The sequence below is a fragment of the Streptomyces sp. NPDC002884 genome, from assembly GCF_040295245.1.
GTDB lineage: Bacteria > Actinomycetota > Actinomycetes > Streptomycetales > Streptomycetaceae > Streptomyces.
The window spans coordinates 57,672-113,369 of record NZ_JBEOVB010000004.1; the positions used below are offsets into that span (position 1 = coordinate 57,672).

Annotated in this window: 55 protein-coding genes, 4 tRNA genes and 1 riboswitch (2 of these 60 running past the window's edge); of the genes, 37 read left to right on the forward strand and 22 right to left on the reverse strand. The window is 71.0% G+C overall.

Annotated elements, in window-relative coordinates; translation table 11 throughout:
• Together ABT070_RS10300 and ABT070_RS10305 are read right to left on the reverse strand one after the other, a co-directional pair.
• Positions 1–927 carry the 5' portion of a glycosyltransferase family 2 protein gene (locus ABT070_RS10300; protein WP_451101760.1) on the reverse strand. The gene continues 270 nt to the left of window position 1, outside the view, so the window shows 927 of its 1,197 coding nt (coding positions 1–927); it begins with the start codon at positions 925–927; its stop codon lies off the left edge, out of view.
• A gap of 559 nt (positions 928–1,486) precedes the next feature.
• The gene (locus tag ABT070_RS10305) at positions 1,487–2,551 is read right to left on the reverse strand and encodes a GNAT family N-acetyltransferase (protein WP_351757510.1); all 1,065 of its coding nucleotides are present in this window, start codon (positions 2,549–2,551) and stop codon (positions 1,487–1,489) included.
• 291 nt (positions 2,552–2,842) lie between these two features.
• Between ABT070_RS10305 and ABT070_RS10310 the strand changes: the two genes are divergently transcribed.
• Positions 2,843–3,667, forward strand: a complete 825-nt coding sequence (locus ABT070_RS10310; RefSeq protein WP_351757513.1) for an HAD family hydrolase — start codon at positions 2,843–2,845, stop codon at positions 3,665–3,667.
• A gap of 102 nt (positions 3,668–3,769) precedes the next feature.
• On the opposite strand, the gene ABT070_RS10315 is transcribed toward ABT070_RS10310, so the two are convergent.
• Entirely contained in the window at positions 3,770–4,243 is a 474-nt protein-coding gene (locus ABT070_RS10315) for a transglycosylase SLT domain-containing protein (RefSeq protein WP_351757516.1), read from the reverse strand.
• A 3-nt stretch (positions 4,244–4,246) separates the two neighbouring features.
• A riboswitch (cyclic di-AMP (ydaO/yuaA leader) is annotated at positions 4,247–4,475 on the reverse strand.
• A 633-nt stretch (positions 4,476–5,108) separates the two neighbouring features.
• On the opposite strand from ABT070_RS10315, the gene ABT070_RS10320 reads away from it, so the two are divergent.
• From ABT070_RS10320 to ABT070_RS10335, 4 genes are all read left to right on the forward strand, one after another.
• On the forward strand, positions 5,109–6,119 hold the full coding sequence (locus ABT070_RS10320) for a polyprenyl synthetase family protein (RefSeq protein ID WP_351757518.1): 1,011 nt from the start codon (positions 5,109–5,111) through the stop codon (positions 6,117–6,119).
• 226 nt (positions 6,120–6,345) lie between these two features.
• On the forward strand, positions 6,346–7,635 hold the full coding sequence (locus tag ABT070_RS10325; RefSeq protein ID WP_351757521.1) for a LolA family protein: 1,290 nt from the start codon (positions 6,346–6,348) through the stop codon (positions 7,633–7,635).
• A 91-nt stretch (positions 7,636–7,726) separates the two neighbouring features.
• On the forward strand, positions 7,727–8,707 hold the full coding sequence (locus ABT070_RS10330; protein ID WP_351757524.1) for an ABC transporter ATP-binding protein: 981 nt from the start codon (positions 7,727–7,729) through the stop codon (positions 8,705–8,707).
• Positions 8,694–9,632 (forward strand): ABC transporter permease, encoded by a 939-nt coding sequence (locus ABT070_RS10335; protein WP_351757527.1) that lies wholly within the window; start codon positions 8,694–8,696, stop codon positions 9,630–9,632. The genes ABT070_RS10330 and ABT070_RS10335 overlap by 14 nt, the downstream gene beginning before the upstream one ends.
• A gap of 66 nt (positions 9,633–9,698) precedes the next feature.
• Here the strand turns inward: ABT070_RS10335 and ABT070_RS10340 are convergent, their stop codons facing one another.
• The 3 genes from ABT070_RS10340 to ABT070_RS10350 all read right to left on the reverse strand — a co-directional run bounded on the left by ABT070_RS10340 (position 9,699) and on the right by ABT070_RS10350 (position 12,223).
• The gene (locus ABT070_RS10340; RefSeq protein ID WP_351757530.1) at positions 9,699–10,286 is read right to left on the reverse strand and encodes a flavodoxin family protein; all 588 of its coding nucleotides are present in this window, start codon (positions 10,284–10,286) and stop codon (positions 9,699–9,701) included.
• Between the two features lie 147 nt (positions 10,287–10,433).
• Positions 10,434–11,702, reverse strand: a complete 1,269-nt coding sequence (locus ABT070_RS10345; protein ID WP_351757533.1) for an amidase family protein — start codon at positions 11,700–11,702, stop codon at positions 10,434–10,436.
• A gap of 17 nt (positions 11,703–11,719) precedes the next feature.
• Positions 11,720–12,223, reverse strand: coding sequence for a DUF6668 family protein (locus tag ABT070_RS10350; protein WP_351757536.1), 504 nt, complete (start codon positions 12,221–12,223; stop codon positions 11,720–11,722).
• Positions 12,224–12,439: 216 nt separating this feature from the next.
• Here ABT070_RS10350 and ABT070_RS10355 point away from each other — a divergent pair, with 216 nt between their 5' ends.
• Positions 12,440–14,062 (forward strand): tetratricopeptide repeat protein, encoded by a 1,623-nt coding sequence (locus ABT070_RS10355; protein ID WP_351757539.1) that lies wholly within the window; start codon positions 12,440–12,442, stop codon positions 14,060–14,062.
• Between the two features lie 15 nt (positions 14,063–14,077).
• Here ABT070_RS10355 and ABT070_RS10360 read toward each other — a convergent pair whose 3' ends face one another.
• The 4 genes from ABT070_RS10360 to ABT070_RS10375 all read right to left on the reverse strand — a co-directional run bounded on the left by ABT070_RS10360 (position 14,078) and on the right by ABT070_RS10375 (position 17,997).
• On the reverse strand, positions 14,078–15,031 hold the full coding sequence (locus ABT070_RS10360; RefSeq protein WP_351757542.1) for a M28 family metallopeptidase: 954 nt from the start codon (positions 15,029–15,031) through the stop codon (positions 14,078–14,080).
• Between the two features lie 185 nt (positions 15,032–15,216).
• The gene (locus ABT070_RS10365; RefSeq protein ID WP_351757545.1) at positions 15,217–15,702 is read right to left on the reverse strand and encodes a VOC family protein; all 486 of its coding nucleotides are present in this window, start codon (positions 15,700–15,702) and stop codon (positions 15,217–15,219) included.
• A gap of 127 nt (positions 15,703–15,829) precedes the next feature.
• Entirely contained in the window at positions 15,830–17,002 is a 1,173-nt protein-coding gene (rarD, locus tag ABT070_RS10370; RefSeq protein ID WP_351757548.1) for an EamA family transporter RarD, read from the reverse strand.
• Positions 17,003–17,142: 140 nt separating this feature from the next.
• Positions 17,143–17,997 (reverse strand): SDR family oxidoreductase, encoded by an 855-nt coding sequence (locus ABT070_RS10375; RefSeq protein WP_351757551.1) that lies wholly within the window; start codon positions 17,995–17,997, stop codon positions 17,143–17,145.
• Positions 17,998–18,094: 97 nt separating this feature from the next.
• Here ABT070_RS10375 and ABT070_RS10380 point away from each other — a divergent pair, with 97 nt between their 5' ends.
• Positions 18,095–18,499, forward strand: a complete 405-nt coding sequence (locus tag ABT070_RS10380) for a winged helix-turn-helix transcriptional regulator (protein ID WP_351757554.1) — start codon at positions 18,095–18,097, stop codon at positions 18,497–18,499.
• 40 nt (positions 18,500–18,539) lie between these two features.
• On the opposite strand, the gene ABT070_RS10385 is transcribed toward ABT070_RS10380, so the two are convergent.
• The 5 genes from ABT070_RS10385 to ABT070_RS10405 all read right to left on the reverse strand — a co-directional run bounded on the left by ABT070_RS10385 (position 18,540) and on the right by ABT070_RS10405 (position 25,560).
• Positions 18,540–19,619 carry a 2-oxoacid:ferredoxin oxidoreductase subunit beta gene (locus ABT070_RS10385; protein WP_351757557.1) on the reverse strand — a complete coding sequence of 360 codons (1,080 nt, stop codon included), beginning with the start codon at positions 19,617–19,619 and terminating at the stop codon, positions 18,540–18,542.
• Complete coding sequence (locus ABT070_RS10390) at positions 19,612–21,558, reverse strand: 2-oxoacid:acceptor oxidoreductase subunit alpha (RefSeq protein ID WP_351757560.1); 1,947 nt, start codon at positions 21,556–21,558, stop codon at positions 19,612–19,614. The genes ABT070_RS10385 and ABT070_RS10390 overlap by 8 nt, the downstream gene beginning before the upstream one ends.
• Positions 21,559–21,824: 266 nt before the next feature.
• Complete coding sequence (locus tag ABT070_RS10395; protein ID WP_502990161.1) at positions 21,825–22,484, reverse strand: LuxR C-terminal-related transcriptional regulator; 660 nt, start codon at positions 22,482–22,484, stop codon at positions 21,825–21,827.
• A gap of 291 nt (positions 22,485–22,775) precedes the next feature.
• Complete coding sequence (locus tag ABT070_RS10400) at positions 22,776–24,161, reverse strand: sensor histidine kinase (RefSeq protein WP_351757566.1); 1,386 nt, start codon at positions 24,159–24,161, stop codon at positions 22,776–22,778.
• A 229-nt stretch (positions 24,162–24,390) separates the two neighbouring features.
• Positions 24,391–25,560: a sensor histidine kinase gene (locus tag ABT070_RS10405; RefSeq protein WP_351758530.1), complete on the reverse strand. Its 1,170-nt coding sequence runs from the start codon at positions 25,558–25,560 to the stop codon at positions 24,391–24,393.
• A 364-nt stretch (positions 25,561–25,924) separates the two neighbouring features.
• Here ABT070_RS10405 and ABT070_RS10410 point away from each other — a divergent pair, with 364 nt between their 5' ends.
• From ABT070_RS10410 to ABT070_RS10470, 13 genes are all read left to right on the forward strand, one after another.
• A complete protein-coding gene (locus tag ABT070_RS10410; RefSeq protein WP_307164854.1) occupies positions 25,925–26,332 on the forward strand; it encodes an NADH-quinone oxidoreductase subunit A in 408 nt (135 codons plus the stop codon).
• Entirely contained in the window at positions 26,323–27,087 is a 765-nt protein-coding gene (locus ABT070_RS10415; RefSeq protein ID WP_351757569.1) for an NADH-quinone oxidoreductase subunit B, read from the forward strand. The genes ABT070_RS10410 and ABT070_RS10415 overlap by 10 nt, the downstream gene beginning before the upstream one ends.
• Positions 27,084–28,637, forward strand: coding sequence for an NADH-quinone oxidoreductase subunit C (locus ABT070_RS10420; RefSeq protein ID WP_351757571.1), 1,554 nt, complete (start codon positions 27,084–27,086; stop codon positions 28,635–28,637). Before ABT070_RS10415 ends, ABT070_RS10420 begins: the two co-directional genes overlap by 4 nt.
• Positions 28,634–29,602: a complex I subunit 1/NuoH family protein gene (locus tag ABT070_RS10425; RefSeq protein ID WP_351757574.1), complete on the forward strand. Its 969-nt coding sequence runs from the start codon at positions 28,634–28,636 to the stop codon at positions 29,600–29,602. The genes ABT070_RS10420 and ABT070_RS10425 overlap by 4 nt, the downstream gene beginning before the upstream one ends.
• Positions 29,602–30,204 (forward strand): NuoI/complex I 23 kDa subunit family protein, encoded by a 603-nt coding sequence (locus tag ABT070_RS10430; protein ID WP_351757577.1) that lies wholly within the window; start codon positions 29,602–29,604, stop codon positions 30,202–30,204. Before ABT070_RS10425 ends, ABT070_RS10430 begins: the two co-directional genes overlap by 1 nt.
• Complete coding sequence (locus tag ABT070_RS10435) at positions 30,201–30,860, forward strand: NADH-quinone oxidoreductase subunit J family protein (RefSeq protein WP_351757580.1); 660 nt, start codon at positions 30,201–30,203, stop codon at positions 30,858–30,860. Before ABT070_RS10430 ends, ABT070_RS10435 begins: the two co-directional genes overlap by 4 nt.
• The gene (nuoK, locus tag ABT070_RS10440; RefSeq protein WP_351757582.1) at positions 30,860–31,261 is read left to right on the forward strand and encodes an NADH-quinone oxidoreductase subunit NuoK; all 402 of its coding nucleotides are present in this window, start codon (positions 30,860–30,862) and stop codon (positions 31,259–31,261) included. The genes ABT070_RS10435 and nuoK overlap by 1 nt, the downstream gene beginning before the upstream one ends.
• Positions 31,258–33,252, forward strand: coding sequence for an NADH-quinone oxidoreductase subunit 5 family protein (locus ABT070_RS10445; RefSeq protein ID WP_351757585.1), 1,995 nt, complete (start codon positions 31,258–31,260; stop codon positions 33,250–33,252). Before nuoK ends, ABT070_RS10445 begins: the two co-directional genes overlap by 4 nt.
• 6 nt (positions 33,253–33,258) lie before the next feature.
• Positions 33,259–34,851 carry an NADH-quinone oxidoreductase subunit M gene (locus ABT070_RS10450; protein ID WP_351757588.1) on the forward strand — a complete coding sequence of 531 codons (1,593 nt, stop codon included), beginning with the start codon at positions 33,259–33,261 and terminating at the stop codon, positions 34,849–34,851.
• Positions 34,848–36,383 carry an NADH-quinone oxidoreductase subunit N gene (locus tag ABT070_RS10455; RefSeq protein WP_351757591.1) on the forward strand — a complete coding sequence of 512 codons (1,536 nt, stop codon included), beginning with the start codon at positions 34,848–34,850 and terminating at the stop codon, positions 36,381–36,383. Before ABT070_RS10450 ends, ABT070_RS10455 begins: the two co-directional genes overlap by 4 nt.
• Before the next feature lie 203 nt (positions 36,384–36,586).
• Entirely contained in the window at positions 36,587–37,450 is an 864-nt protein-coding gene (gene htpX / locus ABT070_RS10460) for a zinc metalloprotease HtpX (protein ID WP_310432155.1), read from the forward strand.
• Positions 37,447–37,839 (forward strand): YccF domain-containing protein, encoded by a 393-nt coding sequence (locus ABT070_RS10465; RefSeq protein ID WP_351757594.1) that lies wholly within the window; start codon positions 37,447–37,449, stop codon positions 37,837–37,839. The genes htpX and ABT070_RS10465 overlap by 4 nt, the downstream gene beginning before the upstream one ends.
• A gap of 150 nt (positions 37,840–37,989) precedes the next feature.
• Positions 37,990–38,562 (forward strand): SMI1/KNR4 family protein, encoded by a 573-nt coding sequence (locus ABT070_RS10470; RefSeq protein ID WP_351757597.1) that lies wholly within the window; start codon positions 37,990–37,992, stop codon positions 38,560–38,562.
• A gap of 90 nt (positions 38,563–38,652) precedes the next feature.
• Here the strand turns inward: ABT070_RS10470 and ABT070_RS10475 are convergent, their stop codons facing one another.
• Positions 38,653–39,906: an APC family permease gene (locus ABT070_RS10475; RefSeq protein WP_351757599.1), complete on the reverse strand. Its 1,254-nt coding sequence runs from the start codon at positions 39,904–39,906 to the stop codon at positions 38,653–38,655.
• Between the two features lie 185 nt (positions 39,907–40,091).
• Between ABT070_RS10475 and ABT070_RS10480 the strand changes: the two genes are divergently transcribed.
• Positions 40,092–40,358, forward strand: a complete 267-nt coding sequence (locus ABT070_RS10480) for a GlsB/YeaQ/YmgE family stress response membrane protein (RefSeq protein ID WP_020132690.1) — start codon at positions 40,092–40,094, stop codon at positions 40,356–40,358.
• A 138-nt stretch (positions 40,359–40,496) separates the two neighbouring features.
• On the opposite strand, the gene ABT070_RS10485 is transcribed toward ABT070_RS10480, so the two are convergent.
• Entirely contained in the window at positions 40,497–40,985 is a 489-nt protein-coding gene (locus ABT070_RS10485; RefSeq protein WP_351757603.1) for a YajQ family cyclic di-GMP-binding protein, read from the reverse strand.
• Between the two features lie 225 nt (positions 40,986–41,210).
• Between ABT070_RS10485 and ABT070_RS10490 the strand changes: the two genes are divergently transcribed.
• Positions 41,211–41,292: transfer RNA gene (locus ABT070_RS10490), tRNA-Tyr, on the forward strand.
• Between the two features lie 89 nt (positions 41,293–41,381).
• On the opposite strand, the gene ABT070_RS10495 is transcribed toward ABT070_RS10490, so the two are convergent.
• A complete protein-coding gene (locus tag ABT070_RS10495) occupies positions 41,382–41,693 on the reverse strand; it encodes a hypothetical protein (protein ID WP_351757606.1) in 312 nt (103 codons plus the stop codon).
• Positions 41,694–41,791: 98 nt separating this feature from the next.
• Between ABT070_RS10495 and ABT070_RS10500 the strand changes: the two genes are divergently transcribed.
• Positions 41,792–42,013, forward strand: coding sequence for a hypothetical protein (locus ABT070_RS10500; protein ID WP_351757608.1), 222 nt, complete (start codon positions 41,792–41,794; stop codon positions 42,011–42,013).
• A gap of 13 nt (positions 42,014–42,026) precedes the next feature.
• Here the strand turns inward: ABT070_RS10500 and ABT070_RS10505 are convergent, their stop codons facing one another.
• Positions 42,027–42,683 (reverse strand): SDR family oxidoreductase, encoded by a 657-nt coding sequence (locus tag ABT070_RS10505; RefSeq protein ID WP_351757610.1) that lies wholly within the window; start codon positions 42,681–42,683, stop codon positions 42,027–42,029.
• Positions 42,684–42,779: 96 nt separating this feature from the next.
• Positions 42,780–44,048 (reverse strand): amidohydrolase family protein, encoded by a 1,269-nt coding sequence (locus tag ABT070_RS10510; RefSeq protein WP_351757612.1) that lies wholly within the window; start codon positions 44,046–44,048, stop codon positions 42,780–42,782.
• Positions 44,049–44,317: 269 nt separating this feature from the next.
• Between ABT070_RS10510 and ABT070_RS10515 the strand changes: the two genes are divergently transcribed.
• From ABT070_RS10515 to ABT070_RS10550, 8 genes are all read left to right on the forward strand, one after another.
• Positions 44,318–44,390: transfer RNA gene (locus ABT070_RS10515), tRNA-Thr, on the forward strand.
• Positions 44,391–44,436: 46 nt separating this feature from the next.
• Positions 44,437–44,509 (forward strand) — tRNA-Met (locus tag ABT070_RS10520).
• An 89-nt stretch (positions 44,510–44,598) separates the two neighbouring features.
• A complete protein-coding gene (rpmG, locus tag ABT070_RS10525) occupies positions 44,599–44,763 on the forward strand; it encodes a 50S ribosomal protein L33 (RefSeq protein ID WP_006347275.1) in 165 nt (54 codons plus the stop codon).
• A gap of 134 nt (positions 44,764–44,897) precedes the next feature.
• A complete protein-coding gene (locus ABT070_RS10530) occupies positions 44,898–45,380 on the forward strand; it encodes an FAS1-like dehydratase domain-containing protein (protein WP_351757614.1) in 483 nt (160 codons plus the stop codon).
• Positions 45,381–45,387: 7 nt separating this feature from the next.
• Entirely contained in the window at positions 45,388–45,816 is a 429-nt protein-coding gene (locus tag ABT070_RS10535) for a MaoC family dehydratase (RefSeq protein WP_351757617.1), read from the forward strand.
• A gap of 103 nt (positions 45,817–45,919) precedes the next feature.
• Complete coding sequence (locus ABT070_RS10540) at positions 45,920–46,489, forward strand: TetR/AcrR family transcriptional regulator (RefSeq protein ID WP_351757619.1); 570 nt, start codon at positions 45,920–45,922, stop codon at positions 46,487–46,489.
• Positions 46,490–46,606: 117 nt separating this feature from the next.
• Positions 46,607–48,067 carry a DHA2 family efflux MFS transporter permease subunit gene (locus tag ABT070_RS10545; RefSeq protein ID WP_351757622.1) on the forward strand — a complete coding sequence of 487 codons (1,461 nt, stop codon included), beginning with the start codon at positions 46,607–46,609 and terminating at the stop codon, positions 48,065–48,067.
• A 166-nt stretch (positions 48,068–48,233) separates the two neighbouring features.
• Complete coding sequence (locus ABT070_RS10550) at positions 48,234–49,289, forward strand: UDP-N-acetylmuramate dehydrogenase (RefSeq protein WP_351757624.1); 1,056 nt, start codon at positions 48,234–48,236, stop codon at positions 49,287–49,289.
• A gap of 13 nt (positions 49,290–49,302) precedes the next feature.
• On the opposite strand, the gene ABT070_RS10555 is transcribed toward ABT070_RS10550, so the two are convergent.
• Together ABT070_RS10555 and ABT070_RS10560 are read right to left on the reverse strand one after the other, a co-directional pair.
• Positions 49,303–50,340: an adenosine deaminase gene (locus ABT070_RS10555; protein WP_351757627.1), complete on the reverse strand. Its 1,038-nt coding sequence runs from the start codon at positions 50,338–50,340 to the stop codon at positions 49,303–49,305.
• A 194-nt stretch (positions 50,341–50,534) separates the two neighbouring features.
• Positions 50,535–51,761, reverse strand: coding sequence for a pyridoxal phosphate-dependent aminotransferase (locus ABT070_RS10560; RefSeq protein WP_351757630.1), 1,227 nt, complete (start codon positions 51,759–51,761; stop codon positions 50,535–50,537).
• A gap of 216 nt (positions 51,762–51,977) precedes the next feature.
• Here ABT070_RS10560 and ABT070_RS10565 point away from each other — a divergent pair.
• The 6 genes from ABT070_RS10565 to ABT070_RS10590 all read left to right on the forward strand — a co-directional run.
• Positions 51,978–52,050 (forward strand) — tRNA-Trp (locus ABT070_RS10565).
• Positions 52,051–52,163: 113 nt separating this feature from the next.
• Positions 52,164–52,451 (forward strand): preprotein translocase subunit SecE, encoded by a 288-nt coding sequence (secE, locus tag ABT070_RS10570; protein ID WP_189925267.1) that lies wholly within the window; start codon positions 52,164–52,166, stop codon positions 52,449–52,451.
• An 80-nt stretch (positions 52,452–52,531) separates the two neighbouring features.
• Positions 52,532–53,392, forward strand: coding sequence for a transcription termination/antitermination protein NusG (gene nusG / locus ABT070_RS10575; RefSeq protein ID WP_351757632.1), 861 nt, complete (start codon positions 52,532–52,534; stop codon positions 53,390–53,392).
• Positions 53,393–53,585: 193 nt separating this feature from the next.
• On the forward strand, positions 53,586–54,020 hold the full coding sequence (gene rplK / locus ABT070_RS10580) for a 50S ribosomal protein L11 (protein ID WP_020132675.1): 435 nt from the start codon (positions 53,586–53,588) through the stop codon (positions 54,018–54,020).
• 86 nt (positions 54,021–54,106) lie between these two features.
• Positions 54,107–54,832 (forward strand): 50S ribosomal protein L1, encoded by a 726-nt coding sequence (rplA, locus tag ABT070_RS10585; protein WP_171398899.1) that lies wholly within the window; start codon positions 54,107–54,109, stop codon positions 54,830–54,832.
• A gap of 146 nt (positions 54,833–54,978) precedes the next feature.
• Positions 54,979–55,698, forward strand: partial view of an SCO4651 family lipoprotein gene (locus ABT070_RS10590; protein WP_351757636.1) — the 5' portion only. 189 nt of this gene lie beyond the right edge of the window; the window shows 720 of its 909 coding nt (coding positions 1–720); the start codon lies at positions 54,979–54,981; the stop codon falls past the right edge of the window.

The following is a 55,698-nucleotide window of genomic DNA, read 5'->3' on the forward strand; positions in this document are numbered from 1 at the left end:
GGCGCCGTAGCCGTACGCCTGGGTCTCCAGGTCCCGCCAGGTCTCCCGGTGGTGGTGCCAGACCAGGGCCAGCGGCGTGTAGTGCAGCCGGTGGCCCGCGGCGAGGATCCGGACGAACCCGTAGAGGTCGTCGCCGCCTCGCGCGAGCGTCCCCGCGCCGGTCGCCGGGTCGAAGCCGCCGACCGCCCGCAGCGCCTCCGTACGGAAGGCCATGTTGGCGCCGGAGCCGAAACGGCCCGCGGTGAACGGGAACAGCGGCTCGTCGGCGGGCGGATCCTGCGGGTCGTACGTGCGGGCCGTGAAGCCCTTGGCGAAGCCGCCGTGACTCTCCAGGAGGACCTGGGCGGGGGTCCGCAGCCGGGCCGGCAGGATCAGACCGGTGGCGCAGCCGAGGCCCGGGTCGGCGATGAACGGCGCGGTGAGTTCCGTGAGCCAGCGCGGGTCCGCCACCACGTCGTCGTCGGTGAAGGCGATCACCTCGCCGCGGGCGGTCTCGACACCCTTGTTGTGCGCGACGGCGAGACCGGGCGCCGGTTCGGTGACGTACCGCACGCGCTCGGCGTACTTGAGCTCGACGAGGTCCCGGGTGGCGTCCGTCACGGGCGCGTTGTCGACGACGACGATCTCGAAGTCCGGGTGGTCCTGGGCGAGCAGCGAGTCGAGGGCATGAGCGAGCTTCCCGGCACGCTCACGGGTGGCGACGACGACGGTCGTGAACGGGACGGCCGCGAACGGGACGGTGGTGAGCCCGACGCGGACGGTCGGGCCCGCGCCGGTCGGGCCCGCGCCGGTCAGGTCGGTCCCGGTCGGGTCGGTCTCGGTCGGGTCGGCGACAGCCGGGCGCGCGCCGGTCGCGTCGGTGCCGGTCGGGGCCGAGACGGTCGAGTCCGTACCGGTCGGGCTGGTGTCGGTCGGGCCCGCGCCGATCGGGTCGGTCCCGGTCGGCGCGGCGGCAGTTGGGGCCGAGGCGGTGGAGCCCGTGCCGGTCGGGCCCGCGCCTGTCGGGGCGGCGGCAGCCGGGGCCGTGCCGGTCGGGATGGTGTCGATCGAATCGGCGGCGGCCGGGACGCCGGCGGGCGAGACGGCGGCGGACGAGGCGACAGCCGTCGGAACGATGGCGGTCGGGGTGGGCTCCTGTGCGGTCGGGGCGGGCTCCTGCGTGGGCCCCGGGGAAGGCAGCCCGGATGCCGGGTGGGGTGTGGCCAGGCCCAGAAGGACGGTCTTCGGGTCCGCGTCCGCCGGTACCGATCCGAGCAGCGTCCCGATCGGCCGCCCACCCCGCCTGACCAGCACGAACACCTCACCGTGCGTGACGGGCGGATTTCCCGGCGCCGGTCCGAGGACACCCCCGTCGTCCAGTTCGAGCTCGGCGACCTGCACCGGTTCGATGTCCAGGAACCTCTGTATCTCCTGCTGTGCACGTGCTGCGCGGTACATGAACCCCCCTTGTCTCACGCCCGTCGCACCGGCCGGTCGGCGCCGCCCGTCACGATCGGCGCAGTCGGCCCGCGCTCTTCAAGGTCCGTGCGGCCGCCGCGGCGAGCCTCGGCCGGTTGCGCACGAAGTGATGCGCCCGCCGGGACGGCTCACGGCTGAGCCAGTAGAGCGCGGCGCCCACCCCCGGACGCGACCACGCTCCCTCGTACACGGGCAGCTCCCCGGTCTTCAGCGAGTCCTTGTACTCGGCCGCGCCCCGCCCCAGGTCGAGCAGCCCGATGCCCTCGGCGGCGGCCGACTCGGCCATCCGCAGATGCAGCACCAAGCCGGGCGAGTACTTCGCGAACTCCGGTGCGTACGAAGGGAACCAGCAGGCCAGGACGGTCGATGAACGCAGTCCGAAGTGCGCGGCGACCGGTCGGCCGCCGGCGTACAGGACGGAGAGCGTGCCGGAGCACTCGGGCGCGCGCGTCGCGGAGAGCGCGTCCACGAGCCGGGTGATCCACTCCTGCGCGAACCGGTCCCGGCGGCCGGTCCTGCGGTACTGCGCGGACTTCCACGCCATGAGCGTGCGCAGTGCGGCCGGATCGCGTTCGTCGAACACGAACCGCAGCTCCCCGGCCTGCCGCCCGAGCTTGCGCTCCTTGGCCAGAGTCGTCTTCAGGAACTTCGGCGACTGGGCGCGCAGTACGGACTCGTAGGTCTCGTAACCCTTTTCGACATCGATGACATAGGAGGCGTACTCCTCGGCCGCGTGCGGGGTGAACAGCCCTTGCTCCGCCTCCAGGTTGTCGAAGGCGAAGCTCGACAGGGCACACGCCCGCATCAGTTCGTCGGCGTTCAGCCCGAGACCCGGGGCCAGCACCGCGCCCTGCGCGTCCGAGACGCCGTACGCGAGGGCCTGGCCCTGTCCGAGCAGGCCCCGTTCGTGGGGCAGGAAGCCGACCGGCTCACGCCCCTCGTACACCACCGCCACCCGCGAGCGTGGCTGTACCAGGCCCACGGCGTCGGTGAACTCCGGTTCCATGAAGGGGTTTCGCGGAAGCGCCGACATGGCACGCAGCGCGCGCCACCGCTCCCTCTCCCCCTCGCCGAGGTCCTGCGGCCTCAGCACACGAATGCGCCCACTGCTCAACCTGACCCCCCGATCAAGTCCCCCCTGGACACCTGGACGGTACCGCTCCACCCGGGCGTCGCGGTAGGTAGCCTCCCATCTTGTTGCCAACCGGTGCAGAGGCCTTTAACCGTCCGCAACCCGGCGATGTGCCAGAAAGCCGTTTCATTGAGTCGGTCGGCAGCCAGTCCTGAGCCAGGCGCACAAGGGGAGTTGGCAGAACAGGACAGGACATGAACGTCGTCCGGTTCGCGTCGAACCCGGGGGCCCCGGGATCCGTATTCTCTGATCATGGCCGCACCCACCGCATATGCCGCGCGCACCGCGTACTCCCTCATCGCCACCGATCTGGACGGAACGCTGCTCCGCGGCGACGACACCTTCTCCGACCGGTCGCTCGACGCGCTCGCGCGGGTGGCGGCCGCCGGCGCACGTCACCTGGTGGTGACGGGGCGGCCCGCGCCCCGGGTGCGCCCACTGCTCGACCGGCTGCACAGCAGGGGGCTCGCGGTGTGCGGGCAGGGCGCGCAGTTGTACGACGCCGGCGCGGACCGTCTGCTGTGGTCGGTCACCCTGGACCGGGAGCTGGCCGAGACGGCGCTCGGCAAGATCGAGGCGGAGGTCGGGCAGCTGTACGCGGCCGTCGACCAGGACGGTGTCGACGGGCTGACGCTCATCGAACCGGGTTACCGGATGCCGCACCCGACGCTGCCCGCCCTGCGCGTCGGCCGGCGCGACGACCTGTGGTGCGAGCCGATCAGCAAGGTGCTGCTGCGCCATCCCACGCTGTCCGACGACGAGTTGGCGTCGACGGCCCGCACGGTGGTCGGGTCGCTGGCCACGGTCACCATGTCCGGGCCGGGCACGGTCGAGCTCCAGCCCTGCGGGATCACCAAGGCGACGGGTCTGGCCCTGGCCGCCGAGCACCTGGGGATGCGGCCCGAGGACACCATCGCGTTCGGGGACATGCCCAACGACATCCCGATGTTCGACTGGGCGGCTCGCGGTGTCGCCATGGCCAACGCCCATCCGGAACTCAAGGCGGTGGCCGACGAGGTGACGACGTCGAACGAGGACGACGGCGTGGCCGTCGTCCTCGAACAACTGTTTCCGTAACCGGCTACCGGCTACCGGCTACCGGTCGCCGGTAGCGGCTGCCGGTCACCGGCACCGGCACCGGCGCCGGTGATCATCGGCGACACCGGCCGGGCGGGACGGTCAGTACGCGCCGAACACGTTGTCGATCGAGCCGTAGCGCGCGGCCGCGTAGTTGCAGGCGGCGGTGATGTTCGCGACCGGGTCGTACGAGTCCCACGACGTGCCGTTGACGTGGTAGGAGCGGAAGGTCGGGTCGATGACCTGGAGCAGCCCCTTGGACGGGATGCCCGCGGCCGCGTTGGAGTCCCAGAGGTTGATGGCGTTGGGGTTGCCGGAGGACTCGCGGATGACGTTGCGGTAGATGCCGTTGTACGTCCCCGGGATGCCGTGCTGCCCCATGACCTGCAGGGAGGCACGGATCCAGCCGTCGAGGTTGTTGGCGTAGCCGAGGCTGGTGGCCGTGGAGACGGCCGGAGTCGCGGCGGAGGCGGTGGTCGCCCCGAGCACGGGGAGAGCGAGCACGGCCACGCCGGTGGCGGCGACGGCGAGCGTGCGGACGAGACGGTTGCGGCGCGGCTGAGCGGCAGCGGGCATGACGAATTTCCTCTCCGGCGCCTGCGAGGTGAGCTGTCGGGTTCGGGCGGGAGCTGCCCGGTCGCGTCCTGACGGTCGCGACTTGACCCCAAGCCGTACCGGCCTGTCCGAAATGTCTCGTATATCCAAGACATCCGGAAAATCCGTTTCGGCGACTTACCTGGTTCCCCCGCTCCTGCCGAGCGGTATCGATGGGTGTTCGGGCGGCGGCAGGATTCGGCGTTCCACCCGACAGGCCGGGAACGTATGCGAGAGCACATGTCCGAAACAAGTACCGGATTCACAGATCACCCCTATTGACCTTGGTCTGTGGCCTATGGGGTGCTTGATCCTTTGTGGGTGCAAACCTTCAACTTGCTTGCGGGGTGCGGAGAATCGGTGAACGGCGAGGTCGGACCGGATCTTGCCGGGGGGTGAGCCAAGTCACCAGCATTCACAAGAGCGGCGAATCGGGCATTAGCCCCAACTCATTGTTAAAGGACCGGCAATGGACCGGGGAGGGGAATCGCCCGCCGTCGCGTCCCCCGTTCCGGGGGGAAGGGCGAAGGGAATGCGTGATCGTCGTCACGTGGAGAGGGGGCGGACGGGCCCGCCGGTCCGACGGGAACCCCGGTCCGGGACATGAATCCCCGCTTCCCGGAAACTCTCTCCATGTCCGCTCATATGAGCTGATCGAAAACATATCGGGCGTGATCCGATAGTGCCTGGCCTGCGGGGCACCTCCCGGGCGAGTCCATTCGAGCCCGCGGGACGTGGGGGCTATCGGTGATCGAAACGTGACCGGATACGCTGACTTGAGTGATGGCAGAGACCTATCGACAAACCGCGTAATCGCCAGTAGACACCAGCAGACAGGAGACCCCTCGTGACCGTCGTCGGGCCGTTCGGGCTGAGCGTGCGGGACCAGGCTCTGGAAGCCGATGTCCAGGCCGGATTGGCGGCTGTCGAGGAAGGCTTGCTCGAGGCCACCAAGAGTGAGGTCCCGTTCATCACGGAGGCCGCCCAGCACCTCGTACGCGCGGGCGGGAAGCGGTTCCGGCCGCTGCTCGTGGTGCTCGCGTCGCAGTTCGGGGACCCGTACGCGCCGGGTGTCGTGCCGTCGGCCGTCGTGGTCGAGCTGACCCACCTGGCCACGCTGTACCACGACGACGTGATGGACGAGGCGGCCGTGCGGCGCGGGGTGTCCAGCGCCAACACCCGCTGGGGGAACTCCGTCGCCGTCCTCACGGGCGACTTCCTCTTCGCTCGCGCCTCCCACATCCTGGCCGACCTCGGGCCGGAGGCGGTGCGGGTCCAGGCGGAGGCGTTCGAGCGGCTGGTCACGGGCCAGATCCTGGAGACCGCGGGTCCGACGGACGGGCGGGACCCGGTCGACCACTACCTCGACGTGCTCGGCGGCAAGACGGGCTCGCTGGTGGCGGTGGCCTGCCGGTTCGGGGCGATGATGTCCGGCGCCGACGAGACGGTCGTCGACGTGCTCACGCAGTACGGCGAGCGGCTCGGCGTCGCCTTCCAGCTCGCGGACGACGTCCTGGACATCGCCTCCGACTCGCACGAGTCGGGCAAGACGCCGGGCACGGACCTGCGCGAGGGCGTTCCCACGCTGCCCGTGCTGCGGCTGCGGGAGCGGGCGGCGCGGCTGTCGCTGCCCGAGGACATCGCCCTGTGCGAGCTGCTGGACTCCGACCTGACCGACGACGCCCGGCACACCGAGGCCCTGGAAGCGCTCAGGGCCCACCCGGCGCTGGAGCAGGCCCGCCGGGACACCGTGCGGTACGCGAAGGAAGCGCGGTCCGCGCTGGCGCCGTTGCGGGAGTGCGACGCGAAGGCGGCGCTCATGGAACTCTGCGACGCGGTGGTCCACCGGGCGGGCTGACCCCGGCGACCCCTACGGGTCGGATGCCGGCTCGTCACCTCCGTGTCATACCGCAGGCGTATGTGGAGTTGAGCCCTCGGGCTGACGCTTCCCCGTGGCCGATTTGGTCAGATGGGAACCACGGAAAACACCACTCCTCACCGATTCGGGTGAGAATGGCGGCTTGGGGTGGGGACGTTCAAGCGCGAGATGACCAGCCGCCGCCGACGACGGAGGTAAGGCACACATGGCACCGAAGGCATCCGACGACACCATGACCGGCGGGGAGTCGACCGGCGGGGAAGCCGACGACCTGCGCCTCGGACGGCGCAAGGCCGCACGGTACATCGTCCCGGTCACCGTGATCGGTGTCGCGGCGGCGACGATCGGGCTGGTCCCGGCGCTCGCCGACTCCGGCGACCCCGACCTGCCGAAGATCACCGCACAGCAGCTCCTCGACAAGATCGCCGCCTCGGACGTACAGCAGCTGTCCGGAACGGTGAAGATCAGCACCGATCTCGGGCTGCCCGACCTCGGCGGACTGGAGAGCGGGCTCCTCTCGGGAGCCACCGGACAGGGCGGTGACGGCTCGTCCGCCGATCCGTCCACCAAGCTCACCGAACTCGCCGCCGGCACGCACACCCTGCGCGTCGCCACCGACGGCCCGGACCGGCAGAAGCTCTCGCTGCTGGAGAACGCCGCCGAGTACAGCGTCATCCACAACGGCAAGGACGTGTGGGGGTACGACAGCGCCTCCAACGAGGTCTACCACTCGACCGCCGGCGAGAGCTCCGGCAAGGGTTCCGGGAAGGCGGAGACCCCCGTCCCCGCCACGCCCGAGGAGCTCACCGAGGAGGCTCTGAAGGCGGTCGACGACACGACCTCCGTGACCGTCGACGGCACCGTCCAGGTCGCCGGGCGTGACGCCTACAAGCTGCTGGTCAAGCCGAAGCAGTCCGGTTCGACGGTCGGCGCGATCAGTGTGGCCGTGGACGCGAAGACGGGCCTGCCGCTGAAGTTCACGCTGACCCCGGCGAGCGGCGGCGCCGCCGTCGTGGACGCCGGCTTCACCCAGGTCAGCTTCGCCAAGCCCGCCGCGTCCACCTTCGACTTCACCGCCCCCAAGGGCGCGAAGGTCACGGAGGGCGACGAGGCCGGGAAGAGCGCCCCGGGGCGCTCCGAGAAGTCCGACGACCTCGCCAAGGACCTCGAAGGCATCGAGGGCATCGGAGGCATCGGAGGCATCGAGGGTGCCGAAGGTCCGGGGGGCCTCGACGGGCTCGACGTCCTCGGCGAGGGCTGGACGTCCGTGGCCGTCTTCGACACCGGCGGCGAGGGCGTTCCCTCGGGCGCGGAGGCCGGCGGCGACCTCGGCGGCTTCCTCGGCTCCTTCGGCGACAAGGTGACCGGCAAGTTCGGCTCCGGCACCGTCTTCTCCACCCGCCTGATCAACGCCCTGATGACGGACGACGGCAAGGTCTACGTCGGCGCTGTCACCAAGGACGCGCTGGTGAAGGCGGCGAACGCGGCGAAGTGAGCCGGCGAAGCGGGCCGGCGAAGTGAGCGGGTGAAGTAGGGCAGAGGCCGGCCTCCGGACACCGGAGGCCGGGAGGCCGGAGGGGGAACCGATGGGGGAGCCGGTACGGGAGGGCGTGCGGGAGGCCGGGGGCGGCGACGCCGTCATCCACACCCGCGGCCTCACCAAGCGCTACCGCGGTGGACAGCTCGCCGTGGACGGCCTCGACCTGACCGTCCCGGCGGGCAGCGTCTTCGGCTTCCTCGGCCCCAACGGCTCCGGCAAGACCACCACCATCCGCATGCTGATGGGGCTCATCGAGCCCACGGCCGGCGCGGCCCGCGTCCTGGGGCAACCCATGCCGCGGGCCGCGCGTGCCGTACTGCCCCATGTCGGGACCCTCATCGAGGGTCCCGCGCTCTACGGCTTCCTCTCCGGCCGCGACAACCTCCTGCGCTACGACGCCGCCGACCCGACGGCCGATCCGCGCACCCGGCGTGCGCGGGTCTCGGCGACGCTGGAACGGGTGGGCCTGACGGCCGCCGCCGGCAAGAAGGCGAAGGCGTACTCCCTCGGCATGAAGCAGCGTCTGGGCCTCGCCGCCGCCCTTCTCCAGCCCCGTCGGCTGCTCGTCCTCGACGAGCCGACCAACGGCCTGGATCCGCAGGGCATGCGGGAGATCCGCTCGCTGATCCGGGAACTGGCCGCGGAGGGCACGACCGTCTTCCTCTCCTCGCACCTGCTCGACGAGATCGAGCAGGTGTGCACGCATGCGGCGGTGATGGCACAGGGCCGGCTGCTGGTCCAGGGCCCGGTGACCGACCTCGCCGCGGGAACGCGCGGCCGACTGGTCGTGACGACCCCGGACCCGGCGGACGCGGCCCGGGTGCTGAAGGAGCAGGGGGCGGACGACGTGGTCCTCGGTGAGGACCGGGTGAGCGCCGAGGCCCCGCCCCCGGACCGCGATCTCGCCGATCTCAACGCCGCACTGGTGACGGCGGGCGTCCGCGTCCGCGGCTTCACCGTCGAGCGGGCCTCCCTGGAGGACGCGTTCGTGGCTCTCACGGGGGAGGGATTCGATGTCGCGGGCTGACACGGTGGACGACCGTGAGCGAACGCCGGCACCGGCACCGGCACCGGCGCCGACACCGCCGCGGACGGCGAACTGGACCTGGACCTTCGGGCTGCTCCGCAGCGAACTGCTGACCACCTTCCGGCGCTGGCGCACCCTCGCGCTGCTGGGCGTGCTGGCGGCCGTGCCGATCCTGGTCGGGATCGCCGTGAAGATCGAGACGGGCGACGGCTCGTCCGGCGGACCGGGCGGCGGGGGAGGGGGCGGTGGCGAGGGCCCGGCGTTCATCTCCCAGGTGACCAACAACGGACTGTTCCTGGTCTTCACCGCGCTGGCCGTGACCCTGCCGTTCTTCCTGCCGATGGCGATCGGCGTCATCGCGGGCGACTCGATCGCCGGTGAGGCGAACGCGGGCACGCTCCGCTACCTGCTGGTCGCCCCGGCGGGCCGCACCCGCCTGCTGCTGGCCAAGTACGCGACCGTCATGATCTTCTGCCTGGTGGCCACGCTCGTGGTCGCGCTCTCGGCGCTGACGGTCGGGGCGCTGCTCTTCCCGCTGGGCGACCTGACGACGATCTCCGGCACCCGGATCGGCTTCGGCGACGGGCTGCTGCGGGCGCTGCTGATGGCCCTGGTCGTCGCCGTCTCCCTGACCGGCGTGGCGGCGCTCGGGCTGTTCGTCTCCACCCTCACCGGCAGCGGCATCGCGGCGATGGCGACGACGGTGGGCCTGCTGATCACGGTCCAGATCCTCGACCAGATCCCCCAACTGCACGCCTTGCAGCCGTACTTCTTCTCACACCACTGGCTGTCCTTCGCCGACCTGATGCGCGAGCCGGTCTACTGGGACGACCTGGAGAAGAACCTCGGCCTCCAGGCCCTGTACGCGGCCGTCTTCGGCTCGGCGGCCTGGGCGCGCTTCACGACGACGGACATCACGGCGTAGGACGTGTGACGTCCTCGAAAAGCCCAGGACGTCACGGCGCGGGCGTCGCGGCTCGGGCCGTACTCCTCAGTGGGTCTCGTACAGGAAGCGGGCCGCCGGCGTCTCTCCCGCGAAGAACGTCTTCGCGCGGGTCAGTGCCTCCGTGTCCCTGAGGACGTCGCCGGGCTTGCTGCCGTTGCCGAGCAGCACCCCGCCGAAGGACATCCCCAGATACGCGGCCGAGTTGTTGAGCGTCCCGACGAGCGGATCGGCGACCACCGGCTGTTCGTCCGCGAGCGCGGTGACGCCCCAGAGGGTGCGCCCGGCGAGCGTCGCCTTGAAGTCGAGGCCGGGGACGCGCAGCCAGCCCGACCAGTGGTCCAGGTAGCGCTTGGTCTGCGCGGAGACCGAGTACCAGTACAGCGGGGACGCGATCACGAGGTCCGTCGCGGCGAGCGTGGCGTCGAGCAGCAGGGCCGCGCTCCCCTCGGTGGGGCGCACGTGGTCGCTGTCGTGCCGCTCGTCCTCGAAGTCGGGCAGCGGGTGCCGGGCCAGGCTGATCCACGTCTGCTCGACATCGGAGGGCAGCTGCTCGGCGGCGGCGCGGGCCAGCAACTCGGTGTTGCCGTCCGGACGGCTGCTGCCCAGCACGAACAGGAAACTGCGACGGGTCATGATCCATCCCCCAGTAGTCGGCGTACGACGATAGTCTGCACCTGCATTATATGTGTACACAAGTATCTGGCGCGTGAGGGTGCGGGCGAGGGCGAGGGCGAGAGGGCAGGGTGGCGGAGAGGGCAGGGCGCGGGGGAGCGGGCAGCGTCAGGGCAAGGCCGAGGCCGAGGCTTGAGCGGCTCGGGCGGCTGCCAGGAGCGCCGACTCCCCGCCGTGTGCCGCGACCAGTTGCAGTCCCACGGGACAGTCGTCCGCGCCGAGCCCCGCCGGGATGCTGATCGCCGGATGCCCGCTCAGGTTGAACGCCCAGGTGAGCGCGGTCGAGTACCGCTCGCCCGGGCCCTCGTGACCGTGCGCGGCGTTCGGGGTCGTCGGGGTCAGCAGCAGGTCGGCACGGGAGAAGAGGCCGGCCAGCAGCCGGTCGTTGGCGTTCCGGACGCGTTCGGCGGCGCGGAGGTCCGAGCCGGGGGTGCGCAGCGCGAGCCAGGCGGGGGCGGGGTCCGTCAGTCGCAGGGGCGCGTCGGAGGACGGCAGCAGCCGTACGACACCCGCCTCGGCGAGGCGCCCGGCGGCGGCACGGGCCAGCGCGAGCGGCTCGGGGTCGGGATCGGCGAAGCCGAGGTCGGCGGAGAAGACGGCGACAGGCGGGGCGGTGCCCGCGGAGAGGGCTGGGTCCGTCGAGGGGACGGAATCCGCGGAGGGGGCGGTGCCCGCTGAGAGGACGGGACCAGCCAGACCAGCCCCCGGCTCCGGTGCCGTCACCCGCCAGTACGCCTCGGCGTCCGCCGCGTGGTGGACGAGTACGCCGGGCGCCGCCAGTCCCGTACGGTCCCGGGAAGCCGGGGGCGACCCCTCTCCGGGCGGCGGCCGGCGGTTCGTCGCCTTCAGGCCGATCACACCGCACCACGCGGCCGGGATCCGCACCGAGCCCGCGCCGTCGCTGCCGGTCGCCAGGGGGACCAGACCGGCGGCCACCGCCGCCGCGGACCCGGCCGAGGAGCCGCCCGGCGTGCGGTCGGCGCGCCAGGGGTTGACGGTCCGGCCGTGGGCGCCGAGGCCCCAGGTCTGCCAGGCCGTGCCGGGTCCCGGTACGGCCGTCGCCCCGACCGGCACGCATCCGGCGGCGATCAGCGGGCCCGCCGTACGCAGCCCGTGACGCCCCTTCACACCGATCGGCACCCCGGCCAGCGGCAGCCGCCCGCCCGCGGCGATCCGGGCGTCGACCTCGCGGGCCCACGTCCGCGCCCTGTCCTCCCACACCTCGGCGAAGGCGCACAGCACAGGGTCGACCCGCGCGATCCGTGCGAGCGCCTCGCCGACCACGTCCACGGCCGACAGCCGCCCCGCCCGCACGCCCGCGGCGATCTCCACGGCCGGCGGCCACGCCGGGAACCACGCCGGGGGCCCGGACCTCATCCCCGTCCCCCGCCGGTTCAGCGGGCCCCGGTGAGCCGGGACAGCGGCTCCGTCTCGCGTGGCGGGGTCCCGCCCAGTTCACCGAGGCGCCAGTTCGCCACCCACGGGACGCGGTACACGTCGACGACCGACTCGATCACCCGCACCCGCTGGACGAGCGGCCGGGGCAGCCGGCCCGGCGCGTCCGCGACGAGCACCACCGCGTCCAGGTCGAGCCCTCGCGGAGCCTCCCCGCGCCGGAAGACCTCCAAGGTCCGCAGGACGGAGTCCAGCCCGGCCGCATGGGTGCGGGCGACGAGCAGCACGGACGGGGGATCGCCGGCGCCGGGCCACGCGCGTCCGCAGTCGTGGCCGCCGTAGACCGCGGCGAGCGTGGAGCCACCGGCCCCGCCGTGTGTGGCGACCCAGGAGAAGCGCCGGGGCGCGGCGGCCGAGGAGTACGGCATCGCCACCGGATCCGGTGCGGCCACCGGCCCGCGGATCCAGATCTCCGGCCCCGGCCGCCCGTCCGTCGTCCCCATGGCCCGTCTTCCTCCCAGTCGTCGCCGTCCCTCCGGGACGCCCCTGATCATGGTGGTCCCGGAGCTGCCCCGGGAGTGGGGCGTGGGTTCCTGGAACGAGGCTGTGACGTCGCGGTGACGCGCGGACCGGGAGCGCTCGGAGAGACTCAACAGTACGTGTCCACGTACACGTACCTGGACGACCGGATCGTGACGACGCATCCGAGTGAGGAACCGATGTCTCGACTCAGCCGAGAGAAGAAGCGGGAACAGAAGTACGCCGGCCCCACGGCCGTCGTGGTGGCACCGCTCGATGTCCATGTCCGCGGGGGTGGGACGGCGACGATAGGAGGCGTCCCGGTCGTCGCGGTCGACGGCGAGGAGATCCAGCGCGCCGTCCTGAGCCACCTCCACCGCATCGCCCTCGCCACCGGACACCCGGTCCTCGCCACGGTCCACGACGAACGCATCGGCTACGTCGTCGCCCTGCGCGTGGACCCGGACGGTTCCAGCCACTTCACAGCGGATCCCCTGCGGACGGCCGCTGCCCCGCCGGCCGCTGCCCCTTCGGCGGCGGCACAGGGGGAGGCGGCACCGGGCACGCGGAGCTCCGAGCCCACTGGCATGCCCACACCGGTCGCCACGCCGGTCGCCACACCGGCCGACCCGCCCGCGCCCGTCGACCCGCCTGCGCCGGTCGACACGCCCGCGCCCGTCGACTGGCCGGTGCCCGCCGGAGACCTCACGCCCGTCGACGCGCCGGAGGCCGTCGCAGCCCTCGCGCCCGCCGACACGCCCGTGCACGCCGACACGCCCGTGCCCGTCGACGCCGGACCGTCCGCTCAGCCGCGTCGCGACAAGCCCACGCACTTCCTGCGCCCGGTGCCGGAGCCGGTGCGGGACGCGGCCCCGACGTTCCCGTTGCGCGCGGTGCCCGAGTCCGAAGAGGACCGGGAAGCCCTGTCGGCATCGGAGTCGGCACCCCCGCACGTGGGGGAGGCCCCGGCGCTCGGCACGGTCGCCGCCCCGACGGGTGTGTTCGGCCCGCCCCCGTCGATGGACGAGCGGCCGATCCCGACCCCGACCCAGACCCCGAACGCGGCCTCCGGCTCGGCCCCCGCCTCGGCCCCGGCCGAAGCCCCTACCTCGACCCTGAGCCCGGTCCCCACGTCGGCCCCGATCCCGCTGCCGCTCCCGACACCCGCCTCCACGCCCACGCCCACCACCAGGCCCACTCGGCCCGGTTCCGCGCCCACCCCGTTCCTCCCCGACGACCTCATCTCCGACTCGGCCCTCGACCCGGACCCCGGCTCCAAGCCCACCCCCGCCCGTGGCTTCGACGCCGTCGCGGAGGCGGTGCTCGGGGACGACCCCCGTACCCTCCACGGCGACGGCGGCACCCCCGCCCTCCTCGCGGAACCGCTCGCGCGGATCAACGAGGCCGTGCGGGCGGGCCGTACGGACGCGGCGGCCGCACTCGCGGAGCGGACCGTGCTGGAGGCGTCCGGAACGCTGGGACCGGAGCACCCCGAGGTGCTCCGGCTGCGTGAACTCACCGCGTACATCGCCTACTTGGCGGGCGACCCGCTGCGCTCCTTCCACACCTCCCTCGACCTGGCCCGGATCAGCCGCCGGAACCGGGACGCGGAGGCCGCGTACGGCAACGTCCAGAGCGCGGCGACTGCCTGGCGTGCCGTACGCGACCCCTTGCAGGGACTGAACCTGGGGACCGAACTCCTCGGCCTGTGGACGGAGCTCACCACCGAGGAGGGCCCGGCCGCCGACGACGCCGAGGAGCTGGAGTCGGCCCGTGCGCGCATGCTCCGGCTGGCCGAACGCGCCCGTAAGGCGGGCGCGTAGCGGCCGCCCGGCCGGTCAGGAGGACAGGGTCCAGACCGCGTACGCCAGCGCGTCCGCGTTGCGGTTCAGGGCCGTGTCGTCGATGTTGGCCGTGGTGTCGCAGGAGGAGTGGTAGCAGCGGTCGAAGGCCCGTCCGGCCGTACCGCCCCACTTGGCCGCCTGCGCCGCCGTCTTGAGGTAGTCGGCGCCGCTGAACAGGCCGCCCACCGGTACGCCCGCGTTCTTGAAGGGGGCGTGGTCGGAGCGGCCGTCGCCCTCGGTCTCGATCTCCGTCGGGACGCCGAGGCCGGTGAAGTAGTCCTTGAAGGTCTTCTCGATGGCCGGGTCGTCGTCGTAGACGAAGTAGCCGGGGTTCGGCGAGCCGATCATGTCGAAGTTCAGATAGCCGCTGATGCGGGCCCGGTTCGCCGAGGAGAGGTTGTTGACGTAGTACCGGGACCCGACCATGCCCAGTTCCTCCGCGCCCCACCAGGCGAACCGCAGGTGCTTGGTGGGGTGGTAGCCGGCTCTGGACACGGCCAGCGCCGTCTCCAGGACGGCCGCCGAGCCGGAGCCGTTGTCGTTGATGCCGGCGCCCGCGGTCACGGAGTCCAGATGGGACCCGGCCATCAGCACCTGCCCGGTGTCGCCGCCGGGCCAGTCGGCGACGAGGTTGTAGCCGGTGCGGCCGGAGGAGGTGAACTGCTGGATGGTGGTGGTGTATCCGGCGGCGTCCAGCTTGGCCTTCACGTAGTCGAGCGACGCCTTGTAGCCGGTACGGCCGTGCGCACGGTTGCCGCCGTTGGCGGTGGCGATGGACTGGAGCTGGGTCAGGTGCGCCTTGACGTTGGCCACCGGGAGGTCGGGAGCGGCGGCGATCGCCCCGGCCTCGGGGGCGGGTGCCGCCCCGGCTATGGATCCGGTGGCGAGCAGTGTGGCGGCCGCGACGACGGCGGTGACCGTCGCCCGCCCGGAAACGGGGAGCTTCATGGTGGGGGGCTCCGAATTCCAGCGGGACACCTGTGAGCGACCGTCGAGCACCTGGAAGCCCACAGGTAATCCACAGTGAATGGGGTGACTGGATGGTGAAGCCGAGGCCAACACTCCGTCAAGAGCGCTATCCGGACAGCGGGTTCACATACCGAAGCCTTCGGTGCCCCTGAATCCCGCGTCCCTCAGTGCACGCAGAACTCGTTGCCCTCCGGGTCCGCCATGACCACCCACTGCCCGGACGGCTCCTTCACCTCTCCCAGCACGCTCGCCCCCAGCGCCGTCAGCCGCTCGACCTCCCCCGCGCGCAGCCCCGCACCGGGGTGCAGATCGAGGTGGAGCCGGTTCTTCACGGTCTTCGCCTCCGGCACCCGCTGGAACAGCAGCCGGCGCCCGAGCCCGGTCCCGCTGTCGGGGTCGTACGGGTCGTCGGGGTGACGTACGGCGATCAGGTCCCGGAAGGCCGGGCGGCCGTGGAACTCCAGCGTCGCCGCCCCCGGCAGCGCGCCGAGCTCCAGCAGCCGCTCGATGAGGGCGCTGTTGTCCTCGACCTCGTAGTGCAGTGCGCCGGCCCAGAAATCGGCCTGCGTATGCGGGTCGGCCGAGTCGACGACGAGCTTCCAGTGCACGGGCGCGGGCCCTGTCTCGGGTACTCCAGATGTCTCGGTCATGCAGCCACTTCTAGCAGGCGCGCACGGCGTCGGCCTCCCACGCGCCGAACACCGTCGACGACGGCCGGACCGGACCGCCGTGTTCCGGTCGATGCGGCCGATGCCGGCGGGCTGCCGTGACGGCGGTCTACGGCTTCGCGAGGGGAGAGACTCCCGCCTCCGGAGCGGGGACGCCGGGTACGCCGGTGGCGGACGTGGCGGTGGCCGGCGTGGCGGTGGCGGTGGCGGAAGCGGTGGCAGCGCCACCGGGTACGCCGGAGGCCACGCCCTCCGCCTCCCGAACGGCGCCAGCCACGCCGGTCGGATCGGTCACGCCGGTCGGGCCGGTCACGCCGGTCGGGCCGGTCACGCCGGTCGGGCCGGGGGCGTCGGCCCTGCTCTCGGTGATCGCGGCGCCGAGCGCACGGGCCGTCCGGCGGGAGGTGCGCAGCGCGTCGCCGGTGAGCAGCACCAGCGCCAGCCACACCAGCGCGAACCCGGCCCAGCGCTCAGGGGGCATGGCCTCGCCGAAGTAGAGGACGCCGAGCAGGAACTGGAAGACCGGCGCCAGGTACTGGAGCAGACCCAGCGTGGACAGCGGCACGCGGATCGCCGCCGCGCCGAAGCAGACGAGGGGGAGTGCCGTGACGAGGCCGGTGGAGGCGAGCAGGGACGCGTGTCCGATGCCCTCGGTCGCGAAGGTGAGGCCGCCGTGCGCGGACAGCCACAGCAGATAGCCCAGCGCGGGCAGGAACTGGATGGCGGTCTCGGCGGCCAGCGACTCGACCCCGCCGAGGTTGACCTTCTTCTTCACCAGCCCGTAGGTGGCGAAGGAGAAGGCGAGGGTGAGGGAGATCCACGGCGGGCGGCCGTAACCGATGGTCAGGACCAGCACCGCCGAGAAGCCGACGCCGACCGCCGCCCACTGCGCGGGCCGCAGCCGTTCCTTGAGGATCAGTACACCCATGGCGATGGTGACCAGCGGGTTGATGAAGTACCCGAGGGACGCCTCGACGACGTGGCCGCTGTTCACGGCCCAGATGTAGACGCCCCAGTTCACGGTGATGACGGCCGCGGCGATCACGACGAGCCCCAGCCGGCGCGGCTGCCGCAGCAGCTCACCGGCCCACGCCCAGCGCCGTACGACGAGCAGTGCGACGGCGACGAAGGCGAGGGACCACACCATGCGGTGGGCGAGGATCTCGGTCGCCCCGGCCGGTTTGAGCAGGGGCCAGAAGAGGGGGACCAGCCCCCACATCCCGTACGCGGCGAGGCCGTTCAGCAGGCCTGTCCGGCCTTCACTCTTCGACGTCCCGGCCACGGGGCCCCTCCCTCTCACGTCAGGCATGCGTGGACGAAGGTAACGCCGAGCACCCCTGTCTGTCATGCCCGTATCGCCATACGGTCATGACAGGCAGGGGTGAGGTGGCGCGGAGCGGCGTGAGGGCCCCCGGGGGAGGGTCAGCCCTTGAGCGCGGCCGTGATCGCCTCGGCGAGCGGAGTGGTCGGGCGGCCCGCCAGCCGGGACAGGTCGCCGCCGGCGACGACCAGCTCACCCTTCTCGATCGACGCGTCCACGCCGACCAGGATCGTGGCGAACATCTCGGGCAGCCCGGCGCCGGTCAGGATGCCGGTGAGCACCTCGCCGGACACGGAGTTGTAGGCGATCTCCTTGCCGGTCTGCCGGCTCAGCTCGGCCGCGTACTCGGCGAAGCTCCACGCCTCGTCGCCGCCCAGCTCGTACGTCTTGTTCTCGTGTCCTTCGCCGGTCAGCACGGCGACGGCCGCGGCCGCGTAGTCGGCACGGGAGGCGGAGGAGACCCGGCCCTCGCCGGCGGCGGAGACGACGGCGTTGTGCTCCAGCACCGGGGCCAGCTGCTCGGTGTAGTTCTCGTGGTACCAGCCGTTGCGCAGCAGCGTGTACGGCACGCCGGAGGCGATCAGCGCCTTTTCGGTGGCGCGGTGGTCGTCCGCCAGCGCCGCGCTCAGGCTGCCCGGCGCGCTGGTGTACGCGAGGAGCGCGACCCCGGCCGCCTTCGCGGCGTCGATGACGACCTGGTGCTGGGCCGGGCGGCCCTTGTCGAACTCGTTGCCCGAGATCAGCAGCACCTTGTCGCCGGAGGCGAACAGGCTGCCGAAGGTCTCGGGGGCGTTGTAGTCGGCGACGGCGAGGCGCACGCCGCGGGCCGCGAAGTCGGCGGCCTTGGCCTCGTCGCGTACGACGGCCGTGATCTGCTCCGCCGGAACCTTCTCCAGCAACTGCTCCACGACGTGACGGCCGAGGTGTCCGGTGGCTCCGGTGACGACGATGCTCATGGCTCAGAAACTCCTACGTGGGGGCTGCGGGTCTGGTACCGACCCTAGGAGAAGCACTAACCCAGCGAAAGTACCCACTTTGAAGTAAGGTACTGGTATGACGGTAAGTGTGCAGGTGAGTGCCCCCGAGGCGGAGGGCATGTGTCCCCACCGCCTCGTCCTCGAACATGTCACCAGCCGGTGGGGTGTCCTGGCGCTGATCGAGCTGCTCGACCGCTCGTACCGGTTCAGCGAGCTGCGCCGTGCGATCGGCGCGGTGGGCCGGCCGGTCAGCGAGAAGATGCTCACCCAGACCCTCCAGACCCTCGAACGCGACGGCCTGGTGCACCGCGACGCCAAGCCGGTCATCCCGCCCCGCGTCGACTACTCCCTGACCGACCTCGGCCGGGAGGCGGCCGAGCAGGTGCGCGCGCTCGCCCTGTGGACGCACACCCGGATGCCGGACGTGGAGCAGGCCCGCCGGACATACGACGAGGCCCGGGAACTCCGCTCCCGGGCCTGATGAGCCGGTCCTCGGCAACCGCCGAGAACCGGTCCTCGCCTCAGCCGACGACCGTCCAGGTGTCCCCGCCCGCCAGCAGGGCCCCCAGATCGCCCTTGCCGTGCTGCTCGATCGCCGCGTCCAGCTGTTCCGCCAGCTGGGTGTCGTAGACCTGCCGCTCGACCGAGCGCAGCACGCCGATCGGCGTGTGGTGCAGGGTGTCCGGGTCGGCCAGCCGGGACAGCGCGAAGGCGGTGGTCGGGGACGCGGCGTGCGCGTCGTGGACCAGGACGTCCGCCTCGTTCTCCGGGGTCACCGTGACGACCCGCAGATCGCCGCTGGCCGGGTCGCGTACGACGCCCCGCGCGCGCTCCGCCCCGAACCGGATCGGCTGCCCGTGTTCGAGCCGGATCACCGCCTCCTCGGCCGACTGCCGGTCCTTCAGCGCCTCGAACGCGCCGTCGTTGAAGATGTTGCAGTTCTGGTAGATCTCGACCAGCGCGGTGCCGGGGTGGGCGGCGGCCTGACGCAGCACCTCCGTCAGATGCTTGCGGTCGGAGTCGATGGTCCGGGCCACGAACGACGCCTCCGCGCCGAGCGCCAGCGACACCGGGTTGAAGGGCGCGTCCAGCGAGCCCATCGGCGTCGACTTGGTGATCTTGCCGATCTCCGAGGTGGGCGAGTACTGGCCCTTGGTGAGCCCGTAGATCCGGTTGTTGAACAGCAGGATCTTCAGGTTCACGTTCCGCCGCAGGGCGTGGATCAGATGGTTGCCGCCGATGGACAGCGCGTCGCCGTCACCCGTGACCACCCACACGCTCAGGTCCCGCCGCGAGGCGGCGAGGCCGGTCGCGATGGCCGGCGCCCGCCCGTGGATGGAGTGCATGCCGTAGGTGTTCATGTAGTACGGGAAGCGCGACGAGCAGCCGATGCCCGACACGAAGACGATGTTCTCCTTGGCCAGCCCCAGCTCCGGCATGAAGCCCTGGACGGCAGCCAGGATCGCGTAGTCACCGCAGCCGGGGCACCAGCGCACTTCCTGATCGGACTTGAAGTCCTTCATGGACTGCCGGGCCACGGCCTTGGGGACGAGCGAGAGCGCCTCGATCGTGCCCGTGCCTTCCGTCGAGGTCTCAGCCATCGATGGCCTCCTTGAGCGTCGCGGCGAGCTGCTCCGCCTTGAACGGCATGCCGTTGACCTGGTTGTACGAGCGGGCGTCGACCAGGTACTTCGCCCGGACGAGGGTGGCGAGCTGGCCCAGGTTCATCTCCGGGATCACGACCTTGTCGTAGCGCTCCAGCACCGCGCCCAGGTTGCGCGGGAACGGGTTCAGATGCCGCAGATGGGCCTGCGCGACGGCCTCCCCGGCGGCGCGCAGTCGCCGTACCGCGGCGGTGATCGGCCCGTAGGTGGAACCCCAGCCCAGCACCAGGGTGCGCGCCTCGTGCGGGTCGTCGACCTCGAGGTCGGGGACGTCGATGCCGTCGATCTTGGACTGCCGGACGCGGACCATGAACTCGTGGTTGGCCGGGGCGTAGGAGATGTTCCCGGTCCCGTCCTCCTTCTCGATCCCGCCGATGCGGTGCTCGAGCCCCGGCGTGCCCGGGACCGCCCACGGCCTGGCCAGCGTCTGCGGGTCGCGCTTGTACGGCCAGAAGACCTCGCTGCCGTCGTCCAGGGTGTGGTTGGGCCCCTGGGCGAACTGCACGGTCAGGTCCGGAAGCTCGTCCAGCTCCGGGATCCGCCAGGGCTCGGAACCGTTGGCCAGGTAGCCGTCGGACAGGAGCATCACCGGCGTGCGGTAGGTGAGCGCGATCCGGGCCGCCTCCAGGACCGCGTCGAAGCAGTCGGCGGGCGTACGGGGCGCGACGATCGGCACCGGCGCCTCGCCGTTGCGCCCGAACATGGCCTGCAACAGGTCGGCCTGCTCGGTCTTGGTCGGCAGGCCGGTCGACGGGCCGCCCCGCTGGATGTCCACGATCAGCAGCGGCAGCTCCATCGAGACCGCGAGCCCGATCGTCTCGCTCTTCAGCGCCACCCCGGGCCCGGAAGTGGTGGTGACGGCGAGAGACCCCCCGAAAGCCGCCCCCAGTGCCGCGCCGATCCCCGCGATCTCGTCCTCGGCCTGGAACGTCCGCACGCCGAAGTTCTTGTGCCTGCTCAGCTCGTGCAGGATGTCGGAGGCCGGCGTGATCGGATACGACCCCAGGAACAGGGGCAGATCCGCCTGCCGCGAGGCGCTGATCAGCCCGTACGCCAGAGCGAGATTCCCGGAGATGTTCCGGTAGGTGCCGACGGGAAACGCCTTCGAGGCCGGGGCGACCTCGTAACTGACGGCGAAGTCCTCGGTCGTCTCGCCGAAGTTCCACCCGGCACGGAAAGCGGTGAGGTTGGCGGCCGCGATCTCGGGCTTCTTCGCGAACTTCGACTTCAGGAACTTCTCGGTGCCCTCGGTGGGCCGGTGGTACATCCACGACAAGAGGCCGAGCGCGAACATGTTCTTGCTGCGCTCGGCCTCTTTACGGGTGAGGTCGAATTCCTTGAGTGCCTCGACGGTCAGCGTGGTCAACGGGACCGGATGGAGCTGGTAACCGTCGAGGGATCCATCCTCCAGCGGCGAGGCCGCGTACCCCACCTTCTGCATCGCCCGTTTGGTGAACTCGTCCGTGTTGACGATGATCTCCGCGCCGCGCGGCACATCGCCGATGTTGGCTTTCAGCGCCGCCGGATTCATGGCGACCAGCACATTGGGCGCATCACCCGGAGTGAGGATGTCGTGGTCGGCGAAGTGCAGCTGGAACGAGGAGACGCCGGGGAGGGTGCCGGCGGGCGCACGGATCTCGGCGGGGAAGTTCGGCAGGGTGGAGAGGTCGTTGCCGAACGACGCGGTCTCCGAGGTGAAACGGTCGCCGGTGAGCTGCATTCCGTCACCGGAGTCGCCCGCGAACCTGATGATCACCCGGTCGAGACGACGGACGTCCTTCGTCCCACCCGGTTTGCGCTGCTCTCCCAAGACGGTCCCGTCGGGTCCGTCGGCTCCGTCGGCCTGTTCCGCTGGGCTGCTGACCTGACTGGTCACTGAACTGGACCTCCCTCGAGGTGGCTGTCCCGGAGGGCCTTCCCAAGGCCATCCACGGATCAACCCTACGTCTGTAAGGGTCGCCTTACCTCGGCCATTCGTATGACGGTTCGCTGTCCCGAGACGGCCCGGCACCCCCGCTTTTCATGATTTACCGCCGCCCGGCGCGATTCCGGTAGACGCTCCGGATCACACCACGGTTCTCCATTGCCTGTTCGCCGCCTCCACCGAGTTCCCCCCTCGACGAAAGGCACAGTGCCACCTCGCTAGGAATTGAGATAGGTGAGGACCGCCAGTACGCGGCGGTGATCCCCGTCACTCGGCGACAGGCCGAGCTTCAGGAAGATATTGCTGACGTGCTTCTCCACGGCCCCGTCGCTGACGACCAGCTGCCGGGCGATCGCTGAGTTCGTCCGCCCCTCGGCCATCAGCCCCAGGACCTCCCGCTCCCGCGGGGTGAGTCCGGCCAGCACATGCTGCTTCCTGCTCCGCCCGAGCAGCTGCGCGACGACCTCCGGATCGAGGGCGGTACCGCCCTGCGCGACCCGCACCACGGCGTCCACGAACTCCCGCACCTCTGCCACGCGATCCTTGAGCAGATACCCGACCCCGCGGCTGGAACCGGCCAACAGTTCGGTGGCGTACCTCTCCTCCACGTACTGCGACAACACCAGCACCCCGAGCCCGGGATACGCCCTGCGCAGCTGTACGGCGGCCCGCACCCCTTCGTCCGTATGGGTCGGCGGCATCCGCACGTCCGCGACGACGACATCGGGCAGCGCACCCTCGTCGCCGAGCTCCGTGATGGTCTTGACCAGAGCGTCCGCATCCCCGACCCCGGCCACCACCTCATGCCCCCGGTCGGTCAGCAACCGGGTCAGCCCCTCCCTCAACAGCACCGAATCCTCGGCGATGACCACCCGCACCCTGTCCTCCACGATCCTCGGCCCCCCAGCCGTCCACCCGTTGGTAGAACCAGTCAAGCATTCCAGCAACGGGCCCGTCTGCACCCGGCCAGGAGCCCGACCACGACGAGGACGGCTCGATTAAGGCCTTGACCCGCACGGTTTCGGCCTCGGGAGGAGCCGCGGCGCGACGCCCGCCGGCCCGCCCGGGGACATCCCGGACGGGCGAGCTCGAAGACGAGGTTCGTTCAGGGCCGATACCGGTGGCGGCCGGGAGACTCGGGGGCGGCGGGGGCGAAAAGGGGCCGTTGTTCAGACTCCGTGCCCGCGCCAGGGCAGCTCCGCGGTCACCCGGGTCGGCCCGCCCGCCGGCGAGTCCACCACCAGGATCCCGTCCACCGCGTCCAACCGCCCCGCGAGACCGGCCAGCCCCGACCCCCCGCCGGAGGCATCCGCTCCGCCGACCCCGTCATCCACCACCTGCAACATCAGCCGGTCCTCCGCCCGCCACACATCGACCGAAGCCGACCGCGCCCCACTGTGCTTGCTGATGTTCTGCAGCAGCTCCGAGACGGTGAAGTACGCGATCCCCTCGATCGCCGGCGCCGGCCGCTCCGCCAGATCCACATCCACCCGTACCGGCACCGTGCACCGCGACGCCACCGAGGACAGTGCCGCGTCCAGCCCGCGGTCCGTCAGCACCGCCGGATGGATGCCCCGCGCCAGGTCCCGCAGCTCCTGCAGCGCCGTCTTCACCTCACCGTGCGCCTCGTCCACCATCCGCGCCGCCTCCCGCGGATCCTCCCGCAGCTTCTCCTTCGCGAGCCCCAGATCCATCGCCAGCGCCACCAGCCGGGCCTGCGCCCCGTCGTGCAGATCGCGCTCGATGCGCCGCAGATCGGCGGACGCCGTGTCCACCACGACCCCCCGGTCGGACTCCAGCTCCACCACCCGCGCCCCCAGCGACGACGGCCCGAGCAGGCCGTGCACCAGCAGCCGGTCCACCGTCGTCAGCGCCCGCACGATCCACGGCGTGGCCAGCGTGATCAACAGGCCCACCAGCGCCGTCACGGTGATCTCGAACGGGTTGTCGAGGTACACGCTGTGCTGCTCGTCGCCGTACAGCTGAAGCCCGCCCTGACCGCCGTACATCGGGAAGACCCAGAACCACAGCGGATACGTCAGCATGGTCCAGCCGAACGACCACACGGTCACGGCGACGCAGAAGGAGAACACCGCCCACGGGAACTGCAGCACCGCGTACAGCGCCTGCCGCCACGACGTGCCGCTCTTGAGGACGGCGGCCATCCAGGCCATCGCGCCCTTGCCCCGCGGCCGCAGCGGCTCGGGATCGGCGACCTCCAGGCCGAGCAGCCCGCGCGCCCGGGCCCGTTCCAGCGCCCCGAAGCCCCGGCCCGCCGCCAGTCCCGCCGCCAGCACCGGAATGCCGAGGAAGGTCACCAGCAGGCCCGCCCCCAGCGACAGCATCGTGATCATGAAGGTGAACAGCAGGATGCCGATCGGCAGACCGAGCAGGACGTAGAGGAGTTCCCGCCAGTGGCGTGCCGTGAGCGGCTCCCGCAGCCCCGTCGGCAGCAGATGACGACGACCGCCTTCGCGGCGCCCGTACTCCGGCCCGTACTCGTCATGGCGCCCGTACTGGTCATGCTGCCCGTACTGCCCGTACTGCGTGGCCATCGGCGTCTTCCGTTCTAGTCGTCCTGCTCGTCGCGCAGCTGTCGATCCGTACCTCCAACCCTCCTCGGCGGCGGGCCCGTGGACCATGGAGTCCATCGGTGTCTCGGAAGGGGGGTTTTCCCTACCTCACCCCCCCACGGCCGCCACCCCCGCACCTCTCTGTCTGCTGTCCGCTGTCTGCCGTCTGCCGTCTGCCGTCTGCTGTCTGCTGTCTGCTGTCGGCTGTCGGCTATCCGCGGTTCCGCCAGGGCAACTCCGCGGTCACCGTCGTAGGGCCCCCCACCGGCGACTCCACGATGAACAGTCCGTCGACGGCGTCCAGCCGCTCAGCGAGCCCCCGCATCCCCGACCCGCCGTCGAGCCGTGCCCCGCCCCGGCCGTCGTCCCACACCTGGATGAGCAGCCGGTCGTCGGTCCGCCACACGTCGACCGAGGCCGACCGGGCCGCGCTGTGCTTGCTGACGTTCTGGAGCAGCTCGGAGACGGTGAAGTAGGCGATGCCCTCGATGGCCTGCGCCGGCCGGGACGTCAGGTCGGCGGTCACCTTCACCGGCACCGTGCAGCGCGTGGCCACCGAGGACAGCGCCGCGTCCAGCCCCCGGTCCGTCAGGACGGCCGGATGGATCCCGCGTGCCAGGTCCCGCAGCTCCTGGAGCGCGAGTTTCACCTCGCCGTGCGCCTCCTCGACCATGGCCGCCACGACGTCGTCGGCCTGCCCCTCGAGCAGCTTCTCCTTCGCCAGGCCCAGCCCCATCGCCAGGTTGACCAGCCGGGCCTGCGCACCGTCGTGCAGATCGCGCTCGATGCGCCGCAGATCGGCGGCGGCCGTGTCGACCACGACCCCCCGGTCCGACTCCAGCTCGGCGATCCGCTTCTCCAGTTCGTCGGAGGGGGACAGCAGGGCCCGCACCATCGCCCGGTCCGCGTTGGTCAGGCCGCGCGCCAGGAACGGCAGCACCGGCCACAGCACGAACAGCGACGGAACGACCACGCTGAACGTCAGGACTCCCCAGGGCAGCCGGATGAGGTCGTACAGCACCGTGCGCCAGGCCACCGGGTCCTTCACCGCCAGCCACATCCGCTGCAGGAGCCCACCCGCCCGGCGCAGCGGCAACGGGCTCGGCTCGTCGATACGCACCCCGAGCAGCAGCCGCGCCCGCCCGCGCTCGAACCGGCCCAGCAGCCGCGCGCCGGCCAGCCCGAGCGCGAGCAGCGGGAACCCGATCACGGTGACGGTCATCGCGGCGCCGGTGACGATCACCGTCATCACATAGGTGAACCCGATCAACGACATCGGCAGGTTCGTCAGAAGGTGCGCGATCTCCTTCCACGTCTGCGGGTCGTAGGCGAAACGGGCCGGAGGCAGCCGGCCGTCGGCCTGCCCGTCCGTGCCCGGCACCGCAGTCGTGCCCGGCGCGGCGGTCGTCAGGGGGGCGGCTCTCGAATGGGAGCCGCCCGGCGGGAAGCCGCCCAGGTGGGAACCCCCCGTGCCGGAGCGGCCGGAGCTGCCGGAGCTGTCGGAGTTGTCGGGGTGGGCGGCGGATCGGCTGGCGGGAGCGGTCATATGGGCTAGCCTGCCGCGCCGCACGGCCCCGCGCCATGAGGTCTGCTGCCTTCCTCGGCCGGGGGAAAACCCCCGCCCCGCAAGACGAGGCGTGACGAGCTGCTTACCGTCCCTTTATCAGGGCCTAGACTCCCGTGCGTACAGATCGTCGAACGGGCCTGTCGTCGAAGAGACTGAGGTCAGGGAGCGAGGGACGGGCGTGCGGGAACGGACCGTCGATGTCGCGGCGGAATTCGCGGCGGACTACTTCCAGTCGTACTCCGTCGTCGGGCTGCTCGCCGTCGTCGGCGTGCTGTTCGTCGCCGTGGCCTTCGGCGCGGGACACCTGCTGCGCCCGGTGGTCCCCACCCCGGAGAAGCTCCTGACGTACGAGTGCGGCGTCGACCCGGTGGGCGAGGGCTGGGCCCACACCCAGGTCCGCTACTACGTCTACGCCTTCCTCTACGTGATCTTCGCCGTCGACTCGATCTTCCTCTTCCCCTGGGCGACGGTCTTCGCGGCCCCCGGCTACGGCGCCGCCACGCTCGTGGAGATGTTCATCTTCCTCGGCTTCCTGGCCGTGGGCCTGCTGTACGCCTACAAGAAGGGCGTCCTGACATGGACGTGACGCCGAAAGTGAATGCGCCGGCACAGTCGAAGCAGCTGGAACAGCCGGAGCAGCCGGAGCAACTGGAACGGTCGGCGCAGCCGGCGCAGGTGCCCTCGGAACCCGTTCCGCTGCCGGAGCCGAAGCGCCTGGGCATCCTGGCCCGCCTGGCCCCGGAGCCGATGAAGGTGATCCTGAACTGGGGCCGCCGCTACTCGCTCTGGGTCTTCAACTTCGGCCTCGCGTGCTGCGCCATCGAGTTCATCGCCGCGTCGATGGCCCGCCACGACTTCATCCGCCTCGGCGTCATCCCCTTCGCGCCGGGCCCCCGCCAGGCCGACCTGATGGTCGTCTCCGGCACGGTCACGGACAAGATGGCCCCGGCCGTGAAGCGCCTCTACGAGCAGATGCCCGAGCCGAAGTACGTCATCTCCTTCGGCGCGTGCAGCAACTGCGGCGGCCCCTACTGGGACTCGTACTCGGTGACCAAGGGCGTCGACCAGATCATCCCGGTCGACGTCTACGTACCGGGCTGTCCGCCGCGCCCGGAGGCGCTTCTCCAGGGCATCCTCAAACTCCAGGAGAAGATCGCCCGGGAGTCCCTGCACGAGCGCTACGGCCCGACCGGGTCCCGCCCCTCGCCGGCGGCCCTGCAGAGCGACCTGGTGCGGCCACCGGCCGCCGAGTCCCCTGCGGCCCAGTCATCACCGACACCGCCCGCGTCACCGACACCGCCCTCGTCGCCTTCGTCGCCGCCATCGGGGGAGGGCCGATGACCACGATCGGCTGGCTCCCCGCCCCCGCCGACGAGCTCTTCGGTCCACAGGCCACGGCCGAGGAGTCCTACGACGTCCTGACGGTCGACGTCCCGCCGGCTTCCTGGACCGACGCCTTGCGCGTGGCCCGCGACCGCTTGAAGTGCACCTACTTCGACTGGCTGAGCGCGGTCGACGAACCGGGCACCGGCTTCCGCGTCTCGGCGCACGTGGTGGCCCTGTCCCCGGTGCGTCGCCTGCTGCTGCGCACGACGATCCCGCACGAGGCACCCACCCTCGCCAGCGCCGTCGACGTCTACGCCGGTGCGGCCTGGCACGAACGCGAGACCCACGAGATGTTCGGCGTCACCTTCGCGGGCCACCCCGCCCTGAATCACCTCCTCCTCCCGGAGACCTTCGAAGGCCACCCCCTGCGCAAGGACTTCGTCCTCGCAGCCCGCGTCGCCAAGGCCTGGCCCGGCGCAAAGGAGCCCGGCGAGTCCGAGCACGGCGGCCCCAAGCGCCGCCAGATGCTCCCTCCAGGCGTCCCCGACCCCAACGAATGGGGCCCCCTGAAGGGCCAACTCCCACCCGCCCCGGCCCGCCCGGCCCGAGCGGCGGCAGGACGCGCCGCAGGCGACCGCCCGGTCCGCCGCGCCCGCACGGCATCGGAAGGCTCAGCCAGCCAGCCGCCCTCCCCAACCACAGAGACCTCACCGACACCACCAACGTCTCCGGCCCCTGCGCCCCCATCGGCCCCTGCGCCCCCCTCGGCTTCTTCGACTCCCTCGGCTCCGGCGGCGCCCGCCGGACCCCGCCGTGCCCGAAGCGCGAGCGCGGGCTCGGCGTCACAACGGGCGGGAACGGGCGCCACGGAGCCCGGCGGCGGCGCCGCAGCGACCGAGCCCGCCACGCCGACGGAGCCGACGGCCCCCGAGCCGACCCCGCAACCCCCGGCAGGACCTCGTCGCGCGCGAAGTGCCTCCCAAGGCTCGGCCTCCCAGCGCCCCCAGTCCTCGACGACACCGCCCGACACCCCCGCCCGCCCCTCCACGGCCCCCCGCAGCTCAGACGCCCCGTGGCACCACGCCCGCCCGGCGTTCGACGAGCCACAGCAGACCCCCGAACCGGGCGAGCACCGGGAACCGAAGGGCGAGCAGAGGCCGAAGCCGGACCAGCCGCCAAAGCCGGACCAGGCGCCGGAGCCGGCCGGGGACCGGGAGCTGGAACCCGACCAGGCGCCGAAGCCGACCCGGGACCAGGACCGGGAGCCGGAACCGGACCAAAAGCCGAAGTCGTCCCGTGAGCCGGAGCCGAACCAGGCGTCGGGCCGTAAGCCCGAGCCGGACCAGAAGCCTGAGCCCGAGCCGGACCGGAAGCCCGAGCCGGATCAGAAGCCGGGGGCGGACCAGCCGACGGAGTCGGTCAGCTCTGAGCAGGTTGCTCGTGGGCAGGACACGCCCGGGCGGCCGGACCCCGTCGAGAAGCCCTCGCCCACCCGCGGCGCGCCGGACCGTACCGACGGCACGGAGCCCCCCGCCCCCGAGAACCCCACAGGAGGCTCGCAGTGAACGACGCTCTCGACGTCGCCCTGCGACTCCTGGTCGTCTTCGTCGTCTTCCTCACCTTCCCTCTGATCGTCGGTCAGACCGAGCACAAGGTGATGGCCCATATGCAGGGCCGCCTGGGACCGATGTACGCGGGCGGCTTCCACGGCTGGGCCCAACTGGTGGCGGACGGCGTCAAGTTCGTGCAGAAGGAGGACATCGTCCCCGCGGGCGCGGACCGCCGTATCTTCCAGCTCGCGCCGGCCGTGGCTCTCCTCCCGTACCTCCTGGTCCTCCTCGCCATCCCCATCGGCCCGGGCGAAGGCGCCGTCGGCCAGGTCGTGGACGCGGGCATCTTCTTCGTGCTCGCGGTGATGGGCGTCGGCGTGCTCGGCTCCCTCATGGCCGGCTGGGCCAGTGCCAACAAGTTCTCCCTCCTCGGCGGCCTGCGCACCGCCGCCCAGCTCCTCGCCTACGAACTCCCGATGCTGCTCACCGCCGCCTCGGTGGCGATGGCGGCCGGCACGGTCTCCCTGCCCGGCATCGTCGACGCCTTCGAGTGGTGGTGGCTGCCCTGGCAGATCGTCGGCGCGATCGTCTTCTTCGTCGCCGGTCTCGCCGAGCTACAGCGGCCCCCCTTCGACATGCCCGTCGCCGACTCGGAGATCATCTTCGGCGCCTACACCGAGTACACCGGCCTGCGCTTCGCCCTCTTCCTCCTCGCCGAGTACGCCGGAATCGTCGTCCTGTGCGGCCTGACCACCGTCCTCTTCCTGGGCGGCTGGCACGGCCCCTGGGGCGCCGACGGCCTCGGCTGGGTCTGGACCCTCCTCAAGGCGGCCGTCCTCGCCTTCGTCGTGATCTGGCTCCGCGTCACCTACCCCCGCCTGCGCGAGGACCAGCTTCAGAAGCTCTCCTGGACTCTCCTCGTCCCCCTCTCCCTCGCCCAGATCGCCCTCACCGGCATCGTCAAGGTGGTGATCCGGTAATGGCCCCCATCCCCGGCAGTGGCCTCGCCAAGGGCCTGGCCGTCACCCTCCGCACGATGACGCGGAAGACCGTCACCGAGCAGTACCCCGACGCCCAGCCCGAACTTCCACCCCGCACCCGGGGCGTCATCGGCCTGTTCGAGGAGAACTGCACGGTCTGCATGCTCTGCGCCCGTGAGTGCCCCGACTGGTGCATCTACATCGACTCCCACAAGGAGACGGTCCCGCCCGCCGCCCCGGGCGGTCGCGAGCGCAGCCGCAACGTCCTCGACCGCTTCGCCATCGACTTCTCCCTGTGCATGTACTGCGGTATCTGCATCGAGGTCTGTCCTTTCGACGCCCTGTTCTGGTCCCCGGAGTTCGAGTACGCCGAGACCGACATCCACGAGCTCACCCACGAGCGGGACAAGCTCCGCGAGTGGATGTGGACCGTCCCGGCCCCACCCGCCCTCGACCCCGCCGCCGAGGAGCCGAAGGAGATCGCGGCCGCCCGCAAGACGGCCGAGAAGCTGGCGGCAGCCCAGGCCGAGTCGTACCCAGCCCAGGCATCCGAGCCGAACGCACCCCAGGCACCCCAGGCTCACGAGGGAGGGGAATCGTGACCCTTGCTCAGGCCCACCACGGCTTCCTCTCCCCGACCGGCGTCGAGATCGCCTTCCTGCTCGTCGGGCTGGTCACCTTCGGAGCCGCCCTCGTCACGGTGACCACCAAGCAGCTGGTGCACGCCGCCCTGTGGCTCGTGGTCGCCCTCGGCGGGCTCGCCGTCGAATACCTCCTGCTCACCGCCGAGTTCATCGCCTGGGTGCAGGTCCTCATCTACGTCGGTTCCGTCGTCGTGCTCCTCCTCTTCGGTCTGATGCTCACCAAGGCCCCCATCGGCCGCTCCCCGGACGCGGACTCCGGCAACCGCTGGGCCGCTCTCACCGTGGCCGTCGCCGCGGCGGCCGCGCTGATCTGGGTGGTAGTCGACGCCTTCCGCGCCACCTGGATCGACCTGGACGGTCCTGCCGCCGGCTCCACCGAGGTCACCGGCGCGAGCCTCTTCCAGAACTGGGTTCTTCCCTTCGAGGCCCTCTCCGTCCTTCTCCTCGCGGCACTGGTCGGCGCGATCGTCCTGTCCCGCAGGGCGAAGGCGGAGTCGAGCTCTCCCCCTGTGAACTCCCGAGCCGCCACCAAGAGTTCCCGTTCCATCACGGAGAGTTCCCCCTCTGTTCCGGATGCCCGTGCGAACCCGGCCGAGCAGGAAGGCACCCGCTGATGCACCTCGCCTATCCCGCGGTCCTGTCCGCCCTCCTCTTCTGCACCGGCCTGTACGGCGTCCTCGCCCGCCGCAACGCGATCCTCGTCCTGATGTCCGTCGAGCTGATGCTCAACGCCGTCAACCTCAACCTGGTCGCCTTCGACGTCTGGCTCAGCAGGACCGCTGAGGAGACCCTGCACTCCGGTCAGGCCCTGACCCTGTTCACCATCGCCATCGCCGCCGCCGAGATCGGCATCGGCCTGGCGATCGTGCTCGCCGTCCACCGCAACCGAGGCACCGCGGACATCGACCGTCTCCGCGACACCGCCGAAGGCCACGAGAGCCATGCGGCCGACGGCCCCGACAGCGACACCCCCGCGACCGGAACGGCCGCCGAGAAGGCTGAGGCCACCGCGTGACCACGACCACCCTCGCCGTCCTCGTCCCCCTCCTCCCGTTCCTGGGCGCGGCCGCCGGACTGCTCCTCGGCCGCACCGCCCCCGGCTTCGTGCGCCCGCTCGCCGTCCTGCCGACCCTCGCCGCGCTCGTACTGGCCGCGATCGTCGCCGTACGCCAGGGCGGAGACGCCTCCGTCACCGCGGCCACGGAACTGACCCCCACCGGCTCGATCCCGATCGAACTGGCCCTCTACATCGACGGCTTCGCCGCCCTCGTCGCCGTCCTGGTCGGCCTCGTCGCCACCTGCGTGCAGATCTACTCGACCGGCTACCTGCGCGAGGACCCGCGCTACCCCTCGTACGCCGCGCTCGTCTCCCTCTTCACCTCCGCGATGTTCCTGGTCGTCTACTCCGGCGACCTGATCGTGCTGCTGGTCGGCTGGGAAGTCATGGGCATCTGCTCCTACTTCCTGGTCGGCCACTACTGGGAGACCCCGGAGGCCCGCGCCGCCTCCATCAAGGCCTTCCTCGTCACCAAACTCGGCGACGTCCCCTTCCTCATCGGCCTGTTCGCCCTCGCCACCGACGCCGGCTCCTTCCGGATCACGAAGGTCCTCGCCACCGTCGCGCACGGCGGACTCGACCACCCGACGGTCGTCGCCCTGCTGCTCCTCGCGGGCGTGGCCGGCAAGTCCGCGCAGTTCCCCCTGCACACCTGGCTCCCGGACGCGATGGCAGGCCCCACACCCGTCTCGGCGCTGATCCACGCCGCGACGATGGTCGCCGCCGGCGTCTACTTCGTCGCCCGTCTCCTCCCGGTCTTCGAGGCGTCCGCAGCCGCGATGGTGACCCTCGCCGCGATGGCGGCCGTCACCATGGTCGGCTCGGGTCTGGCCGCCCTCGCCCAGGACGACATCAAACGTGTCCTCGCCTACTCGACGATCGGCCAGCTCGGCTACATGACCGGCGCCCTCGCCGTCGGCGACCGCGGTGCCGCGGTCTTCCATCTCCTCTCGCACGGCGCGTTCAAGGCGCTGCTGTTCCTCGGGGCGGGCGTGATCATCCACGCCGCCGGCACCAACTCGCTGGCCGCCATGTCCCGCATGAGCCATCTGCGCGACCGCATCCCCGACGCCTACTGGACGATGACCGTGGCGCTTCTCGCGCTCGCCGCGATCCCGCCGTTCAGCGGCTTCTTCTCCAAGGAGTCGGTGCTGGGCGCCGCCGAGCACATCACCGCGGGCCACACCGAGCACGCGCCCGGTGCCGCGGGCTGGATCGTCCTGGTCGCCGGGCTGCTCACCGCCCTCCTCACGGCCGCCTACGCGACCCGCCTGTGGCTGCTGACCTTCCACGGCCGGGGCCTCGAGGCCCCCGACCACGGCCGCCAGCCCCTGACCATGACCGTGGTGCTGTGGGTCCTGGCCGTCCCGTCCCTCGCCCTCGGCGGCCTCGCCTACCGCAGCCTCCCCGACTGGTTCGACGGCAACGACCTCGCCCCGACCCTCACCACGTCCGTCCTCGGCACGGGTGTGGCCCTGGCCGGCGCACTCGTCATGTACGCCGCCTGGCGCCATCTCACCGGGATCGCCGCCCGCGTACCCCTGGGCGCGGTCGCCGCCCACCCCGAGGGCGACGCGGGACTCGTCGAGGCCGAGGCGATCGCGACGCACGCGCCGGCCTACGGAGACGTGGCCTCCGCCCCCGACCCGGCGGACCCCGGACGGCTCCTGCTCGGCCCGCTGTACCGCCACGCGGCCGTCGGCTTCCACCTCGACGCCGTGTACGGGGCGCTGTTCGTCCGCCCGGTCCAGGCCGGCGCGAGTCTCGTCCGGTTCCTCGACCGCGAGGTCGTCGACACCTACGTACGCGGCGCGGGCGCGCTGCCCCGCTGGCTGGGGGCCGCCGTACGGCGCGCCCAGACCGGCAACCTCCAGACCTATGTGAGCGCGCTGCTCGCCGGCACCGTCGTCCTGGCGGTCGCCGCCCTTCTCGTCGCTTCGGGAGCGTGAGCGGGCGTGATCGATATCAACGAGTCCGTGATGCAGGTCCTTCTGGCATTCGTCGTGGTCGGCCCGCTCCTCGGCGCCGTCGCCGCCCTTCTGCCGGCCCCGCCCGGACTGAAGGGGAAGTCACCCGAGCAGGCCGTGCTGCGCCACGGCATGACCGTGACCGGCGCGATCCTCATCGCCGCGATCGTCCTCGCGCTCGGCTTCGACCACGACCATCCGTCGAAGATGCAGGCCACCACGGACATCAGCTGGATCCCCGCACTCGACGTGCGCATCCACCTCGGCATCGACGGCATCTCCCTCCCCCTGCTGGTCCTGACCGCGCTGCTGACCTTCCTCTGCGCGGTGTACTCCTACTTCAAGCGGCAGCATCAGCCGCCGCAGACCGCGGACCCGTCCCCGAAGGCCTTCGTCGCGCTCGTGCTCGTCCTGGAGTCCGGCACCCTCGCGGCCTTCGCCGTCCTCGACCTGCTGCTGTTCTTCCTGGCCTTCGAGATGGTCCTCGTCCCGATGTACTTCCTCATCGCCCGCTGGGGCGGCGCGGGCCGGACCCAGGCCGCCTGGAAGTTCATCCTCTTCACGCTGCTCGGATCCGTGGTCATGCTGCTCGGCCTGCTCCTGATCGGAATCAAGGCGGGCACATTCGACATGGTGGCACTCGCCACTGACAACGGCCGGTCGCTGACCACATCCGTGCAGGTCATCGCCGTACTCGCGATCGGGATCGGGCTCGCCGTCAAGACCCCGATGTGGCCGCTGCACAGCTGGCTGCCCGACGCCCACACCGCCGCCCCGACCGTCGGCTCGGTCCTGCTGGCCGGAGTGCTGCTGAAGATGGGCACCTACGGATTCGTCCGGATCCTGCTGCCCGTCGCGCCGGACGGCTTCCGCGTCTTCGCGCCCTACCTCGCCGCCTTCGCCGTCGTCGGGATCATCTACGGATCCCTGGCCTGCCTGGCCCTCGCCAAGCGGGGCGCGAAGGGCGACCTCAAGCGCCTCATCGCCTACTCCTCCGTCGGCCACATGGGTTTCGTCCTGCTCGGCATCGCGACCATGACCCCGACGGGAGTGAACGGCGCCCTGTTCGCCAACATCGCCCACGGGCTCATCACCGGCCTCCTCTTCTTCCTGGTCGGAGCCCTGAAGGACCGCACCGGCACCACCGATCTGGACACCCTCGCCGAGCAGACCGGCGCCGCGCTGTACGGCAGGACCCCCCGCCTCGGCGGCCTCCTCGCCTTCGCCGCCGTCGCCTCGCTCGGGCTGCCGGGTCTGGCCGGCTTCTGGGGCGAGATGCTGGCCCTGTTCGGCGCCTTCGATCCCGCCGACGACCTCAGCCGCCCCGCCTTCCTCACCTTCATGGCGATCGCCGCGTTCGGCACCCTGCTGACGGCCGCGTACCTGCTCGCCGTGGTCCGCCGCGTCTGCATGGGCGCCGTACCGCAGGACGCCCCCCGCCTCGCCGACGTGCAGACCTACGAGTTCGCGGCCTGGACCCCGCTCGTCGTCCTCACCGTCGTCGCCGGTCTGTGGCCGAAGGCACTCCTCGGGCTGACCGACCCGGCCGTGCAGCAGCTCCTCGCAGGAGGCACCCGATGAGCGCCCTGGCCCAGCCCGTGTTCCAGCCCCTGGCCGAGTCGGTGGTCCAGTCCGTCGACTGGCTGGCCATCGCGCCGCCCACCCTCGCGGCGGTCGTCGCCCTCGTCGTCCTCGTCGCCGACCTCTTCGTCGGCGACGCCCGCAAGCCGCTCCTCGGCTGGCTGTCCGTCGCGGGACTCGCCGCCTCCACGGCCCTCCTCCTGCCCCTCCTGGACGGCGACCGTTCCACCTTCTGTCTGACCGGCGACCCACGCGTGTGCAGCTACACGGCGGACCGCTTCACCCTCGTGATCCAGTTCCTGGTGCTCGGGGGAGCGCTCCTGGCGGCCCTGCTCTCGGTCACCGCCCTGAAGGACGCGCGCGGACGGCTCCCCGAAGGCGAGTTCTGGTTCCTGCTGCTGTCCTCCGCCGCCGGTGCCGCCCTGCTGCCCGCCTCCCGCGACCTCGCCACCCTCGTCGTCGCCCTGGAGGTCGCCTCCCTGCCCGCCTTCGCCCTCGTCGGCATCCGGCACGGCGACCGCAGGTCCTCCGAGGCGGCCCTGAAGTTCTTCCTGTCGTCCGTCACGGCGACCACCGTCAGCCTCCTGGGCATCAGCTTCGTGTACGCGACGACCGGAACCCTCTACCTCACCCAGGTCGCCGACCGCATCCAGCACGTCGACGGCCGGCTGGACACCCTGGCCCAGACCGGCGTGGTCCTCACCCTCATCGGCTTCGCCTTCAAGACGGCCGCCGTCCCCTTCCACTTCTGGGTCCCCGACACCTACGTCGGCGCCCCCCTGCCCATCGCCGCCTACCTGTCGGTCGTCGGCAAGGCGGTCGGTTTCTCCGGCCTCATCCTCGTCACCGTCATCGGCTTCCCCTCGTACGCCGACGTCTGGGGCCCCGCGCTGGCCGCGCTGGCCGCTCTCACCATGACCGTCGGCAACGTCGGCGCCCTCCGCCAGCAAGCCACGCGCGCGTACAGCGCCGTACGCCTGCTCGCCTGGTCCTCCGTGGGCCAGGCCGGCTATCTCCTCGTACCGATCGCCGCCGCCGCGTACTCCGACGACGCCGAGCACGCCATCGGCTCCACCGTCGCCTACGCCCTCATGTACGCCGCCGTGAACCTGGGCGCCTTCGCGGTGGCCGCCCTGGTGGGCCGTACCAGCGCGACGAACCGGCTCACGGACTACCGGGGCCTCTACGCGAAGAACCCGGCGGCGGCCCTCCTCCTGGCCTTCTTCCTGCTCTGCCTCGCCGGAGTGCCGCCGGGCATCATCGGTCTCTTCGCGAAGGTCACCGTCTTCTCGGCAGCCGTCGACGCGGGCCTCGGCTGGCTCGCGGTCGTCATGGCCGTCAACGTGGTGATCGCGCTGTACTACTACCTCCAGTGGACGGCCCTGCTCTTCCGCGCCCCCGAGGGCGAGCCCGAGAAGCACCGCGTCCCCGCCCCGCTCACCGTCGCGATCACCCTCACTGCGGCCCTCGGCATCGTCCTCTCCGGAGCACCTCAGCTGGTCCTGCGCTTCACCGGCACCGGCCTTTTCTGAGCCCGCACGCGCGCGTGTCCCTCCGTCCTCACCCGGACGGCCCACACCCATGCCCGCAGGCACAAGGGAACTAGTGCCTCCCGCCTGGCGTTGACCAGTACGGGAAGGTGCACTGGATGTGACACCACGGCCACAGTGCCACCGGACAAGAGCAAGATCCGCAAGCAAAGGGTTCCCCTGCTGCACGACTTGGAGGGCGTACCGTGCACCGCCGGCACAACGGGCTCAGGACCGCAGTACTCCTCGGGGGACTGTCCGCACTCATCATCGTCATCGGCAGCTTCTTCGGCCGCATGGGGCTGGTCGTCGCCGTCCTGATCGCGCTCGGCACCAACGCGTACGCGTACTGGAACAGCGACAAACTGGCGCTACGCGCGATGCGCGCCCGCCCGGTGAGCGAGTTCGAGGCTCCCGCCCTGTACCGGATGGTCCGCGAGCTCTCCACCCAGGCCCGTCAGCCCATGCCCCGCCTGTACATCTCCCCGACCGAGGCGCCCAACGCCTTCGCCACCGGCCGCAACCCGCGCAACGCCGCCGTGTGCTGCACGGAAGGCATCCTGCGCCTTCTCGACGAGCGCGAACTCCGCGGCGTCATCGGCCATGAGCTCAGCCACGTCTACAACCGGGACATCCTCATCTCCTCGGTCGCCGGTGCGCTCGCCTCCGTGATCATGTTCCTGGTCAACTTCGCCTGGCTGATCCCGATCGGCCGCTCGGACGACGACGACGGTCCCGGCATCCTCGGCATGCTCCTGATCATGATTCTCGGCCCGCTCGCCGCCAGCGTCATCCAACTCGCCATCAGCCGCTCCCGGGAGTACGAGGCGGACGCCTCGGGCGCCCAGCTCACCGGTGACCCGCTGGCCCTCGCGAGCGCGCTGCGCAAACTGGAGACAGGCACCAAGCAGCTTCCGCTGCCCCCGGAGCCTCGCATCGAGACCGCGAGCCACATGATGATCGCGAATCCCTTCCGCCCGGGCCAGGGACTCTCCAAAATGTTCTCGACGCATCCGCCGATGGCGGACCGTATCGCCCGGCTCGAGAAAATGGCAGGTCGCCACCAGTGAAGACCATCCTGAACGTCATCTGGCTGATCCTGAGCGGATTCTGGCTGTTCCTCGCCTACCTGGCCGCGGGAGCCCTGCTCTGCATCACGATCATCGGCATTCCCTTCGGCATCGCCGCTTTCCGAATCGGCGTCTATGCCCTGTGGCCCTTCGGCTACACCACGATCGAGCGTCGTGACGCGGGCGCACCCTCCTGCCTCGGCAACGTGCTCTGGCTGGTCCTCGCCGGCTGGTGGCTGGCCATCGGGCACATCGTCACCGGCCTCCTTCTCTGCCTGACCATCATCGGCATTCCGTTCGGCATCGCGAACTTCAAGCTGATCCCGGTCTCGCTGTTCCCGCTGGGCCGCGAGATCGTGCCCACGGACCAGCCGTTCGCGGCGCGCTGAGGGCCGAGCCCGATCCGCTTGTCGCCCACAACCCGTCAGTGACCCGGCAGCGGACCGCTCGACGGCAACCCACTGCCCGTCGGTTGTCCACAGACGGGGAGTTGTCCACAGGCCGGCCCGGTTGTCAGTGGCGGCTTGCATCATGAACGCATGACCGAGAACGAGCAGTTGTGGGCAAGGGTGGCGGCCAAGGCGGCCGCCGTCCGCCCCTGGGGTTGGCCTTCGCTCCCCGACCCCGTGGACGCGGCCACCGTGGCCCGTGCCGAAGCCGCCCTCGGCTTCCGCCTGCCGTCACTGCTCGCCGACCTCTACCTGCGTATAGGCGACGGCGGATTCGGCCCGGAGTACGGCCTGCTGCCCCTGCTCGACAGCTCTCCGGCCGGTGAACCCGCCGCCGTCACCCAGTACCTCGCCTATCGCGCAAGCGGTCGCGAAGACCCCGACTGGCCCTGGCCCGAGGGCGTCCTGCCGGTATCCCACTGGGGCTGCGCGATGTACGCCTGCGTGGACTGTCGCTCCCCGCAGGCGACGGTCCTGCTCTTCGAACCGAACCCCGGCGACCCCGACCACGCCTGGTTCGTCGACGCCCCCAGCCTCACGGCCTGGCTGCACGCCTGGCTCGACGGCGCGGGCTGGTACGACACCCTGGACGACGACCTGGAACTGACCCCCTGGACCGAGTTCCGCAGACGGACGGCGGCGCCCGGGGCGACGACGCCGTAGCGGCCTGCCCGACACGCACCCGTCCGCCCGGGCACCGCCCGCTGGCGTCCGTAGCCGCCCTCGTACGGCTGCCGAGGGCCTGCCCAGCGCCTACCGCGTGCTCGCCCGGCGCCGCCGTACCCCGTAGGCGAGCGCGCCCGCCGCCAGCACCCCCGCCCCCACGAGCACCGAGGTCCTCGGAAGCGCGAACGCGAGGACCACGCAGCCCAGGAACCCCACCGCGGGCAGCACCCGCTTCGCCAGGGCCGGATCGAGGGTCCAGGCCGACGCGTTGGCCACCGCGTAGTACGTGAGCACACCGAAGGAGGAGAACCCGATCGCGCCCCGGACGTCCACCGTGGCGGCCAGGACCGCGACCACCGCGCCCACGGTGAGCTCGGCCCGGTGCGGTACCCGAAAGCGCGGATGCACGGCGGCCAGGGCGCCCGGCAGATGCCGGTCCCGGGCCATGGCCAGCGTCGTGCGGGAGACGCCCAGGACGAGGGCGAGGAGCGAGCCCAACGCCGCCACGGCCGCCCCGATCCGTACCACCGGCACCAGCGCGGGCACCCCCGCCGCCCGCACCGCGTCGGCCAGCGGGGCCGCCGCCCGTCCGAGATCGCCCGACCCCAGCACGGAAAGGACGGCGACCGCCACACACACGTACACGACCAGGGTGATCCCCAGGGCCAGGGGGATCGCATGGGGGATGGTGCGCGCCGGGTCACGCACCTCCTCACCGAGGGTCGCGATGCGTGCGTATCCGGCGAAGGCGAAGAACAGCAGGCCGGCGGCCGTCAGCACCCCGCCGAAGCCCCCGGAGACCCCGACGTTCAGCCGCCCCTCGTCGGACGCACCGGAGCCCAGGCACACGACCACCACGGAAGCGAGGACCGCCAGGACCACCGCCACGATCGCCCGCGTCAGCCAGGCCGACTTCTGGACGCCGCCGTAGTTCACCGCGGTCAGGGCCACCACGGCCGCGACCGCCACCGCGTGCGCCTCGCCCGGCCAGACGTACGCCCCGACCGTCAGAGCCATCGCCGCACAGGAGGCCGTCTTCCCGACCACGAACGACCAGCCCGCCAGATACCCCCAGAAGGCGCCGAGCCGCTCGCGCCCGTACACGTAGGTGCCGCCCGAGGCCGGATACAGGGCGGCGAGTCGCGCCGACGACATGGCGTTGCAGTAGGCGACCAGCGCGGCGAGCGCGAGTCCGAGCAGCAGCCCGGAGCCGGCGGCCTGCGCGGCGGGAGCGAGCGCCGCGAAGACACCGGCACCGATCATCGAGCCGAGCCCGATGACCACGGCGTCGCCGAGGCCGAGTGTCCGCCGCAGTTCGGCGCGCGATCCGGGCTGTGTCATGGGCCGCACCCTACTGATCGACGGAACCACCGCGTGCTGTCGTGACGTCGTCCCCATCGACACGACCGAACCCGCGTGCGACGCAGGACGCGGGGCGCGACGGAAACGAGCACAGCCCGTCCGGAGCGAGCGACATCACAGTGTCCGGACAGTGCGGGCACAGCACGGAAGGGCAGGTTCAGGACATGAGCATCATCAGCTGGATCATCCTCGGGTTGTTGGCCGGAGTCATCGCCAAGGTCCTGCTGCCGGGCCGCGACCCGGGCGGCTTCATCGGCACGACCCTCATCGGCGTCGCGGGCGCGTTCATCGGCGGCTGGATATCGGCCCGCTGGCTGGACCACCCCATCACCAAGGACTTCTACGACGGCGCGACCTGGGCCGCGGCGATCGGAGGTTCGCTGGTGCTGCTGATCGTCTATCGCCTGCTGTTCGGAAACTCGCGCGACTGAGCGCCTCTGCGGCGGGCGGCGGGACGAGAAGGGTGGGCATCCGACGGGTGCCCACCCTTGCTCGTGACCGTCCGGCCCGAATCCGGCCGTCCGGCCGCCTGGTCGTCTGTCCGGCCGCCCGGTGGGTCGTCCGGCCGACTACCGGTAGTTCACGAACTGAAGAGCGAAGTCGAAGTCCTGGCCCTTGAGCAGCGTGATGATGGTCTGGAGGTCGTCGCGGCTCTTGGAGCTGACACGCAGTTCCTCGCCCTGCACCTGGGCCTTCACACCCTTGGGGCCCTCGTCGCGGATGAGCTTCGCGACCTTCTTCGCGTTCTCCTGGGAGATGCCCTCCTTGATCTCCGCGAAGAGCTTGTACTCCTTGCCGGAGAGCTGGGGCTCGCCCGCCTCCAGGGCCTTGAGGGAGATCCCGCGCTTGATCAGCTTGGACTGGAAGACGTCGAGGACGGCGTTCACCCGGTCCTCGGAGTTCGCCTCCATCAGGATCTTGTCACCGGACCACGAGATCGAGGCGCCGACGCCCTTGAAGTCGTAGCGCTGCGAGATCTCCTTGGCGGCCTGGTTGAGGGCGTTGTCGACCTCCTGCCGCTCGACCTTCGAGACGATGTCGAAACTGGAGTCGGCCATGTCCTGTGGCTCCTTGTATCGGGGTGCGTGTCAGGTGCGTATCGGCGTGCGTGGGGGCGACCGCCGAGCCCGGCGTGATCCCGGGCCGCATCCGCACAAGCCTAGTCACCCCGCTCGCTCCGGGCGGCGAGGAATCAGGTGGCGAAGCACCCCTGGGCATCGGGTATCGTTTACGTCGTTGCCAGGGAGCACCGCCGAAAAGCGGTTCGAACAGGCAGCGAACCCGGCGGTGTGCCCGAGCGGCCAAAGGGAGCAGACTGTAAATCTGCCGGCTCAGCCTACCCAGGTTCGAACCCTGGCGCCGCCACGCTGAGAGAAGGAACCCCTCCGAACTGCGGAAACGCAGAGCGGAGGGGTTTTTTCGTATGCGGGGAGAAGCGTGGACGGCGGTGCGCCTCACGTTCCTTCGGCGGAGCCCTCCGGGGGTTCGGCAGTTCCCGGCGAGGGGCTCTTCGCCGCTCTTTTCACCTCTGCCTCGATGTCGTTGCGTGGTCTGTTCTCGTCCTTGGCGTGTTCGGTCACCGCGGCCTGTACGTCGCGGGCGAGGTCGCGCCAGGCGCGCCAGGCGGTTTCGTAGGTGTCGGTCTGGATCTCCGGCCAGGGGGTGGCCGTGGGTGCGCCGTACGTGTCCCGCAGCGCTTCGACCCTCGCGTGTGCCTCGTCGGCCGCGCGTTGCTTCTCCACGAGTTCCTCGAAGGTATGTGCCACGTGTACGGATGCTAGGGAGGTGATCGCACTTCCGCGCGGCGAGCGGCGCGCGTCCCGCCGTGGGGTACCCGCGTGGCCCACTGGGGCAGACTGACCACATGTCCAGCGCGTCCAGCCGTCGTAGAACCTGCCCCGTATGCCGTCGCGAGATCGCCGTCGTCGCCGGACGGTTCGCCCGGCACGACCCGTCGGCGGCGCGCGGAACCGGGGAGCTCGTCTCCTGCCCCGGCTCGCGCAGCGCGGCACAACTGGGCGCGGCCCAGCCGTCGTTGGACGGGTATGTGGTTCCGGAGTTCCCTGGGCAGTTGCCCCTCTTCTAGCGGGCGGGCTTCCTCAGTTCCCCGCCACCGCCTTGACCGCCACCGGTACCGGCGCCGAGCCGCCGACGAGCTCCAGGGTGAGGCCGGACGTCGCCGGGGTGTCCAGCAGTTCGGCCAGCACGGCGGCCACGTCGTCGCGCGGGACGGGACCGCGGCCCGTGCGGGCCTCCAGGCGGACCAGACCGGTGCCGGCGTCGTCCGTCAGCGCGCCGGGACGCAGGATCGTCCAGTCGAGGGAGTCCAGGCCCTGCACATGCGCGTCCGCCGCGCCCTTGGCGCGCAGATAGACGTCGAAGACCTCGTCGCCCCGGTGGCCCGGGTCCGCGCCCATGGACGACACGACCACGAAGCGCCGTACGCCCGCCCGGACCGCCGCGTCCGCGAACAGGACGGCCGCGCCCTTGTCCACGCTGTCCTTGCGGCCCACCTCGCTGCCCGGACCGGCACCCGCAGCGAAGACCGCCGCGTCGGCGCCCCGCAGCCGCTCCGCGACCTCCTCGACGGACGCCGACTCCAGGTCCAGGACGACCGGTTCGGCGCCGGCCGCCCGCAGGTCGTCGCCCTGTTCCGCCTTGCGGATGATCCCCGCGACCTCGTCCCCGCGCGCGGCGAGCAGACGCTCCAGCCGCAGCGCGATCTGACCATGACCACCAGCGATGACAATGCGCATGCTTCCGACCGTACGCCCGGACAACCGCATCCGCCGCATGACTTCACCCGGGACCCGGCACGGCCCGGCCCAACTCCCCGCCCCGTCCCCGCTGTCCTACGACGGTCCCCCTCGCCCCTGCCTCGGCAGGCCCCACTCCGGGGCGGCCGTCGAGCCGCGGTACTCGCGGACCGCGCTCGTGCGGGCCACCACGCGGCCCTGGTGGATCACGATCCTGCTGTACGCCAGGGACAGGGCGCCCGCCAGCCGGTCGCCGCGGACGGCCAGGAGGTCGGCCGGGAAGCCCGCCTCCACCCGGACCTCGGGGAGGCCCAGCGCGGCCCGGGCTGACGTGCTCACGGCGTCGTAGGCGTCCTCGGCGCGCAGACCGTGGCGGGAGGCGAGCAGGTAGGCCGCCTCCAGGGGGTCGCCGCGGCCGACCGGGTTGGAGACGTCCCGCAACGCCCCGCTGCCCGCCGCGACCCGCACTCCGGCGGCGCGCAACAGCCGTACGGGCGCCGCGTCCCGGTGGTCGACGGTGCCGCAGCCGCCCTGGGGGAGGCAGACCACCGTCACGCCGGCGGCGGCGAGTTGGTCGGCGGTGCGGGTGGCCGCCTCGGCGGGGAGGTCGTCGAGGCCGCCGCAGGGACCCAGGGTGACGCCGGGGCGCAGGCCGCCGGCCATCGCGGCGAGGCGGGCGAGGCGGGCCGGGTCGGCGGCGTCGGTGTGCAGGTCGACGGGGCAGCCGTGCTCGGAGGCGACCTCCAGGACGGTCTCCACGTAGCCCGTCGGGTCCGGGTCCAGGTCCGGGCAGCCGCCCACCACCGAGGCGCCCATCTTGACCGCGTCCCGCAGCATCGCGAGCCCGTCCGCCCCGGCCGCCCCGGTCAGCACCCGGGGCATCGCCACCGTCGTCAGTTCGGCCAGCCCGCGCAGCGAACGCCGGGCCTGCAGCACGGCGGCCAGCGCGCCGAGGCCCTGGACGTCGCCCACGTGCACATGTGCGCGCAGTGCCGTCGCGCCGTGGCCCAGTTGCAGCAGCGCGGCCTCCGTGGCACGGCGTTGGACGTCCTCGGGGGCGTACGAGACCGGGCCGTCGACGTCGGCCGTGAGCGCGGTGTCGGCGTGCGCGTGCGGTTCGGCGGGGGCGGGGAGCAGGAGGTAGCCGCCGAGGTCCACGCGCGTTCCGCCGCGGGCGGGGCCGGTCGTCAGGCTGCCCGCCGTGCCGACCGCCTCGATGCGCCCGCGGCCCAGCCGTACGTCCACGGTCCGGCCGTCCGTCAGGCGCGCCCCGCACAGCAGGAGGGCGGCCGGGTCCGGCGAACCTCCCGGGACGCCGGACGAGGACGACGGCCAAGGGGGCGGCTGCGGCTGGCTGTCGGGCATCGCGCTCCATGGGCTCGGCTCGGGACTGCGCGGGGACGCGGGTGACACGCGGTCGCGGGGACGCAAGATCACGCAGAGTGAGTCGAGCCTAGGACGGCGTTTCGGCGCGAGCGGGGAGGAGCGTAATAGTCGTACCGGTGTGGTCCGGCGTTCGGGAGGGGCTCGGGAGGCCGCCGGGACCTTGGGGAATCAGGGCTCGGGCGGTCCCGGAGGCCCCGCGAAACGGATTTGGGTGAACGGCTGCGGACCGTGTAATGTCTTCATCGCTCGCCCCAATAGCTCAGTCGGTAGAGCGTCTCCATGGTAAGGAGAAGGTCTACGGTTCGATTCCGTATTGGGGCTCTGGTGGGTGAGGTTCCCGTCGCAAGGCGGGACCTGATCCCATCAAAGCGGTGTAGCTCAGTCGGTAGAGCAAGCGGCTCATAATCGCTGTGTCACCGGTTCAAGTCCGGTCACCGCTACTGACGGTAGCCGATTGCGGGGTCGGTCCTTCGATCGGCTACTCTTCTATGCGTAATATTGTCCCATCCGTTCGTCAAGGAGCACTCCTGTGGCTGCCACCGACGTCCGCCCGAAGATCACGCTGGCCTGCGTGGAGTGCAAGGAGCGGAACTACATCACCAAGAAGAACCGGCGTAACAACCCGGACCGACTGGAGATGAAGAAGCACTGCCCGCGTTGCAAGGCGCACACCGCGCACCGCGAAACGCGATAAATCAGGCTCGTATGCGAGGCCGTCCCCGAGTGATCGGGGGCGGCCTCGTGTCGTTGAACGACCTGTACCGATCAGTAGAGCAACGCTGAGCAGTAGAGCGACAAGCAGCAGAGCAACCAGGAGGTGCCGAGGCCATGGCGCTCGACCAGTCCTTCGTCGGGCGGACCTACCCGCCCACCGATCCCTATGAGGTCGGTCGGGAGAAGATCCGCGAGTTCGCCGAGGCCGTGGGCGACGCCAACCCGGCGTACACCGACCCGGACGCCGCCAAGGCGCTCGGGTACGCCGATGTGATCGCGCCGCCGACCTTCGTGTTCTCGATCACCTTCAAGGCGGCGGGTCAGGTCGTCCAGGACCCCCAGCTGGGCCTCGACTACAGCCGGGTGGTGCACGGCGACCAGAAGTTCGCCTACCGGCGCCCGGTGACCGCCGGTGACCGGCTCACGGTCGTCTCGACCATCGAAGCGGTCAAGTCCATGGCCGGCAACGACATCCTGGACATCCGCGGCGAGGTCCACGACGAGAGCGGCGAGCACGTCGTGACCGCCTGGACCAAGCTCGTCGCCCGCGCGGCGGAGCCGGCGGAATCCGTGGACGCCACGGACGGGAAGGCGTGAGGAACCGATGACGGCGAAGATCGCTTACGACGATGTCGAGGTCGGCACCGAACTGCCGGCCCGGTCCTTTCCCGTGAACCGCGCCACGCTGGTGCAGTACGCGGGTGCCTCCGGGGACTTCAACCCCATCCACTGGAACGAGAAGTTCGCCAAGGAGGTGGGCCTGCCGGACGTCATCGCGCACGGCATGTTCACCATGGCCGAGGCGATCCGCGTCGTCACCGACTGGACCGGCGACCCGGGCGCGGTCGTCGACTACGGCGTCCGCTTCACCAAGCCCGTCGTCGTGCCGAACGACGACAACGGTGCCGTGATCGAGGTCACCGGCAAGGTGGGCGCCAAGCTCGACGACAACACCGTGCGGGTCGACCTGACCGTGACCAGCGGTGGGCTGAAGGTGCTCGGGATGTCCCGGGCGGTCGTACGGCTGGCCTGATCGCGAGGCGGCAGACGACGTAAGGGGCGTCCTCCATGAGGGGGCGCCCCTTACGCGTCGGCGGGTCTTGACGTAGTTAGTGATTGAGTACTAACTTAGCCGCATGGTCAGGATGAGTGCAGACGAGAGGCGTGAGAGCGTCATCCGCGCGGCGACGGCCGAGTTCGCGCGGGGCGGCTATCACGGCACGTCCACCGAGGCGATCGCCAAGCGCGTGGGTGTCTCGCAGCCGTATCTCTTCCGGCTCTTCCCGGGCAAGAAGGCGATCTTCCTCGCGGCGACGGAGCGTTGCATCGAGGACACCATCCAGACGTTCGCGGAGGCCGCCGAGGGGCTGGAGGGCGAAGAGGTCCTGCATGCCATGGCCAACGCGTACACCAGGCTCATCGCGGAGCGGCCCGAACGGCTGATGATGCAGATGCAGATGTACGTCGCGGTGGCCGCCGCCGAGGCGGAGGGTGACCACGGGTTCGGCGAGGCCGTGCGCGCCGGATGGATGCGGCTCTGGGACACCGTCCATCTGCCCCTCGGCGCCGACGTGAACGAGACGACGACCTTCATGGCGTACGGCATGCTCGTCAACTGCCTGGTGGCCATGGGGTTCTCACCCGAACACCGGGTCTGGGAAGGGTTGTATCCGTCGGCTCGGATCAAGGGCCGGCTGGAGAAGTAGTGCCGACGAGGCGGTTCGACGTGGCCTCTGACGGATGCCTTTGGTGGGCGCCTTTTCATGGGCGTCAAAGTTAGTCATCAATTACTAATCGAAGTTGGACCACCCGCTGGGGGAGCGATGTCACAGCAGACAGCACGTCGCGGGGGAGCCGTCTGGGCCCTCGTCATCACCAGCGTCGCCGGATTCATGGCGGCACTCGACAACCTCGTCGTCACCACCGCCCTGCCGTCGATCCGCGAGGATCTCGGCGGCGGGCTGGGCGACCTCGAATGGACCGTGAGCGCCTACACGCTCACCTTCGCCGTGCTGCTGATGTTCGGCGCGGCGCTCGGCGACCGGTTCGGCCGTCGGCGGATGTTCATCGCCGGGCTCACCGTCTTCACCGCCGCCTCCGCCGCCGCGGCCATGGCGCCCGGCATCGGCTCCCTCATCGCCGCCCGCGCGGTCCAGGGCGTCGGCGCCGCCGTCATGATGCCGCTGACGCTCACCCTGCTCACGGCCGCCGTGCCCGCCGCGAAGCGCGGGATGGCCTACGGCATCTGGGGCGCCGTCAACGGACTCGCGGTCGCCTCCGGACCGCTCATCGGCGGCAGCCTCACCGAACACGTCTCCTGGCACTGGATCTTCTGGCTGAACGTTCCGCTGGGCCTCGCCCTGCTGCCGCTCGCCCGGCTGCGCCTCGCCGAGTCCTACGGCACCGGTGCCCCGCTCGACTTCCCCGGCACCCTGCTCGCCAGCGGCGGCCTCTTCGGGATCGTCTACGGCCTGGTGCGCGGGCCGGCCGACGGCTGGAGCAGCCCGCTCGTGCTGACCGGTCTGTTCGCCGGTGCCGTCCTGCTCGTCGGGTTCGTCCTGCACGGGCTGCGGGCCAAGAACCCCATGCTGCCGATGCGCCTCTTCCGGTCCCGCGCCTTCGCGGGGATCAACGCCGCGAGCCTGCTGATGTTCCTCGGGATGTTCGGCTCGATCTTCCTGCTCAGCCAGTACATGCAGGGCGTCCTCGGCTACTCGCCCACCGAGGCGGGCCTCAGGATGCTGCCCTGGACCGGTATGCCGATGCTCGTCGCCCCGATCGCTGGCATCCTCTCCGACCGAGTCGGAGGCCGGCCGGTCGTCGCCACCGGGCTCTTCCTCCAGGCCGCCGGTCTCGGCTGGATGGCCGCCGTGGCGACCGTCGACGCCTCCTACGCCGTCCAGCTGCCCGGCCTGATCATCAGCGGCATCGGCATGGCGCTGTTCTTCGCCCCGGCCTCCAACCTGGTGATGTCCAGCGTCCGGCCGCAGGAACAGGGGATCGCCTCCGGCGCCAACAACGCGCTGCGGGAGGTCGGCGGGGCCCTCGGTATCGCGATCATGGCGTCGATCTTCTCGGCGCAGGGCGGCTACGAGTCCGGCCCGGCCTTCGTCGACGGACTGCGGCCCGCGCTGGTCACGGGCTCGGCCGTGGTGGCACTCGCCGGGATCGCCGCCCTGCTGATACCGGGCCGGCGGCGCGCGGACCTCGCGACGACGGACTCCGGGGCGGAGCCCGAGGCGGACGCCGCGGCGGCGCCCGTGCTGGAGCCCGCCGCCCGCTGAGACGCACGGCACAGGAAGTGCCCCTACACACCCGGCACGCGCGCGTACGGTCCCGTCCACCTCGGCGGGGCCGTACGCGCGCGTGCCGTCGCGACGGGCGGGTGGAGCGGGCGGTCGGAGCCGGGGGAGGGCGGGGCTGTCGGTGGTGTCTCGTAGTCTTGGGCGCGTGCAGGAACTCCGCGATGCCCCGCTCGCCCCGCTGACCACCTTCCGGCTGGGCGGTCCCGCCACCAGGCTGGTGACCGCGACGACCGACGCCGAGGTGGTCGCCGCCGTGCGCGAGGCCGACGCCGACGGCACGCCGCTGCTGATCGTCGGCGGTGGCTCGAACCTCGTCATCGGCGACAAGGGCTTCGAGGGCACCGCCCTGCGGATCGCCACGCGCGGCCGCGAGCTCGTCGGGACACGACTGGAGCTGGCCGCCGGCGAGATCTGGACCGACGCCGTCGCCCACACCGTGGAGGCCGGGCTGGCCGGCGTCGAGTGCCTGGCCGGCATCCCCGGCTCGGCGGGCGCGACCCCGATCCAGAACGTGGGGGCGTACGGCCAGGAGGTCTCCACGACGATCACCGAGGTGATCGCCTACGACCGCCGGGCGGGCGAGACGGTCGCGCTCACCAACGAGGAGTGCGCCTTCTCCTACCGGCACAGCCGCTTCAAGGCCGACCCCGAGCGGTATGTCGTCCTGCGCGTCCGCTTCGAACTGGAGGACGCGGACGGGCTGTCGGCGCCCCTGAAGTACGCCGAGACGGCACGCGCGCTGGGCGTCGGGCCCGGAGACCGGGTCCCGCTCGCGGAGGCCCGCGAGACCGTGCTGAAGCTGCGCGCCGGGAAGGGCATGGTCCTCGACCCCGAGGACCACGACACCTGGTCGGCCGGCTCCTTCTTCACCAACCCGATCCTCACCGACGCCGACTTCGCCGTGTTCCACGCGCGCGTGCGGGAGCGCCTGGGCGACGGCGCGGAGCCGCCCGCCTATCCGGCGGGGGAGGGGCACACCAAGACCTCTGCCGCATGGCTGATCGACAAGGCGGGCTTCACCAAGGGGTACGGCAGCGGGCCCGCCCGTATCTCCACCAAGCACACCCTCGCCCTCACCAACCGCGGCGCGGCCACCACGGAGGACCTGCTGGCGCTGGCCCGCGAGGTCGTGGCCGGGGTGCGCGAGGCCTTCGGGGTCACGCTGGTCAACGAGCCCGTGATGGTGGGCGCCGGGCTCTAGGCCCCGGCCGGGCCTACGGCTCGTACGCCAGCCAGTCGTCCACGCCTGCCAGCAGCTTCGCCCTGACGTCCTCCGGGGCCGCCGACCCCCGTACCGACTGCCGGGCCAGTTCCGCCAACTCCTCGTCGGTGAAGGCGTGGTGGCGGCGGGCGATCTCGTACTGGGCCGCCAGGCGCGAGCCGAACAGCAGCGGGTCGTCGGCGCCCAGGGCCATCGGCACCCCGGCCTCGAAGAGCGTCCGCAGCGGCACGTCCTCCGGCTTCTCGTACACCCCCAGCGCCACGTTCGACGCCGGGCACACCTCGCAGGTCACCCCCCGGTCGGCGAGCCTCTTCAGCAGCCGCGGATCCTCGGCCGCCCGCACTCCGTGCCCCAGCCGGTTCGCGTCCAGGTCGTCCAGACAGTCACGGACGGACGAGGGGCCGGTCAACTCGCCGCCGTGCGGGGCGGACAGCAGCCCGCCCTCCCGCGCGATCGCGAAGGCCCGGTCGAAGTCCCTCGCCATGCCCCGGCGTTCGTCGTTGGACAGCCCGAAACCGACCACTCCCCGGTCCGCGTACCGCACGGCCAGCCGGGCCAGCGTGCGGGCGTCCAGCGGGTGCTTCATCCGGTTCGCCGCGACCAGTACCCGGATACCGAGCCCGGTGTCGCGCGAGGCCGTCTCCACCGCGTCCAGGATGATCTCCAGCGCCGGGATGAGCCCGCCCAGCCGGGGCGCGTAGGACGTCGGGTCCACCTGGATCTCCAGCCAGCCCGAGCCGTCCTTCACATCCTCCTCGGCGGCCTCCCGCACCAGCCGCTGGATGTCCTCCGGCTGCCGTAGGCACGACCGCGCCGCGTCGTACAGGCGCTGGAAGCGGAACCAGCCCCGTTCGTCCGTGGCCCGCAGCTTCGGCGGCTCCCCGCTGGTCAGCGCCTCGGTCAGCGCCTCCGGCAGGCGCACGCCGTACTTGTCGGCCAGTTCCAGCACGGTGGTGGCCCGCATCGACCCGGTGAAGTGCAGGTGCAGATGGGCTTTCGGCAGCTCAGAGACATCACGTACACGCTCCATTCCAGGATCCTGCCGTACCTTCCGGTCGTCCCGGTAGCGCTTTCCCCGATAGTGGTCTTGCTCGCACTCAGACACGAGGAAAGTGCGGGCCCGAAGAGAGCGCGGTCAGGAAGACACGCGGACACGCGGACACGAAGAAACGGGCCGCCTCCCCTGAGGGAGACGGCCCGCACGCGCGCGTGAGGACGAGGACGTCAGTCCCTGGCCTCCGCCAGCAGCTTCTGGATACGGCTCACGCCCTCGACGAGGTCCTCGTCGCCCAGCGCGTACGACAGCCGCAGATAGCCCGGCGTGCCGAAGGCCTCGCCCGGCACCACCGCGACCTCCGCCTCCTCCAGGATGAGCGCGGCCAGCTCGACCGAGTCCTGCGGACGCTTGCCGCGGATCTCCTTGCCGAGCAGCGCCTTCACGGACGGGTACGCGTAGAACGCGCCCTCGGGCTCCGGGCAGAGGACGCCGTCGATCTCGTTCAGCATCCGCACGATCGTCTTGCGACGGCGGTCGAAGGCCTCGCGCATCGTCTCGACGGCCGACAGGTCGCCGGAGACCGCGGCCAGCGCGGCGATCTGCGCCACGTTGGAGACGTTCGAGGTGGCGTGCGACTGGAGGTTCGTGGCGGCCTTGACGACGTCCTTCGGGCCGATGATCCAGCCCACCCGCCAGCCGGTCATCGCGTACGTCTTCGCGACGCCGTTGACCACGATGCACTTGTCGCGCAGCTCGGGGAGGATCCCCGGCAGCGAGGTGAACTTCGCGTCGCCGTAGACGAGGTGCTCGTAGATCTCGTCCGTCATCACCCACAGGCCGTGCTCGACGGCCCAGCGGCCGATCGCCTCGGCGTCCTCGGCGTTGTAGACCGCGCCGGTCGGGTTGGACGGGGAGACGAAGAGCACGACCTTCGTGTTCTCCGTGCGGGCCGCCTCCAGCTGCTCGACCGAGACCCGGTAACCGGTCGTCTCGTCGGCCACGACCTCCACCGGGACACCGCCGGCCAGCCGGATGGACTCGGGGTAGGTCGTCCAGTACGGAGCCGGGACGATGACCTCGTCGCCCGGGTCGAGGATCGCGGCGAAGGCGTTGTAGATCGCCTGCTTGCCGCCGTTGGTGACCAGGATCTGCGAGGCGTCCACCTCGTAGCCCGAGTCACGCAGCGTCTTCGCGGCGATGGCGGCCTTCAGCTCGGGGAGACCACCGGCCGGCGTGTAGCGGTGGTACTTCGGGTTCTTACAGGCCTCGACGGCCGCCTCGACGACATAGTCCGGGGTCGGGAAGTCGGGTTCGCCCGCGCCGAAGCCGATCACCGGACGTCCGGCGGCCTTCAGGGCCTTGGCCTTGGCGTCCACGGCAAGGGTGGCGGACTCGGAGATCGCGCCGACGCGGGCGGAGACCCGGCGCTCGGTGGGAGAGGTTGCAGCGCTCATGGCACCCATGGTTTCAGACCGGAAACCGGCCCGGCACACGGGTTTCACGGACTGGTCAGCCGACTGAACATCAGAGTGATTCCGATCAAGGCCGCTTTCCGTTCGACGAGGCGCTCAAGACCACGTACACTCACACGTCGTTGGCCTTCAACAGCCGCGCCCCAACAGGTGCACACCGAGCACTCGGTCGGATGCGGTACGTTGGGGAACACACAAAGGGTCGTAGCTCAATTGGTAGAGCACTGGTCTCCAAAACCAGCGGTTGGGGGTTCAAGTCCCTCCGGCCCTGCTACACACTCCTTCACCAGGATGTGTGCGCAGCGCATGTACGTACAGCAATGCATCGCCGTGCGGCTCAGACCGGGCGCGGCACGGCCACGACCCGGGAACAGGTGAGGACGAATGGCGGATGCCGTGGGCTCCATCGACACGCCTGATGCCCAGGACGAGTTGCCTGAGGCGCAGAAGAAGACCCGCAAGGGCGGCAAGCGCGCCAAGAAGGGCCCGCTGAAGCGTCTCGCGCTCTTCTATCGCCAGATCGTCGCCGAACTTCGCAAGGTCGTATGGCCCACGCGGAGTCAGCTGACGACGTACACGACCGTGGTGATCGTCTTCGTGGTCATCATGATCGGCCTGGTGACCGTGATTGACTATGGACTCAGCCACGCCGCCAAATACGTTTTTGGCTGAGCCTAGAGCGAAGGGCGCCGAGGTATCCGGCGCCCCTTTCGCATGTTCCACCCCTATGTATCCAGGAAGAAGCAGCCACCGTGTCTGACCAGAACCTGAACGACGCCATCGAGCCGGACGAGTCCGTGGACGACGAGCTCGAAATCGTCGAGGGCGCGGACGAGGTGGACGAGTTCGAGGCTGCCGAGGCCGAAGCGGGCGAACCCGCGGAGGAAGCCGCACTCCACGTCGAGGACGAGGAAGCCGACGAGGACGTCGAGGCCGAGGACACCGAGGCCGAGGACGTCGTCGACGAGGCCGAGGAAGAAGCGCCGGCCGAGCCCGTCGACCCCGTTGTCGCCCTGCGCGAGGAGCTGCGCACCCTCCCCGGCGAGTGGTACGTCATCCACACGTACGCCGGCTACGAGAACCGCGTGAAGACCAACCTGGAGCAGCGCGCCGTCTCGCTGAACGTCGAGGACTACATCTTCGCGGCCGAGGTGCCGCAGGAAGAGGTCGTCCAGATCAAGAACGGCGACCGCAAGACCATCCGTCAGAACAAGCTGCCCGGCTACGTGCTGGTGCGCATGGACCTGACGAACGAGTCCTGGGGCGTCGTCCGCAACACTCCCGGCGTCACCGGCTTCGTGGGCAACGCGTACGACCCGTACCCGCTGACCCTGGACGAGATCGTCAAGATGCTCGCTCCGGAGGCCGAGGAGAAGGCCGCGCGCGAGGCCGCCGAGGCCGAGGGCAAGCCGGCTCCGGCCCGCAAGGTCGAGGTCCAGGTGCTGGACTTCGAGGTGGGCGACTCGGTCACCGTCACCGACGGCCCGTTCGCCACGCTCCAGGCCACGATCAACGAGATCAACGCCGACTCGAAGAAGGTCAAGGGCCTTGTCGAGATCTTCGGCCGCGAGACCCCGGTCGAGCTGAGCTTCGACCAGATCCAGAAGAACTAGCCTCCTCTGGAGCACAAGCCTCCGATCAGGTCAGACCATGCTCTCGCTGAGGGTGCCTCCCGCTTGCGGGGGACGGTCTGACCTGCTCGGTTTTTGGCCGCGCATGGATACCCGTTATCGTTGTGCGGTATGCCTCCATCCGGATCATCCGGACCGGACGGCTGAAAACTCTCACTAGGACCCGGAGAGAGCAATGCCTCCCAAGAAGAAGAAGGTCACGGGGCTCATCAAGCTCCAGATCAACGCTGGTGCGGCCAACCCGGCCCCGCCGGTCGGCCCCGCGCTCGGCCAGCACGGCGTCAACATCATGGAGTTCTGCAAGGCCTACAACGCCGCGACCGAGTCGCAGCGTGGCTGGGTGATCCCGGTGGAGATCACGGTCTACGAAGACCGCTCCTTCACCTTCATCACCAAGACGCCGCCGGCCGCGAAGATGATCCTCAAGGCCGCTGGTGTCGAGAAGGGCTCGGGCGAGCCGCACAAGACCAAGGTCGCCAAGATCACCGAGGCGCAGGTCCGTGAGATCGCCACGACCAAGCTTCCCGACCTGAACGCCAACGACCTGGACGCCGCGTCGAAGATCATCGCCGGCACCGCCCGCTCCATGGGCATCACGGTCGAGGGCTGATCACCAGCCCCGTAGCACCTTCGTAGCACCGTGGCAGGGCCTGCTCGGCCCGTACCACGACTCCTCAGAAAACATCAGGAGCAGTAGTGAGCAAGCGCAGCAAGTCCCTCCGCGCTGCGGACGCCAAGGTCGACCGGGAGAAGCTCTACGCCCCGCTCGAGGCCGTCCGTCTCGCCAAGGAGACCTCCACGAGCAAGTACGACGGCACCGTCGAGGTCGCCTTCCGCCTGGGTGTCGACCCGCGCAAGGCCGACCAGATGGTCCGTGGCACCGTGAACCTGCCGCACGGCACCGGCAAGACCGCCCGGGTCCTGGTCTTCGCGACCGGTGACCGTGCTGCGGCCGCGGAGGCCGCGGGCGCCGACATCGTCGGCTCCGACGAACTGATCGACGAGGTCGCGAAGGGCCGTCTGGACTTCGACGCCGTCGTCGCCACCCCGGACCTCATGGGCAAGGTCGGCCGCCTCGGCCGCGTGCTCGGTCCGCGTGGTCTGATGCCGAACCCGAAGACCGGCACGGTCACCCCCGACGTGGCCAAGGCCGTCACGGAGATCAAGGGCGGAAAGATCGAGTTCCGCGTCGACAAGCACTCGAACCTGCACTTCATCATCGGCAAGGTGTCCTTCGACGACACCAAGCTGGTGGAGAACTACGGTGCGGCTCTGGAGGAGATCCTCCGTCTGAAGCCGTCCGCCGCCAAGGGTCGTTACATCAAGAAGGCCGCGATCAGCTCCACGATCGGCCCCGGCATCCTGGTGGACCCGAACCGCACCCGCAACCTTCTCGTCGAGGAGGACCCGGCCGCGGTCTGAGCCCCACAGCTCACCCTCAGTCGGTGACGAGCCCCGCAACCTTTCGAGGTGCGGGGCTCGTCCCTTTTGCCGTACGTCTCTTTTTCGTACGACTGTCAGTGCTGTGCGTTAGCGTTCAGTGACAGGAATCCATGGGGGTGGGACGAATGAAGTGCACGACCCTACGCCGTGCGGGCCTCTCGGTCGCCGCGGCGGCCCTGCTGACGGGTGTGACGGCCTGTGGCGGTGGCTCCGGCGGTTCCGGGGGCTCCGGCGGCTCCGAGAAGAGCGCGGACGGCAGTCCCCGGCTCAGCCCCGTCGCGGCCCTGCGCACCGCCGAGAAGTCCACCGACGGCGCCGACTCCGCGAAGGTGGAGTCGACCACGAGCATGGGCTCGGTGATGTCGATGACCGCCGACGGCGCCCTCGGCTGGGGGGACGGCCTCACCGGCACTCTCACCATCACGTACACCGGCGGCACCATGGCCGACACCATGCGCCAGATGGGCACCACGTCGATGGAGGCCCGCTATCTGCCCGACGCCTACTACGCGAGGATGGGCGACACCTTCGCGGCGCAGGCCGGCGGCAAGCACTGGATCCGATACGCGTACGACGACCTGGAGAGCCTCGGCGGCAGCTCCGGGGCGTATCTGAAGGACCAGATGCAGAACACCACCCCGAACCAGTCGGTGAAGCTGCTGCTGGCCTCCGGGGACGTGCGGGAGGTCGGCGAGGAGAAGGTGCGGGGACAGCGGACCACGCACTACTCGGGGACGGTCGAGGTGGCGGACCTCGCCGAGAAGAACTCCAGCCTCAGCCGGAGCCAGCTCGACGACCTGAAGAAGACGCTGGAGCAGGCCGGCGTCACCACCGAGACGGTCGAC

Bases quoted from the DNA above. Each gene is read 5' to 3' on its own strand.
- ABT070_RS10355 (WP_351757539.1), top strand. From the start codon at position 12,440: ATGTCTCGACTCAGCCGAGAGAAGAAGCGGGAACAGAAGTACGCCGGC.
- ABT070_RS10545 (WP_351757622.1), top strand. From the start codon at position 46,607: ATGTCACAGCAGACAGCACGTCGCGGGGGAGCCGTCTGGGCCCTCGTC.
- ABT070_RS10315 (WP_351757516.1), bottom strand. From the start codon at position 4,243: ATGCCCGCTGCCGCTCAGCCGCGCCGCAACCGTCTCGTCCGCACGCTC.
- ABT070_RS10360 (WP_351757542.1), bottom strand. From the start codon at position 15,031: ATGAAGCTCCCCGTTTCCGGGCGGGCGACGGTCACCGCCGTCGTCGCG.
- ABT070_RS10335 (WP_351757527.1), top strand. From the start codon at position 8,694: ATGTCGCGGGCTGACACGGTGGACGACCGTGAGCGAACGCCGGCACCG.
- ABT070_RS10415 (WP_351757569.1), top strand. From the start codon at position 26,323: ATGGACGTGACGCCGAAAGTGAATGCGCCGGCACAGTCGAAGCAGCTG.
- secE (WP_189925267.1), top strand. From the start codon at position 52,164: ATGGCGGATGCCGTGGGCTCCATCGACACGCCTGATGCCCAGGACGAG.
- ABT070_RS10330 (WP_351757524.1), top strand. From the start codon at position 7,727: ATGGGGGAGCCGGTACGGGAGGGCGTGCGGGAGGCCGGGGGCGGCGAC.
- ABT070_RS10485 (WP_351757603.1), bottom strand. From the start codon at position 40,985: ATGGCCGACTCCAGTTTCGACATCGTCTCGAAGGTCGAGCGGCAGGAG.
- ABT070_RS10345 (WP_351757533.1), bottom strand. From the start codon at position 11,702: ATGAGGTCCGGGCCCCCGGCGTGGTTCCCGGCGTGGCCGCCGGCCGTG.
- ABT070_RS10535 (WP_351757617.1), top strand. From the start codon at position 45,388: ATGACGGCGAAGATCGCTTACGACGATGTCGAGGTCGGCACCGAACTG.
- ABT070_RS10500 (WP_351757608.1), top strand. From the start codon at position 41,792: ATGTCCAGCGCGTCCAGCCGTCGTAGAACCTGCCCCGTATGCCGTCGC.
- ABT070_RS10470 (WP_351757597.1), top strand. From the start codon at position 37,990: ATGACCGAGAACGAGCAGTTGTGGGCAAGGGTGGCGGCCAAGGCGGCC.
- ABT070_RS10455 (WP_351757591.1), top strand. From the start codon at position 34,848: ATGAGCGCCCTGGCCCAGCCCGTGTTCCAGCCCCTGGCCGAGTCGGTG.
- ABT070_RS10400 (WP_351757566.1), bottom strand. From the start codon at position 24,161: ATGGCCACGCAGTACGGGCAGTACGGGCAGCATGACCAGTACGGGCGC.
- nuoK (WP_351757582.1), top strand. From the start codon at position 30,860: ATGCACCTCGCCTATCCCGCGGTCCTGTCCGCCCTCCTCTTCTGCACC.
- ABT070_RS10310 (WP_351757513.1), top strand. From the start codon at position 2,843: ATGGCCGCACCCACCGCATATGCCGCGCGCACCGCGTACTCCCTCATC.
- ABT070_RS10505 (WP_351757610.1), bottom strand. From the start codon at position 42,683: ATGCGCATTGTCATCGCTGGTGGTCATGGTCAGATCGCGCTGCGGCTG.
- ABT070_RS10480 (WP_020132690.1), top strand. From the start codon at position 40,092: ATGAGCATCATCAGCTGGATCATCCTCGGGTTGTTGGCCGGAGTCATC.
- ABT070_RS10350 (WP_351757536.1), bottom strand. From the start codon at position 12,223: ATGGGGACGACGGACGGGCGGCCGGGGCCGGAGATCTGGATCCGCGGG.
- ABT070_RS10325 (WP_351757521.1), top strand. From the start codon at position 6,346: ATGGCACCGAAGGCATCCGACGACACCATGACCGGCGGGGAGTCGACC.
- ABT070_RS10365 (WP_351757545.1), bottom strand. From the start codon at position 15,702: ATGACCGAGACATCTGGAGTACCCGAGACAGGGCCCGCGCCCGTGCAC.
- ABT070_RS10385 (WP_351757557.1), bottom strand. From the start codon at position 19,619: ATGGCTGAGACCTCGACGGAAGGCACGGGCACGATCGAGGCGCTCTCG.
- ABT070_RS10340 (WP_351757530.1), bottom strand. From the start codon at position 10,286: ATGACCCGTCGCAGTTTCCTGTTCGTGCTGGGCAGCAGCCGTCCGGAC.
- ABT070_RS10555 (WP_351757627.1), bottom strand. From the start codon at position 50,340: ATGGAGCGTGTACGTGATGTCTCTGAGCTGCCGAAAGCCCATCTGCAC.
- ABT070_RS10430 (WP_351757577.1), top strand. From the start codon at position 29,602: ATGGCCCCCATCCCCGGCAGTGGCCTCGCCAAGGGCCTGGCCGTCACC.
- rplK (WP_020132675.1), top strand. From the start codon at position 53,586: ATGCCTCCCAAGAAGAAGAAGGTCACGGGGCTCATCAAGCTCCAGATC.
- ABT070_RS10420 (WP_351757571.1), top strand. From the start codon at position 27,084: ATGACCACGATCGGCTGGCTCCCCGCCCCCGCCGACGAGCTCTTCGGT.
- ABT070_RS10560 (WP_351757630.1), bottom strand. From the start codon at position 51,761: ATGAGCGCTGCAACCTCTCCCACCGAGCGCCGGGTCTCCGCCCGCGTC.
- ABT070_RS10380 (WP_351757554.1), top strand. From the start codon at position 18,095: ATGACGGTAAGTGTGCAGGTGAGTGCCCCCGAGGCGGAGGGCATGTGT.
- ABT070_RS10510 (WP_351757612.1), bottom strand. From the start codon at position 44,048: ATGCCCGACAGCCAGCCGCAGCCGCCCCCTTGGCCGTCGTCCTCGTCC.
- ABT070_RS10375 (WP_351757551.1), bottom strand. From the start codon at position 17,997: ATGAGCATCGTCGTCACCGGAGCCACCGGACACCTCGGCCGTCACGTC.
- ABT070_RS10475 (WP_351757599.1), bottom strand. From the start codon at position 39,906: ATGACACAGCCCGGATCGCGCGCCGAACTGCGGCGGACACTCGGCCTC.
- ABT070_RS10530 (WP_351757614.1), top strand. From the start codon at position 44,898: ATGGCGCTCGACCAGTCCTTCGTCGGGCGGACCTACCCGCCCACCGAT.
- ABT070_RS10540 (WP_351757619.1), top strand. From the start codon at position 45,920: ATGGTCAGGATGAGTGCAGACGAGAGGCGTGAGAGCGTCATCCGCGCG.